Origin of the sequence: Dehalobacter sp. TeCB1, from assembly GCF_001707455.1 — a bacterium.
Taxonomy (GTDB): Bacteria; Bacillota; Desulfitobacteriia; order Desulfitobacteriales; family Syntrophobotulaceae; genus Dehalobacter; species Dehalobacter restrictus.
Genome location: NZ_MCHF01000028.1, coordinates 1 through 57,671, shown reverse-complemented (window position 1 = coordinate 57,671; position 57,671 = coordinate 1). Strand labels below are relative to the sequence as shown.

At 44.5% G+C, this 57,671-nt stretch carries 50 protein-coding genes and 1 tRNA gene (1 of these 51 running past the window's edge); 39 read left to right on the top strand and 12 right to left on the bottom strand.

What is annotated here, in order from left to right; genetic code table 11:
• Positions 1-1,291, bottom strand: the 5' portion of a protein-coding gene (spoVB, locus tag A7D23_RS08470; RefSeq protein WP_019226268.1) for a stage V sporulation protein B. It extends 263 nt beyond the left edge of the window; 1,291 of the gene's 1,554 nt are visible here — the first part of the coding sequence; its start codon is at positions 1,289-1,291; its stop codon lies off the left edge, out of view.
• Between the two features lie 242 nt (positions 1,292-1,533).
• Here spoVB and A7D23_RS08465 point away from each other — a divergent pair, with 242 nt between their 5' ends.
• From A7D23_RS08465 to A7D23_RS08430, 8 genes are all read left to right on the top strand, one after another.
• Entirely contained in the window at positions 1,534-3,513 is a 1,980-nt protein-coding gene (locus A7D23_RS08465; RefSeq protein WP_019226269.1) for an elongation factor G, read from the top strand.
• Positions 3,514-3,757: 244 nt separating this feature from the next.
• The gene (locus A7D23_RS08460) at positions 3,758-4,876 is read left to right on the top strand and encodes a helix-turn-helix transcriptional regulator (protein ID WP_019226270.1); all 1,119 of its coding nucleotides are present in this window, start codon (positions 3,758-3,760) and stop codon (positions 4,874-4,876) included.
• Entirely contained in the window at positions 4,876-5,076 is a 201-nt protein-coding gene (locus A7D23_RS08455; RefSeq protein WP_019226271.1) for a PLDc N-terminal domain-containing protein, read from the top strand. The genes A7D23_RS08460 and A7D23_RS08455 overlap by 1 nt, the downstream gene beginning before the upstream one ends.
• Positions 5,076-5,993 (top strand): ABC transporter ATP-binding protein, encoded by a 918-nt coding sequence (locus A7D23_RS08450; protein WP_019226272.1) that lies wholly within the window; start codon positions 5,076-5,078, stop codon positions 5,991-5,993. Before A7D23_RS08455 ends, A7D23_RS08450 begins: the two co-directional genes overlap by 1 nt.
• Complete coding sequence (locus A7D23_RS08445) at positions 5,990-6,754, top strand: ABC transporter permease subunit (protein ID WP_019226273.1); 765 nt, start codon at positions 5,990-5,992, stop codon at positions 6,752-6,754. Before A7D23_RS08450 ends, A7D23_RS08445 begins: the two co-directional genes overlap by 4 nt.
• A gap of 205 nt (positions 6,755-6,959) precedes the next feature.
• Positions 6,960-7,673 (top strand): SDR family NAD(P)-dependent oxidoreductase, encoded by a 714-nt coding sequence (locus A7D23_RS08440; RefSeq protein WP_019226274.1) that lies wholly within the window; start codon positions 6,960-6,962, stop codon positions 7,671-7,673.
• A 357-nt stretch (positions 7,674-8,030) separates the two neighbouring features.
• Positions 8,031-8,942 (top strand): DUF1566 domain-containing protein, encoded by a 912-nt coding sequence (locus A7D23_RS08435; protein ID WP_019226275.1) that lies wholly within the window; start codon positions 8,031-8,033, stop codon positions 8,940-8,942.
• Positions 8,943-8,947: 5 nt separating this feature from the next.
• The gene (locus A7D23_RS08430) at positions 8,948-9,208 is read left to right on the top strand and encodes a hypothetical protein (RefSeq protein ID WP_019226276.1); all 261 of its coding nucleotides are present in this window, start codon (positions 8,948-8,950) and stop codon (positions 9,206-9,208) included.
• A 170-nt stretch (positions 9,209-9,378) separates the two neighbouring features.
• Here A7D23_RS08430 and A7D23_RS08425 read toward each other — a convergent pair whose 3' ends face one another.
• Both A7D23_RS08425 and A7D23_RS08420 read right to left on the bottom strand, forming a co-directional pair.
• Complete coding sequence (locus A7D23_RS08425; protein WP_019226277.1) at positions 9,379-9,678, bottom strand: hypothetical protein; 300 nt, start codon at positions 9,676-9,678, stop codon at positions 9,379-9,381.
• A complete protein-coding gene (locus tag A7D23_RS08420) occupies positions 9,671-9,898 on the bottom strand; it encodes a helix-turn-helix transcriptional regulator (RefSeq protein WP_019226278.1) in 228 nt (75 codons plus the stop codon). The genes A7D23_RS08425 and A7D23_RS08420 overlap by 8 nt, the downstream gene beginning before the upstream one ends.
• A gap of 506 nt (positions 9,899-10,404) precedes the next feature.
• On the opposite strand from A7D23_RS08420, the gene A7D23_RS16400 reads away from it, so the two are divergent.
• The 20 genes from A7D23_RS16400 (at position 10,405) to A7D23_RS08320 (ending at position 28,928) form a co-directional block, all read left to right on the top strand.
• Positions 10,405-10,674: an alpha/beta hydrolase gene (locus tag A7D23_RS16400; protein WP_345787673.1), complete on the top strand. Its 270-nt coding sequence runs from the start codon at positions 10,405-10,407 to the stop codon at positions 10,672-10,674.
• Between the two features lie 48 nt (positions 10,675-10,722).
• Positions 10,723-11,400: a response regulator transcription factor gene (locus A7D23_RS08410; protein WP_019226280.1), complete on the top strand. Its 678-nt coding sequence runs from the start codon at positions 10,723-10,725 to the stop codon at positions 11,398-11,400.
• 1 nt (position 11,401) lies between these two features.
• Positions 11,402-12,319, top strand: coding sequence for a HAMP domain-containing sensor histidine kinase (locus A7D23_RS08405; RefSeq protein ID WP_019226281.1), 918 nt, complete (start codon positions 11,402-11,404; stop codon positions 12,317-12,319).
• A 109-nt stretch (positions 12,320-12,428) separates the two neighbouring features.
• The gene (locus A7D23_RS08400; RefSeq protein WP_015042856.1) at positions 12,429-13,106 is read left to right on the top strand and encodes an ABC transporter ATP-binding protein; all 678 of its coding nucleotides are present in this window, start codon (positions 12,429-12,431) and stop codon (positions 13,104-13,106) included.
• Positions 13,103-15,643, top strand: coding sequence for an ABC transporter permease (locus A7D23_RS08395; RefSeq protein ID WP_019226282.1), 2,541 nt, complete (start codon positions 13,103-13,105; stop codon positions 15,641-15,643). The genes A7D23_RS08400 and A7D23_RS08395 overlap by 4 nt, the downstream gene beginning before the upstream one ends.
• Positions 15,644-15,741: 98 nt before the next feature.
• Positions 15,742-16,911: a pyridoxal phosphate-dependent aminotransferase gene (locus A7D23_RS08390; RefSeq protein WP_019226283.1), complete on the top strand. Its 1,170-nt coding sequence runs from the start codon at positions 15,742-15,744 to the stop codon at positions 16,909-16,911.
• 428 nt (positions 16,912-17,339) lie between these two features.
• Positions 17,340-19,232, top strand: coding sequence for a proton-conducting transporter membrane subunit (locus tag A7D23_RS08385; RefSeq protein ID WP_019226284.1), 1,893 nt, complete (start codon positions 17,340-17,342; stop codon positions 19,230-19,232).
• Positions 19,229-20,086 (top strand): complex I subunit 1 family protein, encoded by an 858-nt coding sequence (locus tag A7D23_RS08380; protein ID WP_025205785.1) that lies wholly within the window; start codon positions 19,229-19,231, stop codon positions 20,084-20,086. The genes A7D23_RS08385 and A7D23_RS08380 overlap by 4 nt, the downstream gene beginning before the upstream one ends.
• Before the next feature lie 30 nt (positions 20,087-20,116).
• A complete protein-coding gene (locus A7D23_RS08375; RefSeq protein ID WP_019226285.1) occupies positions 20,117-20,554 on the top strand; it encodes an NADH-quinone oxidoreductase subunit B family protein in 438 nt (145 codons plus the stop codon).
• Positions 20,555-20,917: an NADH-quinone oxidoreductase subunit C gene (locus tag A7D23_RS08370; RefSeq protein ID WP_019226286.1), complete on the top strand. Its 363-nt coding sequence runs from the start codon at positions 20,555-20,557 to the stop codon at positions 20,915-20,917.
• 15 nt (positions 20,918-20,932) lie between these two features.
• Positions 20,933-22,012, top strand: a complete 1,080-nt coding sequence (locus A7D23_RS08365; RefSeq protein ID WP_019226287.1) for a nickel-dependent hydrogenase large subunit — start codon at positions 20,933-20,935, stop codon at positions 22,010-22,012.
• Positions 22,013-22,022: 10 nt separating this feature from the next.
• Entirely contained in the window at positions 22,023-22,445 is a 423-nt protein-coding gene (locus tag A7D23_RS08360; protein ID WP_019226288.1) for a 4Fe-4S binding protein, read from the top strand.
• The gene (gene hypA / locus A7D23_RS08355; protein ID WP_019226289.1) at positions 22,438-22,785 is read left to right on the top strand and encodes a hydrogenase maturation nickel metallochaperone HypA; all 348 of its coding nucleotides are present in this window, start codon (positions 22,438-22,440) and stop codon (positions 22,783-22,785) included. Before A7D23_RS08360 ends, hypA begins: the two co-directional genes overlap by 8 nt.
• 15 nt (positions 22,786-22,800) lie before the next feature.
• Complete coding sequence (gene hypB, locus A7D23_RS08350) at positions 22,801-23,451, top strand: hydrogenase nickel incorporation protein HypB (RefSeq protein ID WP_019226290.1); 651 nt, start codon at positions 22,801-22,803, stop codon at positions 23,449-23,451.
• A gap of 140 nt (positions 23,452-23,591) precedes the next feature.
• Positions 23,592-23,816 carry a HypC/HybG/HupF family hydrogenase formation chaperone gene (locus A7D23_RS08345; protein WP_015042845.1) on the top strand — a complete coding sequence of 75 codons (225 nt, stop codon included), beginning with the start codon at positions 23,592-23,594 and terminating at the stop codon, positions 23,814-23,816.
• Positions 23,806-24,852 carry a hydrogenase formation protein HypD gene (hypD, locus tag A7D23_RS08340; RefSeq protein ID WP_019226291.1) on the top strand — a complete coding sequence of 349 codons (1,047 nt, stop codon included), beginning with the start codon at positions 23,806-23,808 and terminating at the stop codon, positions 24,850-24,852. Before A7D23_RS08345 ends, hypD begins: the two co-directional genes overlap by 11 nt.
• A 168-nt stretch (positions 24,853-25,020) precedes the next feature.
• Positions 25,021-26,010 (top strand): hydrogenase expression/formation protein HypE, encoded by a 990-nt coding sequence (gene hypE, locus A7D23_RS08335; protein WP_019226292.1) that lies wholly within the window; start codon positions 25,021-25,023, stop codon positions 26,008-26,010.
• Positions 25,973-27,928, top strand: a complete 1,956-nt coding sequence (locus A7D23_RS08330; protein ID WP_019226293.1) for an LTA synthase family protein — start codon at positions 25,973-25,975, stop codon at positions 27,926-27,928. The genes hypE and A7D23_RS08330 overlap by 38 nt, the downstream gene beginning before the upstream one ends.
• 96 nt (positions 27,929-28,024) lie before the next feature.
• A complete protein-coding gene (locus A7D23_RS08325; RefSeq protein ID WP_025205783.1) occupies positions 28,025-28,567 on the top strand; it encodes a nitroreductase family protein in 543 nt (180 codons plus the stop codon).
• A gap of 46 nt (positions 28,568-28,613) precedes the next feature.
• On the top strand, positions 28,614-28,928 hold the full coding sequence (locus tag A7D23_RS08320; RefSeq protein WP_019226295.1) for a zf-TFIIB domain-containing protein: 315 nt from the start codon (positions 28,614-28,616) through the stop codon (positions 28,926-28,928).
• Between the two features lie 706 nt (positions 28,929-29,634).
• On the opposite strand, the gene A7D23_RS08315 is transcribed toward A7D23_RS08320, so the two are convergent.
• Entirely contained in the window at positions 29,635-31,008 is a 1,374-nt protein-coding gene (locus A7D23_RS08315) for a DUF6179 domain-containing protein (RefSeq protein WP_068883556.1), read from the bottom strand.
• The gene (locus tag A7D23_RS08310) at positions 31,002-31,496 is read right to left on the bottom strand and encodes a DUF6323 family protein (RefSeq protein ID WP_025205780.1); all 495 of its coding nucleotides are present in this window, start codon (positions 31,494-31,496) and stop codon (positions 31,002-31,004) included. The genes A7D23_RS08315 and A7D23_RS08310 overlap by 7 nt, the downstream gene beginning before the upstream one ends.
• A gap of 182 nt (positions 31,497-31,678) precedes the next feature.
• Between A7D23_RS08310 and A7D23_RS08305 the strand changes: the two genes are divergently transcribed.
• Complete coding sequence (locus tag A7D23_RS08305) at positions 31,679-32,152, top strand: MGMT family protein (RefSeq protein ID WP_025205779.1); 474 nt, start codon at positions 31,679-31,681, stop codon at positions 32,150-32,152.
• A gap of 99 nt (positions 32,153-32,251) precedes the next feature.
• Here A7D23_RS08305 and A7D23_RS08300 read toward each other — a convergent pair whose 3' ends face one another.
• Positions 32,252-32,764 carry a DoxX family membrane protein gene (locus A7D23_RS08300; protein ID WP_025205778.1) on the bottom strand — a complete coding sequence of 171 codons (513 nt, stop codon included), beginning with the start codon at positions 32,762-32,764 and terminating at the stop codon, positions 32,252-32,254.
• 239 nt (positions 32,765-33,003) lie between these two features.
• Between A7D23_RS08300 and A7D23_RS08295 the strand changes: the two genes are divergently transcribed.
• Positions 33,004-33,231 (top strand): hypothetical protein, encoded by a 228-nt coding sequence (locus A7D23_RS08295; protein WP_019226300.1) that lies wholly within the window; start codon positions 33,004-33,006, stop codon positions 33,229-33,231.
• Between the two features lie 166 nt (positions 33,232-33,397).
• Here the strand turns inward: A7D23_RS08295 and A7D23_RS08290 are convergent.
• Positions 33,398-33,471 (bottom strand) — tRNA-Trp (locus A7D23_RS08290).
• A 220-nt stretch (positions 33,472-33,691) separates the two neighbouring features.
• On the opposite strand from A7D23_RS08290, the gene A7D23_RS08285 reads away from it, so the two are divergent.
• The 4 genes from A7D23_RS08285 (at position 33,692) to A7D23_RS08270 (ending at position 46,813) form a co-directional block, all read left to right on the top strand.
• The gene (locus A7D23_RS08285; RefSeq protein WP_025205777.1) at positions 33,692-34,525 is read left to right on the top strand and encodes a PHP domain-containing protein; all 834 of its coding nucleotides are present in this window, start codon (positions 33,692-33,694) and stop codon (positions 34,523-34,525) included.
• Positions 34,526-34,562: 37 nt separating this feature from the next.
• Entirely contained in the window at positions 34,563-36,872 is a 2,310-nt protein-coding gene (locus A7D23_RS08280) for a DNA translocase FtsK (RefSeq protein ID WP_019226302.1), read from the top strand.
• 376 nt (positions 36,873-37,248) lie between these two features.
• The gene (locus tag A7D23_RS08275; RefSeq protein ID WP_019226303.1) at positions 37,249-45,894 is read left to right on the top strand and encodes a glucoamylase family protein; all 8,646 of its coding nucleotides are present in this window, start codon (positions 37,249-37,251) and stop codon (positions 45,892-45,894) included.
• Between the two features lie 115 nt (positions 45,895-46,009).
• Complete coding sequence (locus A7D23_RS08270; RefSeq protein WP_019226304.1) at positions 46,010-46,813, top strand: TIGR00266 family protein; 804 nt, start codon at positions 46,010-46,012, stop codon at positions 46,811-46,813.
• A gap of 148 nt (positions 46,814-46,961) precedes the next feature.
• On the opposite strand, the gene A7D23_RS08265 is transcribed toward A7D23_RS08270, so the two are convergent.
• Positions 46,962-47,804, bottom strand: a complete 843-nt coding sequence (locus A7D23_RS08265) for a prohibitin family protein (protein ID WP_019226305.1) — start codon at positions 47,802-47,804, stop codon at positions 46,962-46,964.
• 233 nt (positions 47,805-48,037) lie between these two features.
• Between A7D23_RS08265 and A7D23_RS08260 the strand changes: the two genes are divergently transcribed.
• From A7D23_RS08260 to A7D23_RS08250, 3 genes are all read left to right on the top strand, one after another.
• Entirely contained in the window at positions 48,038-49,024 is a 987-nt protein-coding gene (locus A7D23_RS08260) for a (Fe-S)-binding protein (RefSeq protein WP_019226306.1), read from the top strand.
• Positions 49,024-50,229 (top strand): lactate utilization protein B, encoded by a 1,206-nt coding sequence (locus A7D23_RS08255; protein WP_019226307.1) that lies wholly within the window; start codon positions 49,024-49,026, stop codon positions 50,227-50,229. The genes A7D23_RS08260 and A7D23_RS08255 overlap by 1 nt, the downstream gene beginning before the upstream one ends.
• Before the next feature lie 365 nt (positions 50,230-50,594).
• Complete coding sequence (locus A7D23_RS08250) at positions 50,595-51,479, top strand: ion transporter (RefSeq protein ID WP_019226308.1); 885 nt, start codon at positions 50,595-50,597, stop codon at positions 51,477-51,479.
• Positions 51,480-51,717: 238 nt separating this feature from the next.
• Here A7D23_RS08250 and A7D23_RS08245 read toward each other — a convergent pair whose 3' ends face one another.
• Positions 51,718-51,945, bottom strand: a complete 228-nt coding sequence (locus A7D23_RS08245) for a hypothetical protein (protein ID WP_019226309.1) — start codon at positions 51,943-51,945, stop codon at positions 51,718-51,720.
• 999 nt (positions 51,946-52,944) lie between these two features.
• On the opposite strand from A7D23_RS08245, the gene A7D23_RS08240 reads away from it, so the two are divergent.
• Positions 52,945-53,208, top strand: a complete 264-nt coding sequence (locus tag A7D23_RS08240) for an AbrB/MazE/SpoVT family DNA-binding domain-containing protein (RefSeq protein WP_019226310.1) — start codon at positions 52,945-52,947, stop codon at positions 53,206-53,208.
• Entirely contained in the window at positions 53,192-53,632 is a 441-nt protein-coding gene (locus A7D23_RS08235; RefSeq protein WP_019226311.1) for a putative toxin-antitoxin system toxin component, PIN family, read from the top strand. The genes A7D23_RS08240 and A7D23_RS08235 overlap by 17 nt, the downstream gene beginning before the upstream one ends.
• A gap of 286 nt (positions 53,633-53,918) precedes the next feature.
• Here A7D23_RS08235 and A7D23_RS08230 read toward each other — a convergent pair whose 3' ends face one another.
• The 3 genes from A7D23_RS08230 to A7D23_RS08220 all read right to left on the bottom strand — a co-directional run bounded on the left by A7D23_RS08230 (position 53,919) and on the right by A7D23_RS08220 (position 57,522).
• Complete coding sequence (locus A7D23_RS08230; protein ID WP_019226312.1) at positions 53,919-55,475, bottom strand: ABC-F family ATP-binding cassette domain-containing protein; 1,557 nt, start codon at positions 55,473-55,475, stop codon at positions 53,919-53,921.
• Between the two features lie 261 nt (positions 55,476-55,736).
• On the bottom strand, positions 55,737-56,516 hold the full coding sequence (locus tag A7D23_RS08225; protein ID WP_019226313.1) for an ABC transporter permease: 780 nt from the start codon (positions 56,514-56,516) through the stop codon (positions 55,737-55,739).
• Between the two features lie 19 nt (positions 56,517-56,535).
• Positions 56,536-57,522 carry an ABC transporter ATP-binding protein gene (locus A7D23_RS08220; protein WP_019226314.1) on the bottom strand — a complete coding sequence of 329 codons (987 nt, stop codon included), beginning with the start codon at positions 57,520-57,522 and terminating at the stop codon, positions 56,536-56,538.
• Between the last annotated feature and the right edge of the window lie 149 nt (positions 57,523-57,671).

The following is a 57,671-nucleotide window of genomic DNA, read 5'->3' as shown; positions in this document are numbered from 1 at the left end:
AAAGGTTTAAGAAAGCCATCATGGCAAAACCAAATACATAAGTTAAAGCGGTACCCACGAGACCAAATTTCGGAATTCCAGTCAGGTAGAAAAGAAGCGGGATCCGGAATACTGCCGTGATGACCGAATGGGCCAGCGGTAAAAAGGTTTTGCCGAGTCCTTGCAGAATTCCTGTGGTCGTCTGTTGAATATAGGCAAACAGCCCGCCCAAGGCTAAGACCTTCAACACTGCAGATACATGGTCACTTTTGAATAGGTGCGTAAGCGGTTCAGCAAAAAAATAAAGTGCAATGACACACGGCAATCCAAGCATAATGGTATAGCGGATCGCATCTATGCTTTTATTCCTGGCAGCCCGGACATCATTTCGGACCATTGCTTCGGAAATAGCCGGGACAAGCGATGTCGCCAGCGCAAATGTAAAGACACTTGGAAACGAGAGCAGCGTAAGTGCAGTCCCGCTGAACTCTCCAAAGAGAGAGGTGGCGTTCCTGGCCGAATAGCCGGCAAGCTGAAGCTGTTTGGGAATAATGACGGTATCCAAAGAAGACAGCCCTGTAGCCATCAGCCTGCTTCCGGTTACGGGCAAGGACAAACTGATCAGCTCCGGCATGACGGGTTTGGATTGCCCGCCGTTTTGATTTCCATAAGGCAGGTGCTTGCGCTGCATCAGATATTGAATCAGGATCACAAGCAAACCAACGATCTCCCCACAGAGCATTCCTGCTGCAAGACCGGCTGCTGCCCATTCAATGCCTTTCTTTAATAAATATACGGAAAGAGAAAAGCCGATCCCAATCCGGAAGATTTGTTCACAAACCTGGCTGACCGCTGAAGGGACCATATTCTGCAGTCCCTGGAAATATCCCCGGAACGCAGAAGCCACAGATACGATAAAAATCGACGGGATACAGATCTGAAAAACAATTCCAACGCGCTCATCCGCAAAGAAACTGTGAACGATCAGGGATCTGTTCAGGTACAACGTGATGGTAACCAGCAGACCGGAAATAAATAAAGTCAGGAAAGCTGTCCGGAATACTCTCCGGGCTTCAGCATAGCGGCCAATAGAGACTCTTTCGGCAACCATTTTGGAGACAGCCAGTGGTATTCCCGCTGTGGTTAAGACCAGTGCAGTCATATAGACAGGAAATACCATATAGAACAATCCGTACGCTTCACTGCCGATATAGTGCATAATCAGGTATTGGTAGACAAACCCGAGCAGACGGTTGACCAGATTCGCCCCAAAAAGAATGACTGCACCGAAAATGAGGTTATTTCTGGGCATTTCTTCCTCCCTGGCCGATACTCTGTCAGAGTACATATAGTTGATTTCTATTCAACTTATGCACCGGGAAAGAAGGTCATGCTCCAAGTTTTTTTAGGGATACAGTTTTTTTTAGAGGAATTGTGGAAACCACAGAGAATTAAAGAGAATTAAACATGTTATAATTTAATATTAGTGATGTTATTGCTATAGTCTTGTTTAAGTCAAGTTATTAAAAAGAATAGACAAAGGGGAGATTATTCTTGAAAAGCTATGACACCAAGAGTATTCGTAATATCTGTCTTGTGGGGCACGGAGGTTCAGGTAAAACATCGCTGGCTGAGACCATGCTTTTTAATGCCGGAGTAACGAACCGCATCGGGAAAGTAAACGATGGAAACACCGTATCAGATTACCTTCAAGAGGAAGTACAACGTCACATCTCAATTAGCACTTCATTAATTCCGATCGAGCATAAGGATGTTAAAGTTAATGTTCTCGATACACCTGGTTATTCCGATTTTATCGGTGAAGTCATCAGTACTTTGCGCGTCGTGGAAACAAGTGTTTTTGTGATCAGCGGGGTTGATGGTTTAGAAGTTCAGGCTGAGATCATCTGGGATCTGGTCGAAGAAAAGCAACTCCCTAAAGTTATTTTTATCAATAAACTGGACAGAGAAAATTCCAATGCAGAAAAGGTACTGGATCGGTTGAAATCAACTTACCCGAATACCCGTTTCGTTCAAATGCAGATTCCGGTTGGCAAAGAGGCAGCATTCGAAGGTGTGGTTGGTATGTTCCAACCCGACATACCTGATCAATATATAGATGATATTGCCATATTGAAAGAAGCACTTGCTGAAGCTGCGGCAGAAGCTGATGATGAACTCCTGATGAAATATCTGGATGGAGAGTCCCTAAACGATGAAGAATTAAAAACGATCACAGCCAAAGGGCTCGCTCAGAATATGATCGTTCCGGTTTTATTTGGTTCGGTAGAAAAAAATCTGGGCGTAAAGGAATTCGCACAATTCTTGGCTGACTATGTGCCTGCCCCTACACCTATCGACAAAAAGGCTGCGTTGGTCTTTAAAACGCTTGCTGATCCCTATCTCGGCAAAATGACTTTCTTCAAAGTTTATGGCGGAACGTTTACCAGTGAGACAGTTGTCTACAATGCAAACCGGGAAGTCGAGGAGAAACTGGGCCAGCTGTTCTATCTGAGAGGGAAGAACCAGGATAATACGGCCAGCGTCCAGGCCGGTGATATTGCCGTCGTTGCGAAACTGCAGGAGACAAAAACAGGAGATACTTTTACAACGAAAGAGAAAGGTATTCAACTGGACGGAATTGAATTCCCAAAACCTGCGCTGCCGCTTTCCGTCAAACCGAAGAGCAAGGGCGATGAAGATAAGCTCGGATCCGCACTGGCTAGGTTAGTCGATGAAGATCCGACCATCAGCGTCGGCAAAAATACAGAAACCAAACAAACGATCTTAAGCGGGCTCGGTGAAATGCAACTCGATATTGTCGGCGAAAAACTGGCTAGAAAATTCGGTGTTGCCGTCGAGACCGAAGTACCGAAAGTTCCTTACAGAGAAACCATCAAAAAATTGGTGCAAGTTGAAGGCAAACACAAGAAACAAAGCGGCGGCCATGGCCAATACGGACACGTCTGGATTAAGATGCAGCCAAACCCGGAAAAAGACTTTGAATTTAACGAAGAAGTTTTCGGCGGAGCGGTTCCGAGAAACTATTTCCCTGCTGTTGAAAAAGGTCTGCGTGAAGCAGTTGCTGATGGTTTTCTAGCCGGATATCCGATGACGAATGTGAAATTCACGTTGTATGACGGTTCCTATCACAGCGTAGACTCGTCAGAAATGGCATTTAAACTTGCGGCACATCTTGCTTTCAAGAAAGGTGCTGAAATGGCCAACGCGGTATTGATGGAACCAGTCGTTGAGGCCGAGGTCAAGGTTCCTGAAGCATTCATGGGTGATGTCATCGGAGATTTGAACTCCAAACGCGGCAAGGTCCTTGGCATGGAACCCAACGGCAAATGCCAGGTGATCAAAGCCCATGTGCCCCAATCCGAAATGATGCGCTATTCCATTGACCTCAAAGCTATGACCCAGGGGAGAGGCACGTTCACGACCCAGTTCATCGGGTACGAGGAAGTTCCGGCAAGATTATCCGACGCGCTGGTCGCCCAGCTCAAGAAAGAGCACCAGCATCACGAGTAACGCTGAATGCACGAATAAAGCTGAATGATTGTAGGTAAGCTAAAGCCGCTGACGAATGATTTTGTCAGCGGTTTTTTGTCGTTTGCCGCGCCAACATTCCCGCCAATGATAAGACCTGCAGAAAGTTAACTCATAGTTAACTTTTTTTACAATTGTTAACGACGATTCCGTTGAGTAAAAAAAATAAGCAGACTATAATGAACTTGAAAATCAAAACTTAAGAATTAAAAATGAGGTGGGATCTATGACCAAAATCAACATTGGAAAAATAATTGCAGCCCGGAGAAAAGAAAGAAGGCTCACCCAGGAAGAACTGGCCGAATATCTTGGGGTATCCAAACCGGCGGTTTCCAAGTGGGAGTCAGGACAAAGCTATCCGGATATTATGCTGTTGCCTGTATTGGCAGCCTTCTTCAACGTAAGCGTTGATGAGCTTCTGGGGTATGAAGCTCAAATGACAAAGGAGGATATAAGAAAACTGTACCGCAGATTGGCAAATGCTTTTGCTGCTGAGTCCTTTGACCAAACCTATGCCGAGTGCCTGGCGATTATCAAGAAGTATCATTCGTGCTGGAATCTGGTATATTCCATCGCGCAGCTGCTGGTTAACCACGCACCGCTTGCTGGCGGACCAGACCGGATGAACGAGGTTCTGCGGGAAGCCTCGGGATATTTTGAGTGTGTGGAAAAGAACAGCGGTGACGCGGCACTGGCCAGAGAGGCACTTTCCTTGCGAGCCTACTGTTGCCTGGCCCTGCAGGAGCCTGCCCAAGCTATCGACCTGCTCGAAGGGACCGAGGAAGGACCGGTATCAACGGGAATACTGCTGGCCAAAGCCTATGCAATAAAAGGTGACAGCGACCGCGCCAAGCGTTATCTCCAGCAATTTATTTATACGAATGTAGCCAGTCTTTTCGGGGCTTTTCCCGACCTCATGGCACTTTATGCAGATGCTCCGGAAAAAACGGATGCCTGTCTGCAAAAAGTGCTGAGTCTTGGAGAGGTATTTCAGCTCAAAGAGATGCAGCCGTCCCATTATTTCACGGTGTATCTCACGGCAGCTGCGCTTTACTCAGCGCAGAACCGTAATGAAAAAGCGCTGGATATGTTGGAAGCATACGCGGATATCATTTTTCAAAAGAATACATTCCCGTTAAAACTAAAAGGAAATTCGTTTTTTGACATGCTGCAGCCGTATTTTGAATCTCTCAATTTGGGAGGAGATGCTCCGCGCAGCGATAAACTCATCCGTAAAGATTTAAAGAGCGTTGTTGTAGATAATCCTGCGTTTCAAAGTCTTAAATCGGAGGAGCGTTATCAGAAACTTTGGCGACGACTTGAATCGATGGAGGAGGAAGTCTGATGGAAGATCTAATGTCTTATTTACCTTTTCTAATTCCGATCATGGTGATTGAAGTTGCCCTGGCAGCAGCTGCGCTCGTTCATATTTTCCGGCACAGGACTTACCGCATCGGCAATCAGGTGCTTTGGGTAATTGTCGTCGTCCTGTTCCAGATTATCGGCCCTATCTTGTATTTTACCTTAGGCAAAGGTGACGACTAATGGAAATTCTGAAGCTGGAACATGTCAAGAAAAACTTCGGGGGTCTTCCGGTCATACAGGATTTGAGCTTCTCAGTCTCCGAAAGCTCCGTTTTTGGCTTGATAGGAAAAAACGGAGCAGGGAAGACAACCACCATGAAAATGCTTTTGGGGTTTTTAAAGTCTGACGCCGGAGAAATCAAAGTGTGCGGGGAAAAAGTCGCTTACGGAGACACAAAAACCAACAGGCATGTGGGTTATCTTCCGGATGTGCCGGAGTTTTACAGTTACATGACACCCGTCGAATATTTAAGACTGTGCGGGGAAATCTCCGGGCAGAAGCCCCGCCCAATCCGGAAAAAGACGGAAGAACTGCTGGCCCTTGTAGGGCTGGAGAACAGTAACCGAAAAATAAGCGGTTTTTCCCGAGGAATGAAACAGCGGCTGGGGATTGCGCAGGCTTTGATGAACGAGCCACGGCTCCTGATCTGCGATGAACCGACCTCGGCGCTTGACCCCGTTGGCAGAAAAGAAATATTGGACATTTTGTCCATTGCCGGGAAGCAGACCGCCATTTTAATTTCCACCCATATTTTATCCGATGTGGAACGGCTCTGTGATCATATTGGGATTCTGGACGATGGCAAGCTTGTTTTACAAGGGAAACTCTCCGATATCAAAAATAGCTATCGCCATAGTTCCCTCCGGATAGCATTGGCGGATCAAGACAGCGCTGCTGTTCTTGCCGGGAAGCTTGCAAATCTCCCCTTCGTATCTGCAGTGGAGGCTAAAGAAAATTCCCTGACCGTCCGCCTTGAGGACATGGCTACGGAAGGGCTAAAAATTCTGGAACTGCTGCTCAGGGAACAAGTTTTCGTTCTGAAATATGAAGTGCTTGAACCTTCGCTGGAAGATGTATTTTTGGAGGTTATTCAATGAACGGTTTAATCGCTTTTACTAAAAAAGAATTTCTGGAGCAAATCCGCAGCTATAAAGCCGTTATCATGGTTTCGGTACTGTTCTTATTCGGCATGATGAGCCCCTTACTGGCCAAGATGATGCCCGATATTTTTGCCCAGCTGACCGTTCAGGGAATATCCATCAGCATGCCGGAGCCGACAGTCCTGGATGCCTATGGCCAATTCTTCAAGAACATGAGCCAAATGGGTTTGATCATCCTGCTGCTTGTCTTCAACGTTATACTCTCCCAGGAAGTGACACGCGGTACGCTGGTCATCCTTCTTGCCAAGGGGTTGTCCCGATCTGCGGTCATCATGTCAAAATATTTGGCGGCTTTGATTTTGTGGACGGTGAGCTATGTCCTTGCCGCGATCACCGATTACGGATACACTGTTTATCTGTTCGGGAGCTTCTCCTTGCCTCATCTGTTTTTCTCGTTGTTTTGCCTATGGCTGTTCGGTGCTTTTCTCCTGGCAGTCCTTCTGCTGGCCAGCACACTTGCATCGGGGAATTACGGAGGACTTCTTCTGACAGCCGCAATCATGATGCTCCTGCTGATTGCCAATGTGTTTCCGGTGTTTCAAAAATGGAATCCCGTCGCGCTTGCCTCGGATAACATCACGCTACTTACAAATGCGGAAACAATTGGCGACATGTCCGTAACAGCTTGGACGGCGCTGCTGCTGATTGTGTTATGCTTGATTCTCTCACTCCTGGTGTTCAAGAAAAAGAAACTGTAAGACAAAGCACGATGATGCATTATTCCATGGACCGCTGACAAATTATTTTGGCAGCAGTTTTCAATTTCCCATAAGGATGTTATGGAAAAACAAGGAATATATTTAATTATGTTGAATTATATAAAGTTGTTTCGGGGTTTTCTTTTTTGTGTTTTTAGGTGCGGTTATTTATTAGTTTTAATAAATTAAGGAATGGTGCCTGGCTATGAAGAAAGCTATTGTAATTGGAGCTACATCTGGGATAGGAAGAGAATTGGCAAAGATATTAGCTGAAAATAATTATATAGTCGGGCTTACTGGTAGAAGAATGGAGCTTCTACATGAGCTCCAGAAAGAAATTATTACTGAGTCATATATTAAAAACTTTGATGTTTCTTCTACAGAAGCCATGAAATTATTAGAAGACTTAATTCAGGAAATGAACGAAGTAGAAATAATTATCATCAGCGCAGGCTGTGGATTTATAAATCCTGATCTTGATTTTGATAAAGAGAAAAAAACAATTGATGTCAATGTGTCCGGTTTCGTAGCGATGGTTAATGTGGCTTTTAAATACTTTGTTAAGCGAGGCGTAGGTCATATTGTAGGTATATCATCAATTGCTTCTCTTAGAGGTAATGGAAGTGCCCCAGCATATAATGCTTCAAAATCTTTTGTATCCAACTATCTAGAAGGGTTACGTCAAAAGGCATATAAATTAGGAATACCTATAATTATTACAGACATACAACCTGGTTTTGTTGATACGGCTATGGCTCAGGGTGAGGGTCTCTTTTGGGTAGCCTCACCAGCGAAGGCTGCATTGCAAATATATAAGAAGATTGTGGTGAAGAAAAAGCATGCTTATATCAGTAAGCGTTGGCGGAGTATAGCGTGGTTGTTAAAAATCATGCCAAATTGGCTTTATAACAAACTCTAAGTCTGATATTAGACGTTAAAAACCAAGCGATTTATTTGATGGGCTTGATGAGAGAAGCCCCAACGGCTAACATTAAGGTCTTTGTTTGTATTTGAATATTGCATATGTTTTCGGCTACAGCCTACACAGGAAACTCATCTGCCGGACGTGTAGGACCGGAAAACAGATGCAAACCTCACTGAAGGGAAAAGCTAAGACAGGTATCTGTCAATTACGAAAGCGAATACTCATGAGGAGCCCGGTGCGGTAGTTCCGTACACCGGCATCTCTACCGTGACTCTGAAAGAAATAACATTGAAACATTTTGTTTGAGTATCCACATAGATTATAGCGGTGATTTAATTGAGGAGATTGAGGATGGAAAAAAACAAGAAGGTAATTATCGGATGGATAGGTGTGTCCATAACTGTTATATTGTCAAGTGTATGGGCTTATTGGGGAGCTTTTGAAAATTTCCATGAAGGCTGGTACGCTACTTCCATCGGAGACAACCTCTGTATGTTTTTACTCCAATATATGGTATTTGCTATCATTTTTGTATTATTAGCATTAGTTATATTAAGATGGAAAAGGATGGGTTTTCTACTACATCTAATTTTTGGTGGCTTTTGTATTTATTTTTTTTCCGGTGCCAGTTTTAATGTGCTAGGATTATTGATTATTATACCTTTTGCTGTTCTTGGGCTACTTTATTATTTTGGGGAGCCTGAGCCTAAGAAATGGGCATATAGGTTAATCATAATTGTTCCTTTAGTTATTACTTTAGCTATTTCAATTCCTCAAGGTATTAAAGTTTCCCAAAGAATTAATGATAATGATTTTGGTATGAGAATAGTAGAAGGGAATGGTGTAACTCTGGCTTGGGCACCAAGAGGGCCTGGCTGGCCGGACAAAGGGACCTCCTGGAAAGAGGCACAAGATATATGCAAGTATTTATCAGAGGATGGTACAACCACTATGAAGGAAGAGCAAAATATTTGGCGCTTGCCAACAGTGGATGAAGCAGTTCGTTCTATGATGCTCCACGACGAAAATGCAGGTGGAGTCTGGTATCCGGAAGAAGAGAAGGACGTCTATGATAGAACACCAGATAAAGAAACACCTTTATGGGATGTACATTCCAAGGTAATCTATTACTGGACTTCAGATACATCAGTAAAGGATGAACAACAGGCATATATCATTGTCTATCATGGAGGTATATTTGATAAAAGGAAGATCGATCGACAAGATTATATGAGTTTTAGAGCTGTCAAAGAGATCAATTAGCTTATGTGGTTTTAAATGATGGAAAACATGAGATAACGGAGGCTGTTGAAACCCTCCCTCTGCAGCCTGTACAAAATTTAACGGATTTCTACGCGGTTGAGGAACTGTTTGAGAAATTAGTGCACACCTGGAATGCCAAGCTGCCTGGATATGAGTTTATTTCCAAAACGCTGCTTCAAGAATTATTGATTGCCATTATGCAAAATATAAAAAGGCAAAACCCTAATTATGCTGCATCCTTAAGGGTAGAAAAGGGGATCCAATAAAGATAGGAAGTAATTTAAGGGGCCGTCATTCATGGCGCGGACGGAGATTTTTATTGGTATGCTTTCGTCCGCCACTTAGAAAATATGGATGCGGTTGAGACGCGGTGGGAACCTACGAGACGTTATGCGAGACCGTACGTATCGGCCGCGCCTCCATACGCCGGAAAAGTTTAGAATAATTTTCTAACGAATACCATTATAATTGCAATAATAAAGGCAATGATAAATGTAAAAATAAATGTTCTTAGCCAAGTGTTTCCTAAAATTCTTTGTTTGTATTGATATATTGACATAACAACACCACTTATAATAATAATTGCAAGTAGATCCCATGGTGCTTCATTGGAATATAACGATCTATATGCAGTATCAAGAAGTAATGCAAAAGTAATGAAGACATATCCAAATTTATAACTAATATTTTCGATAAATGTCGTTCTTTCATCTCTCTCGACCATTTTACTAATCATTATCTATAGCCTCCTCAAAATAGAATAAATCCTCAAACTGTTTATTTAGAACCTTTGATAAAATTAATGCTAATTTTGCTGTTGGACAATATTGACCTGTTTCAATAGAACTAATTGTTTGTCTGGTTACGCCTGCAAGAATTGCAAGCTGTTCCTGTGAAAGATTTTTTTCCGCTCTGGCAACTTTTAATCGGTTTTTTAGCTGAATATTCTCATTCAAACTATCACCTCCACGAATACATAGTAACATATTCAAACGGTGATGTAAAGTATACTTGTCAAAATAATAAGTATACTTGTCTGTTGAGCTATCGTAATATGTGTCTAAAGTAGTTAAAGTTAAAGTTTGCCTTAAAGTATGCCTGTAATCCCATTTGTAAGAACCAATCTAAGATAGGTTCAGTAATATACTGAAAGAAAAATAATTTTTTGATCTGCTGAAGCATTTGGAGGCGATCATCGTATGTTTGCCGAATAAATTTAATCACATCTCCTTTGGTAAACCATGTGGAAAATCAGGACGTTTGGTAAGACTGGGAGCAGCAGCCCAAAAAAGGGCAAAAGTTTGGATACGCCATACCGTTATATCGGGACATATACCGAATGAAAGTAGCGCCTTGATTCGCTACATAAAGAAGTGTAACCATATTAAGAGATACCTACAAGCAAAAAAAATCTCGCCATTTTTGACTATGATCCAATTTCTATTACTATTACACCAAACAAATACGATTACACCAAACAAAGCCAAAATTAGAGAAAATAAATTGTCCTATCCTAATCATTCAAGCTGAAGATGATGACACCGTAAGAAAAAAGAGCGTGGATTATATCAATAAACACGTGTCTTCGGATAAGAAAACGATTAAATATTTTCATGAAGGTGGTCATTTGATCCTTCTGAGTCCGATGGCGGAACAGGTACTACGATGCGTTGCAGATTTCATGCAAGACCAATCAATTAATTTTAGACCGAAAGTATTGATCAAAAGGTAGAACCCATTAACCCTTCGAAGATGCAAGTCGACAGACAGGAGGTGCATGATGAATCACATTTTAATTGTCGAGGATGATACGGCCCTGAGCAATGGTATTGTTCTGGCCCTTAAAGAAGATCATTGCACCTTTGTGCAGGCGTATGACATTGCCGCGGCCAAGAAACAGCTAAAAACCAACTTCTTTCATTTGGTGATACTCGATGTCAATTTACCGGATGGAAACGGTCTTGACCTTCTAGCTGAGATCCGTAAGAAATTGGCTTTGCCTGTAATTGTCCTGACTGCCAATGATTTGGAAACTGATATTGTAACCGGGTTTGAGCTTGGGGCGGATGACTATATCACAAAACCTTTCAGTCTGATGGTACTGCGGGCCAGAGTGGGCGTCCAACTGCGGAAGGGCAGGTATCAGGTTCGCGATACCGTAAAGATTGATGGGTTTTCCTTTTCCTTTGCAAGGATGGAGTTCAAGAGAGACGGCAAACCCATTGAACTCAGCAAAACCGAGCAGAAACTGCTTCGGGTCTTAATAGAAAACAAGGGAAAAACCATTTCTCGTACAGATTTGGTGGACAGGATTTGGACAGATGGAGCCGAGTATGTTGACGAGAATGCCTTGTCGGTTACGATAAAAAGACTGCGTGATAAATTGGAAGAACTTCCGTCTGCACCGCAATATATCAAAACGGTCTATGGGATTGGCTACACCTGGGCGGTGCAGTGAGATGAATACACTTGATTACACCTGTATCGGGATTGCCATTGCTGCGGTATGCGCGGCCGTGATGGTGATTGTCGTTAACCGTCAAAGAACAAAGAAAACGTTTGAAAAAATTGAAGATATGTTGGACACAGCCATAAACGGTAGCTTTGCCCAAGATGTTTTTGATGAATCTGCTTTATCCGCGGTGGAAGCTAAGCTTGCACGGTATCTTTCCAAATGTGCGGTATCCTCCAAGAATTTGCTTGCGGAAAAGGATAAAATAAAAGAGCTGATTTCTGATATTTCCCATCAGACCAAAACACCCGTTGCCAATATCCTGCTTTATTCACAGCTGCTCAGTGAACACGAATTGCCGGAAGACTGTAAAGTTTGTGTGCAAGCCTTGTCTGCACAGGCGGAAAAGCTGAATTTCCTCATCAATGCTTTGGTGAAAATATCACGGCTGGAAACGGGTATTATTACTGTTTCACCGAAACAGGAAGCCCTCCAAAGGTTGCTGGATGAAGTTCGGATACAGATCAGGCCAAAGGCGGAGGCCAAGGGCATTTCTGTTGCCATGGAAGATACGGAGAGTTGTGCCCATTTTGATCTGAAATGGACGACAGAAGCCGTATATAATATCATGGATAACGCCGTAAAATATACCACAAGCGGCGGGTGTATTACCATAAAAGCCATACCCTATGAGTTGTTCTGCCGTATTGATATAACCGATAATGGGATGGGTATTTCCGAGGATGAGCAAAGCAAAATATTCACCCGGTTCTACCGCTCGGGAACCGCTGGTAATCAAGAAGGTGTTGGTCTTGGGCTGTTTTTGACCAGAGAGATCATCTCAGCCGAGGGAGGTTATATCAAGGTGTCATCACAGCCGGACAGTGGTTCTACCTTTTCAGTATTTTTGCCAATAGAAAAGTAAATCTTTCAAGACTGTTAGATTCTAGAAAGATTGTGGAAAGATTGTTGTGATATAGTCAATATTGCAGGCAACTGCGATACTGACTATTTTCTTTGGGGAGGAAAACAAAATGACGATACTTGAAACAACAAAATTAAAAAAATATTACGGCAGCGAAGATACAACGGTTAAAGCGTTAGACGGCATCGACCTCACCGTGGAGAGTGGGGAGTTTGTAGCCATCGTAGGCACATCCGGCAGCGGCAAGTCTACGCTTCTACATATGCTGGGCGGGCTTGACCGCCCCACAAGTGGCACGGTCACTGTCGATGGAAAGGAGATCTTTGCACTGAAAGACGAAGAACTGACGATTTTCCGCCGAAGAAAAATAGGCTTTGTCTTTCAAAATTATAATCTTGTTCCTGTATTGAATGTGTACGAGAATACTGTCCTGCCTATTCAGCTCGACGGGAACGAGCCGGATAAACGCTATGTGGACAGAATCATCGGCACATTGGGGCTTGAAAGCAAACTGAACAATCTGCCCAACAATCTTTCCGGCGGTCAGCAGCAACGGGTGGCAATTGCCAGAGCCTTAGCTGCTAAGCCTGCTATCGTTCTCGCGGATGAGCCGACAGGAAACCTCGACAGTAAAACCAGCCAAGATGTCCTGGGACTGCTCAAGGTTACAAGCGAAAGGTTCAGTCAGACCATTGTCATGATTACCCACAACGAGGAAATTGCCCAGTTGGCAGACCGCATCATCCGAATTGAAGATGGAAAAATTGTGGGTGGTGGAAGTAAATGATCAAAGTAAAAAACAAAAAAGCGATTCGCAATCTGGCCGACAAGAGCTATCGGGCAAATAAAGTCCGCAACTTGATTGCGATCATCGCCATTGCCTTGACAGCGGTGCTTTTCACCACGCTTTTCACCATGGGGATCGGTACGGTGGAGGGTCTTCAGCAGGCCACGATGAGGCAGGCGGGCGGCGACGGCCATGCTGTGCTTAAATATATCACTGACGAGGAATTCAACAACATCAAAGATCATGTACTTATTAAAGAAATTTCCTATAACCGAATGCTATGCGACGGGGTGGAAAACAAGGAATTTCTCAAACGGCGTGCCGAGTTTTGGTATGATGATGATGGCGGGATGAAGCTCGGATTTTGCGAACCAACAAGCGGACACAAACCTGTAGCTGAAAACGAAGTCATTGCAGATACCAAGACCTTGCAGCTGATGGGCGTTCCCCTTGAGGTTGGCGCGCCGCTTACGCTCACACTTGACATCCGGGGCGAAGAAGTACAGCGGGATTTTGTCCTTGCAGGCTGGTGGGAGAGCGACCCCGTTTTTAACGTGGGCCAGATCTTGGCCTCCCGTGCCTATGTAGATGCTCATCCGGCCGAACTGCAAAACAGCTATAAGGTGGACAATTCTCTCACCGGGGTTATCAACGCGTCTATTATGTTCAAAAACAGCATCGATTTGGAGGGGAAGCTGGCAAAGGTCATTACCGACAGTGGCTATTCTCTGGATGAAAAAGCGCCGAATTACTTGGAGCATAATGTGAGTTGGGCATATCTCTCCACGAATTTTGGTATGGACGCAGGTACGCTGATTGCACTGCTTTCGGGCTTGCTATTGATCGTATTCACCGGCTATCTTATTATCTACAACATTTTTCAGATTTCCGTCATTCGGGATATTCGTTTTTATGGACTCTTGAAAACCATTGGAACAACAGGGAGACAGATACGCCGGATTATCCGCAGACAGGCACTGATCCTTTCCACCATAGGAATTCCAATCGGATTGATTTTAGGTTTCTCTATTGGTAAATCCCTTGTTCCTCTCCTCATAAACAATTCCACCTATGCCGGAAGTGCGGTGTCTGTATCGCCAAGCCCATGGATTTTTATTGGTTCGGCGCTGTTTGCTTTGGTCACCGTGCTCATCAGTACCTTCAAACCGGGTAGGATAGCCGCCTCTGTTTCACCGGTGGAGGCAGTGCGGTATACGGATGGAAATACAAAGCAGAACTGCAAACCGAAAAAATCCACTGATGGCGGAAAAATGCCCCGTATGGCCCTGGCTAATTTAGGGCGGAACAAAAGACGTACCGTTTTAGTAGTCATTAGCTTGTCCCTGAGCCTTGTTTTGCTGAACACGGTGTTTACGCTATCTCAGAGCATTGATATGAATAAGTTCCTTTCTAAATTCGTGGATACCGATTTTCTGATTGCCCATGCCGATTACTTTCAAAATGACTACTCCGGTCCCGAAAACCAGACCAGCGAGAGCTTTATTCAGGCGGTGGAAACACAGCCCGGCTTTGAGGCGGGTGGGCGACTGTATGGCGGCAGAGCGGAAGGATTTGCGGCAGAGGACGAAAAGAACACCACCCAGGAATATAACAGGAATCCCTACGGCGATTTGATGGCTGCGGTCTATGGTCTTGAGGGTATGCCTCTTCAGCGACTGGAGCTTATCGACGGTGAGCTTGATGATGCAAAGCTGGCTACTGGTAAGTACATTCTGGAGGGAGTCCCGCTGGACGATAACAGTATACCGGAAATGGAGAACAAGCATTATGAGATTGGTGACGCGGTAATACTTCACAACTATAAAGGAACGTCGGAAACATTTGCTGGCAGGGAGTACACGACGCAGGAGTTTATCATGCTGGGTCATGTGGCCATCAAACATTATTCCAATTCCGACCGTACCGGATGGGACTATAACTTCTATCTCCCCGCGGATGTCTATAAAACAATGGTAGTACAGCCCGCCGTAATGAGCTATGCCTTCAATGTCTCCGAAGATCAAGAGGCGGCAATGGAGCGTTTTTTGCAAAGCTACACGGATTCAGTGGAACCAGTCATGAATTACGTCTCGAAGTTCACCTCTCTCAAGGAGTTTTCCGGTATGCAGAGCACCGTTGTGATGATTGGCGGCGCACTCAGCTTTATCATCGGGTTGATTGGCATTCTCAATTTTGTCAATGCCATTCTCACCAGCATTTTGACCCGACGCAAAGAATTTGCCATGCTGCAAAGCATAGGCATGACACGAAGGCAGCTGCGCCGTATATTAATGTTTGAAGGATTTTATTATACGCTTGGCACTTGCGCACTGTCGCTCGTATTTAGCACGTTATTTTCACTTTTAATTGTCAAATCTTTTTGTGGTCTGCTGTGGTTCTTTAGTTATCATTTTATCTTGTGGCCGCTTTTGATCGTACTTCCTTTCCTGTTTATGCTTGGTATGATGATTCCTTTGGTATCGTATGCCATGACGGACAAGCAAAGTATCGTGGAGCGGCTGAGGGAAGCGGAATAGTATTTGTATGATGAGCATACTTTTTTAGGTTGATTTCATCCCGCTTTTTCAGGTAAAATATAATGAAATGATCAACTTGAGGATGGAGATATAGTATTATGCGTATGATATTTGCAGACCGGATGAATAGACTGGGCAGTGAGACGGCTTTTGAAATGCTGGCTAAGGCCAATGTTTTGGAAGCGCAGGGAAGGGAAATTATTCACCTTGAGATTGGTGAACCGGATTTTCCGACGTTGCCCAATATCATAGAAAAAGGAATGGAATGCCTGCGGGCCGGCATGACAAAATACACACCTTCTTCAGGCCTGCTGGAGGCAAGACAGGCCGTTGCGGATTATGCGGGCAAAAAAAGAGGCTATGAAATCGACCCTCAGGAAGTGGTCATGACGGCGGGTGGAAAGCCGATCATGTTTTACGCCATTTTGGCTACGGTTAACCCCGGAGATGAGGTCATTTATCCGAATCCGGGTTTCCCGATTTATGAATCCGTCATTAAGTTCGTTGGCGGGGTACCGGTACCGATCCCGCTGCGTGAAGAGAATGAGTTCAGAATGGATATCCAGGAATTCAAATCCCTCGTGACAGACAAAACCAAAATGGTGATTATCAACTCGCCGCAAAACCCAACCGGCGGGATGCTGACGAAAGAAGACTATCAGGAAATCGCTGATTTTCTGGCCGACCGTAATATTGTGATTCTCTCGGATGAGATTTATGAAAATGTCGTCTATGAAGAGCCGTCATTTTCGATCTCTTCGCTGCCGCATATGAGAGAAAAGACAATCATACTGAACGGATTCTCGAAGACCTATGCGATGACCGGCTGGCGCGCCGGGTATGGCATTATGCCGAAGGAAGCCGCCCAGCAAATTGGCAAGCTCGTTGTGAACAGTACTTCCTGTCTGGCAGGTTTTACACAGATGGCTTGTATTGAGGCTCTGACAGGACCGCAGGATGAAGTTTTGAGAAGAGCAGAGCAGTTCAGAATCAGAAGGGATCGGATCGTTGACGGACTGAATGCCATCAGTGGGGTTACCTGTCTGAAACCACGCGGTGCCTTTTACGTGTTTCCGAATATCAAAGCTTTTGGAAAAACTAGCAAGGAGATGGCCGAGTACCTGTTAAACGAAGCAGGTGTTGCGACCCTCTGGGGCAGTTCGTTCGGGGAATACGGCGAAGGATATCTGAGGATTTCCTATGCGAATTCCTTGGAAAATCTTGAAAAAGCCGTAAGCCAAATTGATATTGCTCTGAAAAAGTTATAATAGATATTTAAAAACAATCAACGGTGCAGTATGAGGCTGCACCGTTAGTTTGGTTCACCCTGTATTTCGGGTAACTGAAGAGAAGAGCATGAAATAGCATAGTAAAGCATACGGAAGGATCCAGAAGATAGCAGCGAGATTCCAAGGGATATATCGGAACGTGAAAAGGCGGAAAATTCTGAATAATTTAATATATTCTCAAAAAAGTTTAGAAAATTGTTGCAATATTGTTGAAATTATCGAAGCAAGTCCTTATACTAAATACTAAACTTGGTTTGAAATGAGTATGAAACCATATTTTATATTATTTGGAAAGGGGGACATAATAATTCTCAGAAAGCAGAATAAGAACTGGGCACCTTATTTTGCTATCAAGTTCATGATTGAGGTTAATAAACGATTTAATAATTGAGGGGAAAGAGGACACTATGAACACAGTGCTATTTCTTATTTTGTTTCCAATTGTTGTTGCACTGCTTTTGCTTATCTTGCCGCAGCCGGCTGTCCGGAAAGGCATTGTGGTGCTGTCAACAATCATTCTGACTGTAGCATCAGTCAATCTGGCTGTTCAGTATTTTAACACAGGGGCAGTATTCTTTAATCTGGATAATCAATATATTGATCTTGGAATATTTGCAATTGAGGTCATTCTAGCAGTCATTGTCATTGGGATTTCGCTGAAATACAAACAGTATCTGGCCGGGCTTTTGATGCTAACCAGTGCTGCAATTATGATATGGTTTGAAGGTTCTTATGGGGAAGAGATCCAGACATCGTATAATTTATTTGTTGATAATCTCTCTCTGATCATGACACTGATCATTGGTATCATCAGTAGTTTGATAGCGATATTTGCTGTTGGCTATATGAAGGATTATCATCATCATCACAAGGAAGTTAAAGACAGGACCCCGTTTTTCTTTTTTGTTATCTTCGTCTTTTTAGGAGCGATGTATGGGGTTGTTTTTGCCAACAATCTGATGTGGCTTTATTTCTTTTGGGAAATCACCACATTCAGTTCATTCTTCCTGATCGGCTACAGCCGCGAAGAAATTGCGATTAAGAATGCGTTCAGGGCTTTAAACATGAACCTGCTTGGTGGACTTGGTTTTTCCATCGCCATTGTCTACCTATTTATCAATGCGCATACGATTGAGCTGAACATGCTGCCGGAGCTTGCGTCTACCGTAGTGCTTCTGCCGACAGCGTTACTTGCGTTTGCCGGGTTAACAAAAGCTGCCCAGATGCCGTTTTCTTCCTGGCTGCTTGGAGCGATGGTTGCGCCGACCCCTGTTTCCGCACTGCTCCATTCCAGTACCATGATTAAAGCTGGTGTGTACTTAATCATCAGACTTTCACCGGTTTTTGCTTTTGTTGACGGCGGTTCAATGGTCGGACTGTTTGTCGCGATGGTTGGGGCGGTGACATTTGTCCTGACAGCCTTTATGGCCATCTCCCAGTCGGATGCCAAACGTGTACTCGCATATTCAACGATTTCCAATCTTGGCCTGATTATTGTTTGCGCCGGCATTGGAACCTATCAATTGATGTGGGCTGCGATCATGCTTATGATCTTCCATGCGATTGCCAAGTCTTTGCTCTTCCTGTCTGTTGGTACAGTCGAGCATAACATCGGTGACCGTATCATCGAGTCCATGGACGGACTGATTACCAAAATGCCGAAGATTGCAATTGGTATGGTCATCGGGATTGCGGGAATGTTTCTTGCTCCATTCGGTATGCTGATCAGTAAGTGGGCAGCGCTCGAAGGGCTGGTTACAGCAAATCCGGTACTCACGGTATTTGTGGCCTTTGGAAGTGCCGCAACTTTATTCTTCTGGACAAAGTGGCTCGGTAAGCTTTTGATGGTGAAAGAAAGACCGCTGGAATTCCAGTCAAAGGTCCCAGGGACAGAACGCTTTACGCTGACTACGCTTGCTGTTTTGACAGTTGGGATTTGTCTGCTGTTCCCGCTCATCTCGAAATATTCTCTGGAGCCGTTTATTGCGTCCATCTATAATCAGACATACCTACTGGATCAGGGAAATGTCATTATTCTGCTGATTATGGTCGGTCTGATGGTCGTTCTGCCTGTGGGTCTGTCGTTCACGCACAAGAATTATCAGTATAAACCGCAGTACCTGGCGGGACTCAATACTCCCGAAAAAGAGAAGTTTTATGGTTCTCTGGGTCTTACAAGAGAAATAACGATGAGGAGTTTCTATCTGGAAAATATTTTCGGTGAGAGCAAACTGTTTAAACTTGGTGTTGTGATCAGTATTGTTCTAATCATCATAATGTTTGGGGTGGGGATCATATGAGTGGAAATTATGCATGGTTAATGGTCATTCTCTATATCATTCTGGCCCCGTTCATCGGTGGTTTGATTGCCGGGGTGGACCGCAGAATATCTGCCAGGATGCAGAGCAGATACGGTCCGCCGATTCTGCAGCCTTTCTATGATATTTTTAAATTGATGAACAAAAGCAGTATTGCGGTAAATCCGCAGCAGAGGCTGTACATCATCTGTTTTATCGTTTTTGTAATTATCTCGGGAGCGATATTCTTTGGCGGCGGAGACTTGCTGCTGGCGATTTTCGCTTTGACGCTGGCCAGTATCTTCCTGATCATTGCGGCCTACTCTACTTTTTCGCCGTACGCCTATATCGGTGCAGAGAGAGAAATGCTGCAGATCATGGCCTATGAGCCGATGGTCATTTTAACGACTGTAGGAATGTACATGGTGACGAAAAGTTTTAATGTTTGGGACATCGCAATGTATGACCAACCGCTGCTTTACAGTCTGCCAGGTATTTTTCTTGGATTCCTGTTTATCCTAACCATTAAATTCCGTAAATCACCTTTTGATATATCGATGTCTCATCATGCGCATCAGGAGATTGTCCGTGGGATTATCACGGAATTTTCCGGGACGGATCTGGCGCTGATTGAGATTGCCCACTGGTATGAAAATGTCTTCCTGCTGGGTATTGTCTGTCTGTTCTTCGCGTCGAGCCCGATCATTGCCTTAATCCTGGCGATCGTCGTCTATTTCCTGGAGATCTGGATCGATAACAACTATTCCCGTCTTAAATGGCAGTCCGTACTCGGAAGCGCCTGGATCGTTGCACTTGTGCTCGGCGTAGGCAACATCGCCTATCTGGCACTCAGATGAAAAACCTTATACTGATTGGAGTGAAATGATTTGTCATACTTGCCGAAGTCTCCTTGGTTGGTCCATTACGACGCCTCCAGCTGCAATGGCTGTGACATCGAAGTACTGGCTTGTCTGACGCCTTTATATGATGTCGAGCGTTTTGGCGTTCTCAATATTGGCAATCCAAAGCATGCCGATATTTTCGTCGTGACAGGATCTGTCAATGAACAAAATAAAGAGGTCATTAAAAATATTTATAACCAGATGGCGGATCCGAAAGTTGTTGTGGCGATCGGAGCCTGTGCCACTTCCGGAGGAATCTTCCGTGAATGCTACAATGTCCAGGGCGGAATCGATAACGTCATTCCGGTAGACGTGTATGTCCCTGGGTGTGCTGCCAGACCTGAAGCAATCATTGACGGTGTTGTTCAGGCTTTGGGAGTTCTTGAGGAAAAATATCAGAACTTGAGGAAGGTGGCGAAATAGATGACGGAACGTATCATTAATCCGGTTACAGCTGAAGAGCTTGTTGATCGTGCGAAGCAGTATCTGCAGAATGGGTATCGCCTGATCCAAATCTGCTGTACAAAAACGCCATCGGAAATGTATTTGCTTTATTCGTTTGAAAAGCTGGACTTGACTTTGGAAAATCTGAGATTGGATGTCCAGTCTGGCGATACTATTCCGAGTATCAGTGATGTGTATTTTGCCGCGTTTCTTTATGAAAACGAGATTCATGATCTCTATGGTATTAATGTCAGTGGAATGGCGGTTGATTTTCAGGGGACATTTTACGAGACGGCAGTTAAACAGCCTTTCAATATAGCTGCCGCAGATATAAAAGAATAGGAGAGGGATGGTAATATGGGTGAGCGAACAATAATTCCATTTGGCCCTCAGCATCCGGTACTGCCTGAACCGCTCCATCTCGATCTTATTATGGAAGATGAGAAAGTAGTTGGCGCAGTTCCTTCGATCGGGTTTGTGCACAGGGGCTTGGAAAAGCTGGTTGAAAAAAGAGATTTTAATGAAATGATTTATGTCATTGAACGTATTTGCGGGATCTGCAGTTTTATTCACGGACAGTCCTATGCCCAGACGCTGGAAGGCATGATGGGCGTGGACATTCCGCCCCGTGCCAAATATCTGCGTACCATCTGGGCGGAACTTTCCAGGGTACACAGCCACTTGCTCTGGCTCGGTCTCATGGCCGATGCTTATGGCTTTGAAAGCCTGTTTATGCATTGCTGGCGGATCCGGGAGAAAGTACTCGATATTTTTGAAGAGACCACCGGTGGCAGGGTTATATTTAGTGTATGTAAAATTGGCGGGGTCTGGAAGGATATTGACAACGACACATTGAATAGAATAAAGGTTATTGTCAAAGACATCGCGGAGGAAGCCAAAACGGTGACGGATGTATTTGTACGGGACTATTCCGTTCAGAAGAGAACCAGAGGCATAGGCGTCGTGACTTATCAGGAAGCGATCGATCTGGGTGCCGCTGGTCCAACCCTGAGAGGCAGTGGTGTTGTTCAGGATATGCGTACCTTAGGCTATGCCGCTTACGGTGATCTGAATTTTGAGCCAATCGTCGAAAAAGACGGCGACTGCTACGCCCGCACCGTGGTTCGGGTGCGTGAAGTATACCAGTCTCTGGATCTCATTCGCCAGTGTATTGAGAAAATACCTGACGGCGAGGTGGATATGAAGATAAAAGGCAATCCGAGCGGAGAATATATTTCACGTATGGAGCAGCCCCGCGGTCAGACTTTCTACTACGCTAAAGGCAACGGTACAAAATACTTGGAGAGGTTCAGAGTCAGAACACCAACGTTTGCGAATATCCCGACGCTGTTGAAAATACTGCCAGGCGCAGACCTTGCAGATGTTCCGGTGCTGGCATTGACCATCGATCCTTGTATCAGCTGTACGGAAAGGTAGGGAGAGACGCATGGCTTTTAATGTAATTAACAAAACGATTATGAAAAGTTTATTCAGCAAACCTGCTACAGCGATGTATCCGGTCATCAAAAATGAGTTTTATCCCAATACGCGCGGCAGCATTGAGATGGCTAAGATAGAAAATTGCTCGTTCTGCGGCATTTGTTCTAAAAGATGTCCGGCCACAGCTATTGCGGTCGGTAAATCCGATAAAAAGTGGGAAATCGATCGTACCCGCTGTATTGTTTGCAATTTCTGTGTTCAGGTATGCCCGAAAAACTGCCTGAATACCCAAAGAAGTTATACTGCACCAATGAGAGATAAATCGAGTAAGTTGTTTACTGCATATGGGCCTGTCGTCCAGGAAGTTGCTTCCGGGACAGCAGCTCAGGATAATCCTACACAGGTGGAAACAGTAGAAGAAGATGCATGAATTTCCGATTACTGAACAAATCATAAAAATTGCTTCTGAAAAAGCCAAAGAGAATAATGCGCGTAGTATTACGCGCATTACCTTGGTTGTCGGAGAACAGTCCGGCTTTATTGGCGAATCCATTCAGATGTATTTTGACATTATTTCGAAAGACACGCTCTGCGAGGGGGCTGTTCTCGAAATGGAGAATATTAAAGCCAAGTGGTACTGCCCGGACTGCAATATTCATTATGCGCGTCAGCCGTTTTCTTTTGCCTGCCCTGACTGCGGCAATGATGGCATGCCAACAAACATTGGAAAAGAATTCTATGTTAAAGATATAGAAATAGAAACAGAATAAAAAGGGGGGCCTTAAGTGGCTGAAAAAGAAATTCAGGTTGTCCAGAACATTTTTGATGAAAATGACAGGATAGCCTTTGCGACGCAGGAAAAACTGGGCAAAATGGGAGTCTTTGTTGTTAATATCATGGGGGCGCCCGGAGCGGGAAAGACATCGAGCATTATTAATCTAATTCAGCAGCTTTCTGAAAATAAAGTATATGTGATCGAAGGAGATATCGAATCGGATATTGACACGGTCAAGCTCAAAGAGTTAGGTATTGAAGCGATCCAGATCAACACGAATGGAGCATGTCATCTGGATGCGCCTACGATCCAGAGTTCCTTGGACGGATTGTCTTTCGACAAGCCCGGCCTGTTGTTCATTGAAAATATTGGTAATTTAGTCTGCCCGGCAGAATTCCAAATTGGTGAGCATATCAAAATGCTGATTTGTTCAGCAGCCGAGGGCAGCGATAAGCCGTACAAATATCCTCTGGCTTTTGAAAAAGCTGATGTGATTCTGCTTACGAAATGTGATTTAAAAACGTATGTTGATTTTAACGATGAATTTTTCCTTAAAGGTGTTAGAGCACTGAATAAAACTGCACCGGTGTTCGAAGTCAACGCCAAAACCGGACAAGGTTTTGAAGATGTTGCGGGATGGCTGCTGCAAAGAAAAAGCTAAAAGGTCATTCTTTGCTTTTTTAGGTCAACCGTAATAAAATAATTTTAGTATGATGTCAACCCTAAATCCTGTATATCACAATTTTGAGCTGACAAGGTACTAATAGATACTAGCGGCATTTGAACAGGGTGGTGAACGAAATGTGTGTGGCTGTTCCCGGGAAAGTAGTGGAAGTAAATGATTTTACCGGTAAGGTTGATTTCCAGGGGAATATTATTGATGTTAATATGGCCCTGGTGGATGCCCAAGCAGGTGATTACGTACTGGTTCATGCAGGATGCGCCATTGAAGTTATTCAGAAGGACACTGCCGATGAAATTTTGGAGCTATTTGCAGAATTGGAGTCACTGAAATATGAATCTTGATCATATACTGAAAGAGCTTGCGGGAGATCATCAAGAGCTTAAAATCATGGAAGTATGCGGAACTCATACTTCCTCAATCTTTAAGAACGGTATACGCAGTCTGCTTTCGCCAAAGATCAGGCTTATATCCGGCCCGGGCTGTCCGGTGTGCGTAACTCCGGCTTCCTATATTGATAAAGCCATTGAATGGGCCATGACCCCGAACTACGTGCTGCTTACCTTTGGCGATATGATGAAAGTGCCGGGCTCGGAGAAATCTTTAAGTGAGGCCAAGGCGGACGGGGCAAGGGTCGAGATCATGTACTCACCGCAGGAAGCGCTTAAAAAGGCCGCAGCTAACCCGGAACTTACGTATGTGATTGCCTGCGTCGGCTTTGAAACCACGATTCCGTCTTATGCACTGGTTATTGAGCAAACGGAGCGTTCCGGTCTGACGAATATTAAGTTTTTGACTGCACTGCGCAGGGTTATGCCGGCTCTTGATTTTATCTGCGCCACGGATAATGAAATATCAGCGTTTATTGCGCCGGGGCATGTCAGCACGATTCTTGGTTCGCAGGCCTATGCAGGTTTGACGGAGCAGTATATGAAGCCTTTTGCCGTAGCCGGCTTTGAAGGGGAACATATCCTGATCGCCATTTACGATTTGGTTAAACAAGTCGAAAATCATAAACACGAAGTGCATAATCTTTATCCTTCCGTGGTTAAGCCCGAGGGGAACGCGGTTGCTTTAGCCTATATCAACAATTATTTTGAGTCTGGACAGGCTTTTTGGCGTGGGATCGGCGTTATTGAGGATTCCGGTTTATATCTGAATCAAAAATACCGGAAATACGATGCCGGTTCGGCCGACCTTGCCGGTGATACTGCTCAAAAAACGACGAACTGCCGCTGCGGCGAGGTTATCCTTGGTAAGATCAACCCTGATGAGTGTCCGATGTTTGGGAAGGTCTGTACACCGGCTAAAGCGCAGGGACCCTGTATGGTATCGTCTGAGGGCACCTGCGGCATTTGGTTTCGGTTTACCAGAAAGTAATCCATTCATAAATTTGTAATCAACGTTTAAATGTTGCCTATGAGAAAATAAGTCGGGAAAATATACTAAGAAGATAGATAAGATAGATAAGATAGATACAGTAAGATAGTTTACAGATGGACTCAGGCAGGCTAAGCAGCCTGTAATGAAAAATGAGTAGGTGAGTAAATGAAGATTGTAATGGCGCATGGGAGCGGCGGCAATGCTACCAGGGAGCTTATCAAAGATCTTTTTCATAAATATTTAGCCAACGATTACCTTGATAAAATGGAAGATTCGGCAATCCTGCCTGTTTCCGAATACCCTCTGGCGATGACCACCGATTCTTTTGTGGTCACGCCTCTGGAATTCCCGGGCGGGGATATCGGCAAGCTTGCTGTCTGTGGAACGGTAAACGATCTCTGGATGGCAGGAGCCGAGCCTCAGTATCTGACAGCGGGATTTATTCTCGAAGAAGGCCTCGATCTGGATTTGCTTGACCGCGTCGTCGCTTCACTGAGCAGAACGGCTAAGGAAGCAGGCATCAAAATTGTTGCCGGAGATACCAAAGTCGTTCAGGGAAATGGCGGTTTGTATATCAACACAGCCGGTCTTGGTTTCAGAAAAAGCGGCAGGCACATTGGCACAGATGTGATCCGTGAGGGAGATGCGCTCATCGTTAGCGGTGATTTGGGCAACCATCACGCCTGCATCATGTCTCAGCGCATGGAGATTGTCAATTCAATCCAAAGTGACTGTGCAAATCTTGGACCAATGGTTGAAGATTTGCTTCAGGCAGGCATTGAGGTCCGCGCGATGAGGGATATTACCCGGGGGGGCTTAGGCACGGTTCTGAATGAGATTGCCGAAGCTTCAAACCATGCCGTAGAAATCGAGGAGAAAAGCATTCCTGTGGATCCGGAAGTCAAATCCTTCTGTGATATCTTAGGCCTGGATCCGCTCTATATGGCCAATGAAGGAAAGTTTCTCTGTATCACTGCTCAGGAACATGCGGAACGGGCTCTGAATATTCTAAAGCAAAATCCTCTTGGCACCAAGGCGAGGCTGATTGGCAGCGTCACAGAGACCGGAAAACCTCTCGTAACAGTGAAAACAAGACTCGGAGGGAAAAGGGTTATCGATGTCTTATATGGTGAAGGCCTTCCAAGGATTTGTTAGAAGCCCTTTAAGAACCAGGAAGCTGTCAGCTAAGGGCTTCCTGATCTGGATTGCAGCTACAGCATTCGTCCAGGTCATTATTGCTGAAATGATCCAACGGGGAGATTTTAAATCAGCTCTTGTATGGATCTATTCCAATCTCCTGGTATTTTTAATGAACGATTTTTTGGCAATTGTACTTCTGTGTTTTTTTCTTTTTCTTACAGGGAATCTGCGGCTTACGGTCATTTCTTCATCCGTCCTGCTGATTTTACTTTCGTTAACAAATATGGTAAAGAAACAGTTTTTAGGGGATCCTTTATTTCCCTGGGATTTTGGGAGATTCGATCAGGTTTATAATCTGTTGCCTAAGATTTCTGGAGAAGTGCTGCCGGTCCTTTTTTTTCTTGGCGTGATGATTATCGTCCTTATTCTGGCCGGGGTATTCTTTGTTCCGAAATATCGCCTACGCTTAAGGACCAGGATGGGTGTTCTTGCGGGCGTCGCTATTCTGATACCATTGCTGGTTTTTTACCGGCATACGCCGCTACAGACGTTGTTTAAAATGGCAGAAATCGAACATATCTACTGGGTCCAAACCCAAAACAGCTTACAGAACGGTTTTCTTCTGGGTTTCATGATGAACACGGAATATATCATGGTTTTGAAGCCAGCTGGCTATAGTGAAGAAACCATCAGCAAGATCACAGCCGAGGACAAAGCCGGTTCGTCAGCGGCGGCTGCTGGTGTTCAGGACAGCGGAATGAAGCCGGATATTGTTGTCATTCTGGATGAATCTTTCTGGGATCCTACCAGGCTTCCGAAGGTTGCTTTTTCTGAAGATCCGCTGCCGAATTTTCGAGAATTAAGCAACGAGGGCACTTCTGGCGAGATATTATCCCCGGTGTTTGGAGGAAGTACGGCTAATGTGGAATTTGAGTTTTTGACAGGATTATCGACCAATTTCCTGCCACAGGGAGCGATTGCTTACCAGCAGTATGTCACAAAATCCCTGCCTGCTTTGCCGAACTTGCTTCAGCGTTACGGCTACGAGACGACGGCCATTCATCCCTACCACGGCTGGTTCTATGACAGGGACAAGATTTACCCGCTGCTGGGTTTTCAGCACTTTTATAGTCTGGAAGATTTCAACGGGGCCAAAATTGACGGTGAATATATTGCAGATATCGAAGTCAGTAAAAGAATTATTCAAGAGCTTCAAACAGCCGATCAGCCGGAATTCATTTTTGCTGTAACGATGCAAAATCACGGTCCTTATCCGGCGGACCGTTACAGTGATCATACGGTCAGTACATCCGGCAGTCTTACATCCGAAGGAAAAGGGATTTTAGACACCTATGCGGAAGGCGTACGGGATGCAGATGCGTCGCTGGCTTATCTGACTGACTATTTGCGGAAATCGGACAGGCCAACAATCGTCGTTTATTTTGGGGACCACCTGCCTTTTTTGGGCAAGGATTATCAGGTCTATAAAGAAACCGGCTATATTACCGGGAATGAAAACGAATGGTCAACGGGGGACACCTTAAAAATGAAATCGGTCCCGCTGATCATCTGGTCAAACGATCAGCAGGACACTGTTGAAACAAATGCAAATGCAGATACAGATACAGATACAGATACAGATACAAGTTCTGCGGACGCAGCCAAAACGATACGAAGTGCCACAGATTTGGGACTTATCAGTCCGTCGTTTCTAGGGGCCTATTTGTTGAAACAGCTGAATTATCCAGGGAATACTATTTTTGAGTATACCGGTCGGATGGCAGATGTACTGCCCGTTTATGGCAAATCGGTCTTCGTTGACCAATATGGGCAGACGTACGACGAGCTTCCTTCATCATTTCAGGAAGCAGAAAAAGATTACTGGCTGCTGGAATATGACTTGTTATTTGGAAAGCAATATTCAAAAAAATAAGGTGAGCGTTTGAGACGGGTAAAGTTTTTAGCTAGAGTTGATAGATCGTAGTTTGTGTATTAGAAGCCAATGAATATACAGGAAAGAGGGATAAAAATGCTTGATTTGTTATATGATAGAAGAAGTATCCGTAAATATAGTCCGGCCGCAATAGAAAAAGATAAAATCCAAAATCTGGTCAAGGCTGCTTTGTTGGCCCCTTCTGGTAGAGGGATTCAGCCGCAGCGTTTCATCATTGTGGAAGATCATGACCTGCTTCAGAAACTTTCCTTGGCCAGAGAGCACGGCTCAGCTTTCTTAAGCGGAGCCCCTTTGTGCATTGTGGTTCTGGCGGACAGCAGTCTAACCGATGTCTGGACCGAAGATGCATCCATAGCTGCGATCATTATTCAATTGGCCGCAAAATCGATGGGACTAGGCTCCTGCTGGGTTCAGGTCAGAAACAGAAATCAGTCCGAGGGAAAGACCACGGAAGAATATATCCAGGAAGTGCTGAATATACCTCAAGGCTTAAAAGTGGAATGTATGATTGGGCTTGGATATCCTGCTGAACAAAAATTACGCAGGACGGAGCAAGATTTGCAGTATCAAAATATATTTGTCAATCAATACGGAACAGAATTTCTAAACAAATATTAAGCATATAAGCTTATCCTATAAATAAATTCTTGTGGAGGTGTTGTTCATGGATTGTCCGGTGTGTCATGTGAAATTGCAGATGACGGAACGCAAAGGAGTAGAAATTGATTACTGCCCACAGTGCCGCGGGATCTGGCTCGATCGCGGCGAATTGGACAAAATTATCGAAAAATCTCAATCCGAGAGCAGTACTCAGGAACGCAGACCTGGATATGTGAATGAATACGGAAATTATGAGCATGAAAACAAACATCATGATCGTGAACATGAGCATGCGTATGATCGGGACCATTACGGCAAAAATTCGAAGCAACGCAGGGGATCTTTTTTAAGTGATCTATTCGATTTTGGCGGTGACTGATCCATGCCTCAACGAAAAAGTGAGGAATTTATTGCCTGGGATAAAAAACAGCAAAAATGCAAATTCTAAGATTGTAAAAGGGTACGTAATGGTTGAGCCAAGACTCTGTTATGCTCTTTCGGGGGTGTAACCGGGTCGGCCAAAGATTATCTGAAGGTCAAAGGCTTTCAAATAGTCGGAGGGAAGATTTTTAACGGTTGGGAAAAGCTTTGAGGCAGTCGATTAATTTTTATTGTTTTAGGGTTCCAACCTATCGTTAAGGGTCGAGCTAAGATTATGCCGGGTGTCGTATATTCTATGAGTTTGTAAGTTCGTTACAAAGTTATAGAATTAATGGTTGGCTGCAGCCGTGAGGTTGCTGTCAGCTGTTAAGATATCTTGCATGGTCGAACAAACCATGATCATAGGTGGCGACCTGCTTGGTTATGGTCGAAAGATCATGGCTAGGTAATCAACCATCTATGGTGGTGCAAGGTAGATCATTGCGTGCTCTTTTCAGACTAAAATACATAGCAGAAAAAGAATGATGAAGAATAAAACGAAAAAGCAGAGCAACGACTCTGTTTTTTTGCTGAGTCATTCTATATATTTTTTTTTGCTATTTTCTATAAAGGTTCCTTTCCATAGATAAGTATGGGCCTAGTTTTATGAATAAAAGGCTTAAAATATTTTTTAGGAAGTGGACGGTATCTCAGAGGTACATTTTTTATATAATCGTCAGACCTTTGACAAGATGAAGCAGGTTAGCTCGTTCAGACGGCACAAGCTGGTCAACAAAGGAAATCAGCCGGATTTGCCACTCTTTCATTTCTTCAGAGGCCGCGTACCCGGAATGGATAAAAAATGATGGATCGGGCGCCGGGAGTGATTTGATCAGCAGCGCAAGTTCCAGCGTGGTTAAGGAATGATAAATACTGTCATATTCATCTTCCAAAAGGCAGGATGCTTCGAGAATATCTGCCAGGTCGGCAGCGCTGTGAATTTCCCTCCGGATGATTGCAAGCTTATCTTCAATATAGCGGCATTGTCGGATTTCTTCGGCAATGTCTCGGAATATGTCATCTGCTAAGCCCGGTCCGTCTTCAAAAATGATCGCAGGGCGCTCCGGTTGCGCTTTTAAAGTAATAAAGACTGCTTCCAACCGCCCATTATGCAAAGCATTTTTGAGCCTGACAGCAAAAGAAGCCATACTTTCTTGAAGCAGCTGAACCTGACTCCTGTCATTAAACGCGAGCTCATCGCTGACTTGGGTCAAAGCATTCTGCAGCATAACATCAAATTCCTGGTCGGGGAGCTTTGATAATTTCTGCTGAAGGTATTCCCGATCCTGTTGACTGATATTCAATTGACGCGCAGACTTGCCGGCCAGTACTGAGCCAAGTGATTGGGCTAATACCAGCTCAAAAATATTCAGCAGCAAGTCCTCGGAATGATCGTGATACCCACGCAGCAAACATTGGATGTCTTCATCGGGGAAATTCAGGCAGAACGTATCCTCATGGTATAATTGCTGCAAGTAATGATGAATATAGACAATCCCTGTTAAATCCATCTGATCATTGCTAAGCGGGTAATCGATTGAACCGGGTGTTTCGTGCGCGGCGAATTCCGGATCATAAGCTGTAAAAAATGCCGGAATGCCATTTTCGAGCGTATCGCTATAGGCCTGGTTAGCAAAGGTCAAACCGTCATGATTAATTACAGACAGAAGTGTTTTGGCTTCACTGATGCGAAGATTAATAATGTTTCTGCCTTCCTGAAACAGATCATTGATTTGGTCTTGTTTGAGACAATCCAGACAGAGACTGGGATTAGAAAGGCTCTTCAGATAGATACCGATCGTATACAGGATGGACAGCATGATACTTTGCGCTGTTTCCGACTTTACGGAGCAGCTGTCGCCATGTGTAAACCGTTTCAGTTGTTTTGTCAGGAGTTTAACGATTTGTGTTTGCATATGCTGAAGTTCAACGTCAGTCAGCAGTCCATGCTGAAAAGCCTGTTCCAAAAGTGACTGAAGAACAGCGCTTTCAGGAAGAGACATATTCAATACCGCGTGTTTTCTGAGTAAATTCACCATACGTCCACCTCCTCATTGTCCGGATCATCTTCGTTGGGGTGTACATTCCAATAATCCGTCAGGCCATAGCGGATATTACGGGCAAGCGTTTCCAGTTCGCGGTTTTGCAGCAACTCAAGCGAGCCCTGACAGTTCCCGTCAAAATAAACCTTCATCAGTCCGATCAACTCGTCGTCGCTTATTTCATCAAGCGTCTCATTCTTAAAATAATAAAATGCCTCGATCAGGTCATTTAGGGCAGCGGCATAATTATGACAGGAGAGAAAAGGGGAATCACAAAAGCGGAGAATGAGCTTATTAATCATGCCGCCTGCAAATTCAACCCGTCCGAAGCTGCGAAGAGAATGAGCGCGTGTTTCTACAAGCTCTAAGGCTTCTGATGCTGAAAGCTGTAAACCAAAGCGGGCCGTCTGGTCGTTGCATTCCAGGATCTCATGCACGGACATCTTGTTGATCATGGCAGGAGGGAGCAGCATAAATGGTTCCATTTCCGACATCCTTTCACTGTTGCATTGATTTGATTAGAGGATGATGCAAGAGGATATTGACAATCAGAAAGATGTGTGATATAGTAATGTAGAGAAGTTATATTAAAATATAAATAAAATCTAATTAAACTTAAATATACCATTGATCTCTTGAGGAGTCAATGGTTTTTATGAGGAAAAAAATGGCTAGAAAAACGTTTGATGAAAAGCTGCATCAGGCAAAAGATATGCCCAGAATAGAATTTATTGGCTATGACGAGAAGATGGCCAAGCGGTTTGGTGCTGGAAATATGTTGATTGCCGCTCCGCTGGAGTATGATGAAGTCATGAAAAGGATACCTCCGGGCAAACTGATTACTTCCGATGAGATCAGAGCTTATCTGGCCAAAAAACATCAAGCCGATTTCACCTGTCAGCTGACGGCAGGGATTTTTATTAATACCGCCGCCAATGCTTCGCAAGAAAGAGAGGATGCCGGTAATCCGGATATTACCCCGTACTGGCGGACGCTTAAGAAAGGCGGAGAATTGAATGATAAGTTTCCCGGTGGTCTGGATCATCAGAAGTTTTTGCTGGAGTCTGAGGGACATACAGTGATCCCCAAAGGGAAGAAGTATTTTGTTAAAGAATTTGAAAAATCTTTGTTTTTGTTATAGAGGGAAACATATTACGAAAAAATATAACGAAAAAAATGTTAAAGACATGGGCTTTCCCCGTGTCTTTAACATTATGAAGCAGCATGATATTAAACTTTGTTACGCAATACCCTGCTTGAGTCGTCGTTTTTTCCACTGGGGTATAAGTATCCTGTCCACTCCCCAGTAGTAGGCAGCTGCCCCGGCCCAAAGCAGTAAAGCTTCCCAGAATAATAACATTGGATTGGTGCTGACAGCACCAGCCAGTAGATAACTCATGTTCAGAAAGACTGCCGCAAGTAAAGCGATGGTCGTGAAGCAACCGAGGATCAATCCCAAGCCAACCAGAAGTTCTCCCCAGGCAATCACATAACCAAACACTTTGGCATTCGGAAGAGCAATATTTTGAATAAATGATGCATACCACCAGGATACATCAGGATGTTGGCCACCGGTTTTGGTCAGAGCTCCTTGTAAAAAACCTGTAACGGCCGCTCCCGCGTTCGGGCCTACCCAGGCTGCAGCACTTGCTCCAAAAGTTTTGCTGATACCGGCACTCAGCCACTCCCAGCCAATATATACGCGAATGACGGTCCACACAACTTGCATAAATCGCGATTCTCTCCAGCTCATATTAACCCTCCTTTAATTTTAGTATGGGATTACAAAATCTTTTTATACCGTTTCAATCTTGTAGATGTTCCCAAGTAATCAAAAACACAGAAAAATTGCAAATTAAAAGAAACAGGACGATATAAAATTTGAATGTACTTTGTCCATTCAAATTTCACATAACTGTCACCATTATTTCACATAAATGACATAATCAATTGTTAACATATTACCTACATTTAATGAAAGGAGTGATAGAATTGGATACGGATAAAGGAAATAAAATTGTTAATGTATTGCTTTGTATTGATCTTCTGATCTTGGTGATTACTGCGTTAACAAATGAAATGATTCCCAAGGAAATCTTTGAAAGCGTCCATGTTATTCCAGGTTTCTTATTAGTTGTTTTAGTGCTATTTCATCTTAGACTTAATAGTAAAGGCTTAAAGAAAAACAATAAATCAAGTGATACATATCTTTCAAAATGATCTGAAATCAAAAAGATCATAACCTAAAAAAACAGAAATAAAAATAAGGGAGTCGGATAATTCCGATTCCCTTATTTTTTTCTTCGGTTAAAAAAATCTATCCAAAAGTCTGCCCCAAAGCATAAATACAAAAAATAAAAAAAGGCCTCTGAGCCTCAAATTTACTTGGCAGGGGATGAAGGAGTTGAACCCTCACTGACGGTTTTGGAGACCGCTGTTCTACCATTAAACTAATCCCCTAGGTGTTTCCTACAGTTGACGACGAAAGCTATTATATCGGAATTACTTGATTGTGTCAACGATAACATTTCAGTTAACATTTCAGTCTGCATTTAAATTGATGGCAGATCATACATATAACAATCATTCAAATTATTTTGAAGGATTTTTGCCGTAAAAAACGAATAAAATAGTATAAAAGAAAACATTATAGCAAATCTTGGCGAGAGGATCGTTACGATTGAAAACTGACCTTCATATTCACACCAATCAGTCTGACGGAAGTCTCAAGGTTGAAGAGATTTTGCAAATTTCTTCTTTAAAAGGGATGGATATTGTCGCCATTACCGATCATGAGACAACATCCGGTGTCACCAAGGCGCAAAACATTGCGCCGGATTACGGAATTCGGATTATACCCGGACTTGAGTTGAATACCTATTACAAGAACCAGGAGATTCACCTGCTGGGCTATTACCGAGACATTAATAATGACTATCTTCAGGAAAAGCTTCAGCAAATCCGTAAAGAGAGAACTGCTGTTACAAAATTAATGCTCGGAAAGTTAAAAGATTTGGGACTGGTGCTCGAATGGCAGGAGATTGAAAATACAGCAAGTTTCGAAGGCGTCGTCAGCAAGTCTCATATTATTTACGCGATCTGGAATAAAACTGAACGTGATCAAAATCTCACTATTAATTGGGATAATCTTGCGTCCTGTCTCAGACCCGGCGGAACGGCCTATATACCCTATGAAGGCAACCCCTTTCCTGATGCGGTTGATCTGATTCTCGAAACAGGCGGGCTTCCTGTCCTGGCTCATCCGGGACTAATCGACCAGTCCCTGACTGAGGATCTTTTGAGTTACAAGCCGATTGGAATTGAAGTCTATTACGGTTACTGGGCTCAACGCGAAGAGAAGATTACCTATTTTGAAGAACTGTCACGAAAATACAGGACTCTCGCAACAGGTGGCAGCGACTATCATGGCTTTTTCAGTCAGGTCGAAATTGGAGAGGTCTCGGTTCCGGAAAAATGCGTGCTTAATCTTATGGAATATCTGCAGATCGACTGAGATCAATGATATCGATAAATGTTAGGAGTGGTAAACCTTGAGGCTGGTTGGAAGAATACTTATAAAAGCACTTTCGCTGCTGTATTTTTTTATGTTTCTGATTGGGATCCTGGGATATTTCGAGATCCAGGAGTTTTCGACCAACGTTTTTAGTTTCTTTAAAGAACTTCTCGGAAATTACGCGCTTGGTCTGCCGGTAATTTGTTTGATTTTTGCGGTTGTTTGTTGGCTTATGTCCGGAACAAAGCGTGAACAGGAATTTGACGATGATGACGACGATGATGAAGATGAAGATGATGAATATGATAACAGATATGATGAATATAAGCGGAAAAAGAATATAATGAAGGACCGGCCAGTTGACAAGGCCAGATCAACTGAACAAGCTAGATCAGATGAACTGTCGAAAAGGATCAGTACCGCCAGGTCCAGAGAAGTTCAGGCCAATCGGTTGGGGAATAAGGCAGCTTCTGAACCTGAGACAGGCATACCGGTGAGCTTGGCGCGCGAAAATGGCTTTTCATCCTATTTTGCCGAGCGATTGTTTGTGAATGACGAACCGGTCGCAACTAAGGATCACCTGGGACATTTGGGAGCAAATTTCTCTTCGTATTTTGGCGAAGGAAATAAAAGTTTCTATATTTCAGAAAATACGGTCAGTATGAATGGATTTAAAGACTATTTCAAAGAGAGTAAGAAAGATGTCAGGAAAAACAATACATTTCCGTTGGAAAGCGCAGATAAAGAGAAAAAACAGGATACTCTGTTTCAGAGAAACAACTATTTTCAGGAAAGGCAGCAAGTAGCTCCCGTAACGCAAGTGACGGCAGCGGCTCCTGTGACTGAAGAAAAAATTTACGGAAATTTTTATAAGGCGTATGAATCAAAACCATCAGTAAATGTATCTGCAGATATCCCTGCGGAATACGACTACGACGACATCAAAACGAAAGCCTGGATACTGCCGAGGATCGAATTATTGCGGCGCAGGGAAAACAGTACCGCGGCGGCAGAACGCACAAACCCGGAGCTTCTGGAGGATGTCTTAAGCACATTCGGAGTGACCGCAAAAGTTACCAATATTACCGTCGGCCCGGTTATCACACGTTATGAGCTCTCACCTGCTCCGGGAACGAAAATCAGTAAAATTGTCAATCTGGCAGATGATATTGCTTTGGCCATGGCTTCGAGAGATATCCGAATTGAAGCACCGATCCCGGGCAAAGCGGCTGTAGGGATTGAAGTGCCGCGTCAAAAGTCCAGGACCGTCTACTTTAGAGAAGTGATTGGATCTGAATCATTTATGGGTTCTGGCGGTAAGCTGAAAATAGCGCTTGGCAAAGATATTGCGGACCAGCCTGTTATTGGTGAGCTCGCAAAAATGCCGCATTTGCTTGTTGCCGGCGCTACCGGCTCCGGGAAAAGTATTTTTATCAATTGTCTTTTGAATTCGCTGCTGTTTTCCTATACACCGGATCAGGTCAAACTGCTTTTGATCGACCCCAAAATGGTTGAACTTAACCAGTATAACGGCATCCCCCATCTGCTTTCACCGGTCGTTACCGATCCGAAGAAAGCATCCAAATACCTTAAATTCATTGTCAGGGAAATGGAAGACCGCTATGAACTGTTTGCCTCCAGTGGCGTTCGTGACATTGATCACTTCAATAGGAATATGGATAAACCGTTACCTTACATTGTCGTCGTGATTGACGAGCTGGCCGATCTTATGATGGTAGCTGCCAATGAAATCGAAGAGGCTATTTGCCGACTTGCTCAAATGGCGAGAGCGGCAGGGATTCATCTGGTCATCGCCACGCAGCGTCCGTCGGTGAATGTTATTACAGGACTTATTAAAGCGAATATCCCAAGCCGGATTTCTTTTGCCGTTTCCTCGCAAATTGATTCCAGAACGATCCTTGATGGGGGCGGTGCCGAGAAATTATTGGGCAAAGGGGACATGCTGTATTCCCCGATTGGCCTAAATAAACCCCAAAGAGTTCACGGCTGCTTTATCGACGAGCAAGAAACAAAAAATGTCATTGAACATTGGAAAAAACAGGGCAGATCGGCTTATGAGCTCGATGAAAATCTGCTTGAAGAAACCACAACCTCTGAAAAGCCAGATGAAGATCTTGACGAGCGTTTTGCTGAAGCCGGCGAGCTGGTGATTACATCCGGGATTGCTTCGGTATCTTATCTGCAAAGGCGGCTGAGAGTTGGGTATTCCCGGGCAGCCCGCCTTATGGATATGCTGGAGGACGCCGGCGTCGTTGGCCGCAGTGAGGGCAATAAACCACGGGAGATACTGATGTCCCTCGAAGATTTTCAAGGTTATTTTTCTTAAGATAACTATTTTCGCCTAATACAACAAACGCTGTAAATTTAAAAAGGCCAAAGCTTAATTCAGCAAGGGGGTGTATCGAAACTTTAGTTTCGATACACCCCTGTCTCTGTTATAAGATGTAATTATTTCTACTTATTTCTCAAAATATTGCGGACTTGCACAAAATACACAAGCGAACTTTTAGTGACAGCAGCGTTCAATAAACAGAAAGCCTAAGCGTTAAGACATTCCAATGGTTGACGGCCATGGATGGCCTAATGTCGTGGTACCACGGATGGCGAAGAGCGGCGATTTGCCCCAGCAGGCTGCAAATTACGAATTATGCCCGCAGAAATGGACATAATGAGTAAAGAAAAAAATATGTTGGGGTTGAAATATGAAGATCTCGGAACTTGCTCAATTCCATAACTGGCTGGGGCTTACCCCTAAAGGTCGGAGCCTGCTGCCGGTTATTAAAAGACAAAGTGCCTATATCCGTGAAGCTTATTCTCCAATCAATGAATATTACTATGAAACGGAAGACGTCATTCCCGCAGCAGAATGGTACCTGGACAACTACTACATTATCAGCGAATTGATCACAGGACTGACCAAGGATATCTCCAAAGAATATGAAAGCAAGCTACAGTATTTAAAAGGAGGGGATAACGCCGGTTACCCCAGAATTTATCTGATTATAGCTGAATTTCTAAAACAGTGCGAACATGAATTGAATTTTGATCAGTTAAAGGCGTTTATTGCCGGGTATCAGGAAGAGGCGCCACTTTCATCTGCTGAGATATGGGCTGTTCCAATGATGCTAAAAGTACTGCTGCTGGAAAAAGTCTACTATCAGGTTGAGCGTATTCTTTATATCCAGGCCGAAAGAAGAAAAGCTGATGATTGGTTAAAGACTGTATTTGAGGGATACACGGACGCTGAAATGCCTGCGTCTGAGATGCCTCCTGCATCGGGGCAGGATCCGGAAGATGTGCTCACGGCAATTTTCATGGAAAGAATCGCCAGAAAGCTTAAGGAACATGGCCTAGAAGCTAAAATACTATACAACTGGCTTGATAATGCGGCCAGCAGACAAAATACAACGGTGGAGAAGGCCGTAAATTCAGAACATCATTTTCTGACAGCCCAGGGAGCGGCCATGGGCAAACTTGTCACGGATATCAAACAGATTAACGCTGAGAACTGGTCTGCTTTTTTCGAAAATGTCAGTCTGGTACAGCAAACCCTTCAAAAGGATCCGGCCAAAATATTTGACAAGATGGATTTTGATTCCCGGGACAAATACAGGCATGAAATAGAAGGTCTGGCAGGAAAATATAAAGTTACAGAAATTATTGTGGCCAGAACATTGGAAAAATTAGCTGCCCAGAACCAGTCTGCGCCTTTTAGCCACGTTGGTTATTACTTGTTTGGTTCCGGCAAGGTGCGCCTGGAAAAGGAGCTGGCCGACAGTTGGGGCAGGGTAAAAAAGTCCTTTCATGGCATATACTGTTATCTAAAATTAAAACCTGCCTTGTCCTACCTTGGGTTAATATTTCTGGCGACAGTGATACCTTTTCTTATTTTTCTCGATCTGACAAAAAACAATTCTGGCAATGTATTATCAGGCAGTATGCTTCTGGGCCTGATTGGAGCGCTGATCCTGATCAATGGCATGGCTGTCTGTCTCATTAATCGTCTGTTCTGCAGGATGCTGTCTCCGAACTTTCTGCCGAAATTGTACCTGGATAACGGGATACCGGAACAATACAAAACAATTGTTGTGATCCCGGCAATTTTCAATCATCCGTCCAAAGTCCGGCAGCAAATGAAACAACTGGAGACACACTATTTAAGCAACCGGGATCAGAACCTGTGTTTTGCCGTTCTCGGTGATTTTGCAGATGCCCCTGCGGCCAAACAGACCGGGGATGATGAAATCATTCAGGCGGGTGTCAAAGCGGCGGCAAGACTGAATGACAAATATGGGGAGGAGCGTTTTTTCTATTTTCACAGAGAAAGAAAATGGAACGAAAAAGATAAGGTCTGGATGGGATGGGAAAGAAAAAGGGGAAAGCTGATTGAATTCAACCGGCTGCTTCTGAACGAAGGAGAGACGAGTTACTTTATCCGGACAGGAAAGCCGGAAGCCATGCAAGGAATCCGCTATGTTATCACACTGGATGCCGATACAATATTGCCCAGAGATTCTGCACGCAAGCTGATTGGTACAATTGCGCATCCGATGAATGAAGCAAGACTGGCTGACAACGGCAAAAGTATCGCCTATGGCTATGGTATTATTCAGCCACGGATCGGTCTCACGGCGGCAAGCGCGTTTGCTTCGCCTTTTGCCAGGGTGTTCACCGGAACAGCAGGCATTGATCCTTATACCTGCGCGATTTCAGATATCTATCAGGATCTCTTTGGCGAAGGAATATTCACAGGCAAAGGCATTTATGATCTGAAAGTATTTCACGCCGTAACCCAAAATGCCTTTCCGGATAATAGGATCCTGAGTCACGACTTAATTGAAGGTCTCTATGCGCGTACAGCCTTAGCGACGGATATTGAGTTTTTTGACGGATATCCGACCAAATTTCTGTCGCATACCAAAAGGGCGCATCGTTGGATAAGGGGAGACTGGCAAATTGCGCGTTATATGTTTCAGCAGGACTTTTCCGCTGTATCCCGCTGGAAGATTTTTGACAATCTCAGACGGAGCCTGGAAACGCCTTTTCAGATAATTATTCTTTTTTTAGCCGTTACCGTGTTGCATCAGTTCTTCAGCCAGCTGGCGATTTTAGTCCTGCTGAGTTTGAGTTTACCGCTGCTTCTGAACATTGGCGGACGCCTCATCGACCGCAGTATAACCTTCAGGATCTTTAAGTTTGAGCTAAAACTAGGAATCAGCCAGATCCTGTTCAGCATCGCGGTGCTGCCGTATCAAGCGTATAATCAACTGGATGCCGTATTTAGGAGTCTTGGGAGACAAATCATCACCAAACGCAATTTACTCGAATGGGAGACGGCTGCAGATTCTGAAACGTATCTTCAGTTAGACCCCTGGAATTTTTATCATAGAATGGTGCGCGGCATCGTGATGAGCCTTTTCTTTCTATTCGGTTATTTTTATGTGAGCTTGCTTACCGGGATAATCCTAACAATCTTGTTGATCAGCTGGCTGGCGTCGCCATGGCTTGCCTACCGAATGAGTCTGCCCTATACCGATTCTATCACAGGGATTTCTTCCGAAGACCGCCGGGTGCTTCGTATGTTCTCTCGGCAGGTCTGGGCTTATTTTGATCTTTTTGTCAATGCGGAAAACAATTATCTGCCTCCGGATAATATCCAGATGGAACCGCATAAAGGAGAGGCCTGCAGGACATCACCTACCAACATCGGGCTGGCGCTGCTGGCTAACCTTACAGCCGGAGATCTCGGCTATGTAAGCACGGAAAGAATGCTGAGCCGGGTCAGGAATACGCTCCGGACGATCCAAGGAATGCCAAAATGGAATGGGCATATCTATAACTGGTACGATACGCAGACGCTGGAACCGCTTCACCCGATCTATATTTCAACGGTTGACAGCGGCAACATGGCAGGCTATATGATCGCGCTAAAAAACGGCCTGGCCGAAATTTCAGGGAAACCACTGATCGGGCAAAACATGCTGCAGGGGTTCATGGATACTTATCTGCTGAGTCAGGAGAATGCCGGCACGGTTGATCCTGACGTCAGGGAATCTTTTGGCACAGAATTGAAAGCTATCATGGCAAGCGAGCGAGCTGAAAAAGTCGGAGCTTGCGCAGGAATAACAGACCTTCAAACTTGTTATGCATTCGTAGACAAATGGGCAAAACTGACGCGCAATCGTTTCAGGAATTCCGCAGATCAAAACGGAAATACGGCTGAGAAACCCGAAACAGACCTCAGGCTGATCACAAAAGATTTTTGGCCGGAGGCTCTGGCTCGGATGCTTCAAGACCAAAAAAATGCGCTGGAATATTTTTTCCCGTTCCTGACCCTGCCTAACCTGCCTGATTCTTTGCGAAAGCTCGGACAGTACCCGGTCAAATCTCTTATTCGGGAATATCTGGGCTTGCTGAACAATCCAGAAACCACCGGTAAGGAATTACAGCCTTATCTCTATCGCGGACTTAAACGAGCTGTTTTGACTTTGCTCCGTGCTGGGAAGCTACAGAAAGATCTTCATCATTTAGTGTACAGAATGAACTTCAAGCCCTTGTTTGACGACCAGATCAAGCTGTTTACGATCGGCTACAATTTAACAGAGCGAAAACGGGATAAATCTTATTATGACTTGCTGGCCTCGGAAGCCCGGCAGACCAGTCTGTTGGCGATCGCCAAAGGGGATGTGCCTCAAAGCCACTGGTTTAAGATGGCCCGGCCGCTGACCAGAATAAACGGCAGGCGCTGTCTGGTATCCTGGAGTGGAACCATGTTTGAGTTTTTAATGCCTTCTATTCTGTTTAAGAACTATCGTGGAACGCTCCTTGATGAATCCTATCGCTCTGTGGTAAAGATTCAACAGGCGCATGCGGAAAAGGCCAAAATGCCATGGGGGATATCCGAATCGGGATTTTTCTGTTTTGATATCCAGAATAATTACCAATATAAAGCTTTTGGCGTTCCGGGCTTAGGCCTGAAAAGAGGATTGTCCAAGGATATGGTCATATCCCCGTATTCGACTTTTATGGCGCTGCCGATTGATTTTAAAGCAAGTATGGAAAACCTCCATTTGATGAAAAATAAAGGTTATAACGGTGTATTCGGACTGTTTGAAGCGATTGACTATACCAAAAGCAGAGTTCCGTATAATGAGGAATCCAGCATCGTCAAGAGCTATATGTCTCACCATCAGGGGATGAGCCTGATCGCCTTAGGGAATGTCCTTGAAGCAAACAGGATGCAGGAGCGCTTCCACCGGGAACCGGTCATTAAATCGATTGAAATGCTGCTGCAGGAGCAGGTTCCGTTGAAAGAATATACGTTTAATCCGATCATCGAAGAAACCGGGGAAAAGGAAGTCCGCGCTATTTCCTGCAAACTCGGAGAGAAACCTGTGGTCTACCTGAGTCCGAATACCCGGGTTCCGCGCTGCAGTTTCATTTCGAACCGGGAATATGCCGTCATGCTTACGCTTTCCGGTACAGGCTACAGTCAGTATAATCATCTTTTTCTGACCCGCTGGCGCAAAGATCCCGCCATGGACAGGTACGGAACATTTTTCTATGTCCAAAATCTTAATTCGGGAAATCTTTGGTCGGCTACAGCCAAACCGGTACAGACGCAGCCTGAGGAATACAAGGTAACCTGTTTCCCGAATACGGTCAAGTATATCCGCAAAGACGGAAATATCATCACGCAGACAGATGTATTCGTCGCCCCTGAGGATACTGTAGAGATCAGGAAAATCACGCTGACCAATCAAAGCAGTTATTCCAGGGATCTCCAGCTGACAAGTTATGTGGAAGTTGCTTTGGATGAAATCTCGGCGGATATGGCTCATCCCGCCTTCAGCAAGCTGTTCATCCAGACAAAGTATGAAAATAATACCCTTGTCGCTTTTCGGCGGCCGCGGCATTTGCACAACGCTGAACATTATATGATGCATACCTTGTTCAGTGAAGGAAATATGTTTGGGGAAACCGAGTATGAGACAGACAGAGTCAAATTTATTGGACGCGGACGAACGTTGGCCGATCCTAGGGTCATGGATATTAACCAGCCTTTGTCCAATTCGGTAGGAGCGGTTCTTGATCCAATCTTAAGTCTGCGGGCCAGGGTGAGAATTGATCCGGGAAGAACGGTATCTGTCTATTTCCTGACCGGATACGGCAATAAGCTGGAATCTGTCCTTCAGCTTGCCCAGAAATACCGCAGTGGCTATGTGATCACGCAAGCCAAGGAATTGGCATGGTCGCAAAATCTGATGGAATTAACGAACCTTCAACTGTCTTTTGGAGAAGCCAATATGATTTCCAGTCTGGCCGGGCAGGTCATCTATGGCTGCCCAATCCAGAAAAGCCCCGCAGCATCTAATCAGCTTGGACAAACCTCTCTCTGGTCTCATGGCATATCAGGAGACCTGCCGGTTGTCATGCTGAAGATTCAGGACAGCAGCCAGCTCAAGCTGGTGGATCAAATCCTGACCATTCATGAATATTGGAAAATCAAAGGCCTCTACATCGACTTGGTTATTTTCAATGAGGACGAAACGGGATACTTCCAGGCGATCCAGGAAGTTATTATGGAAAAAATCAGCATCAGCCATGTTCGGAAACTTGTCAATAAACCCGGAGGCGTATTTCTTCTGAAAAAAGATCAGCTTTCCGCGGAGGATGACGTTTTGCTTCATACCGTCGCCAGCGTCATATTTTCCGGCGAAAACGGATCTTTAAACCACCAGATCATGAAGTGTCTGCGAGCTGGTGAAAAGATCATAGACGAGCCGGCTGCCGGTGAACAAACTTCTGGCGAAAGAATCACAATAGAACAAATCGCAGGCAACCGTATTACCAACGGGCGGTTAGAAAAAGACAGCCTGCCTGTACAGAATGTAAGTAAAACGCACCGCACTGTCTTGGAGAGTAAAAAGACAGAAGGCCTTAAGTTCTTTAACGGCTATGGCGGATTTACGGACAACGGAAAAGAATATGTAATCATCAATGAGGAAAATCAGCCAACCCCGTTGCCCTGGGTCAATGTTATCGCGAATGAAAAATTTGGGACAATCATTTCTGAAGCAGGGGCGAGCTATACCTGGTCCCAAAACAGCAGGGAGTATAAACTATCCCCGTGGTCAAACGATCCGCTGCTCGATGTCAGCGGGGAGGCTGTCTTTATCAAGGATGAAGATTCCCAAGACTACTGGTCACCTCTGCCGCAGCCAGTCAGGGACAGTCAGCCTTATCTTATCAGGCATGGTCAGGGGTACACGGTCTTTGAACATTCCAGCTTCAGAATTAACCAGGAGACGAGGGTCTTTATCCCGCTAGGACAGAATCTGAAAATTACAGCGTTGAGGCTGACCAATAAAAATACGCTGCCGAAACGTCTCTCACTCTATTATTATTTGGAATGGGTGCTGGGGGTAAACAGGGAACAAAACATGCCTTATTTGCTCACCGAGCTGCACGATAAAACCATCTTCTGCCAGAATGTCTACCAGGAAGAGTTTGCCGGAAGAGCAGCCTTTATTACCGGTTTCGGTGCGGATTATCTATCGTCAACATCAGACCGTATTGAATTTCTTGGTGTAGGCGGCAGCCTGACAAAACCGAAAGGGATATTGTCTTGTCTTTCAGGCAAGATGGGTACGAATATTGATCCTTGTGCAGTCCTGCAGCTTCAAGTAACCTTGGATCCCGGAGAAGAAAAAACGGTCTATTTTCTGCTTGGGGATGAACAAAATAGAGAAAAGGCACTTTCCTTGGTTCAAGCTTTTCGCAGTCCGGACAGAATCGAAGAGGCATTTCAGGATGTGAGCCACTATTGGGATGATGTTTTGTCACGTATTCAGATCTCAACTCCGGAGCCGTCCTTTGATCTACTGGTAAACCGTTGGCTGCTCTATCAGACCATTGTCTGCAGGATTTGGGCCAGATCAGGATTCTATCAAACAGGGGGGGCTTACGGCTATAGGGATCAGCTTCAGGATGTCATGCCCCTGGCCGTCATCAAACCGGAAATAACACGCAAGCAGATTATCCTGCACAGCTCCAGACAGTTTCCGGAGGGAGATGTACAGCACTGGTGGCATTCGGAGACCGGCAAAGGAATCAGGACAAAATTCTCAGATGACCTATTGTGGCTGCCTTACGTAACAGCAGACTATCTGGAACATACCGAAGATTTCAGTATTTTAGAAGAGAAAACAAGCTTTCTAAAACTTGAAGCACTTGGGGAAAACGAAGACGAACGTTATGCCGTTCCAGAGACCTCAGAGCAGAGTGGTTCAGTATATGAACACTGTGTACGGGCGATAGACCGCAGCCTGCGATTTGGCGGGCACGGTTTGCCTCTGATTGGGACCGGGGACTGGAATGACGGATTTAGCGCGATTGGCAGGGAAGGAAATGGAGAAAGTGTCTGGCTTGGCTGGTTTATCCTGGCAGTTCTTAAAAGGTTCATCCCGATTTGTGCCAGAAAGGATGATAACGAAAGAGTTGAAAAATATACCGGAATCCTCGATGAGCTGCAGGTTAATATGGAGAAACATGGCTGGGACGGCTCCTGGTACAGGCGCGCTTATTATGATGACGGGTCTCCGGTAGGTTCAATCACAAACTCCGAGTGTCAAATTGATGCGATTGCCCAGTCCTGGTCTATACTGTCCGGCAGTGCCTTAAAGAGCAGAGCAGCAGATGCCATGCTGGCGGTAGAAAGATATCTGTGGGATAAGGAGGCAGCCTTGTTAAAACTGTTGACACCGCCGTTTGATAAAACAGATAAAAACCCCGGGTATATTAAAGCCTATATTCCCGGAGTCAGAGAGAATGGCGGACAATATACACATGCGGCTGCCTGGGCAATTTTGGCGTTCAGTAAACTTGGTAGCAGGGATAAGGCGATGGAGCTGTTTCAAATGCTGAATCCGGTCAACCATGCCCGTACCGGTATTGAAGTCAGTCAATATAAGGCAGAGCCCTATGTAATTGCTGCCGATGTCTATGCGGTTCAGCCGAATGTCGGAAGAGGCGGATGGACTTGGTACACCGGCGCTGCCGGATGGATGTATCAGGCGGCACTGGAGGGTATTCTCGGGTTGCAGATTGCAGGGGATAAACTGTCGTTAACCCCGTGTGTCCCGTCTAACTGGGAGTCATACTCCCTGACCTACCGGCATAAAAATTCAACGTATCAAATTACGGTAACCTGCCGGCAGCCGGCAGGTGCCGAAACTGGTGAAAGTATGACGTTTACCAAAATTAAAGTCGATGATAAAGTCCAGGATCATTTTCCAATTGCGTTAAGCAACGACGGGAAAAACCATGTCATTGAAATTTCCCTGTAAATCGTCAAGATTTTCTGTTAAAAGAAAAAGTAAGCAGGATTTTAGCAATTTATATGGAAAATAATTTATATGGAAAACAATTGGTAATAGATAAGCAGGGAAGAGAGGAGATAACATGGGAAAAGCTCACGAAATCGAATATAAGATCTACGGGGATGACATGCAGTTTGTTGAGATTGAATTGGACCCGGCTGAAAGTGTGATTGCGGAAGCAGGAGCCTTAATGTTTATGGAACCGGGCATTCAGATGGAAACCATCTTTGGGGACGGATCCGGACAGGGAGAAAATAGGGGACTTACCGGGAAGCTATTTGGAGCAGGGAAAAGGCTGCTAACAGGAGAAAGCCTTTTTATGACCCTATTTACCAACAGTGGGGCAGGCAAAGCGCATGCTTCTTTTGCGGCCCCTTATCCCGGGAAAATCATCCCGGTTGATCTAACTGCGTATAACGGTAAAGTAATCTGTCAAAAGGATGCCTTTTTATGTGCCGCAAAAGGGGTAGCGATCGGCATCGAATTCAACAAAAGACTCGGAACCGGATTCTTTGGCGGTGAAGGATTTATCATGCAGAAACTCGAGGGAGATGGCCTGGCTTTCCTGCATGCCGGCGGAACAATTGTCGAGAAGGAACTTCGGCCGGGAGAAACCCTCAGGGTCGATACCGGCTGTCTCGTCGGAATGACCGGCAGCGTTTGCTATGATATTCAATTTGTCGGAGGCATCAAAACTGCTTTCTTTGGCGGGGAAGGACTATTCTTTGCAACTGTTTCCGGTCCCGGCAAAGTTTGGCTGCAGTCTCTGCCGTTCAGCCGTCTCGCGGACAGAATCATTGCTTCTGCGCCGAGGCTTGGTGGGGCCCAGAAAGGCGAGGGGAGTATCCTTGGAGGACTTGGGAACCTTCTGGATGGAGACAGATAAAAGAAAAATTATTTTATGGAATCAAACGGATTTTCAATAGAAAAACAGCTCGTATTCCTTTGAAAGAATGCGGGCTGTTTCATCCTTACACAATGACATTAAGATCCCTAAATATCTAAAATATACAGAGTTAAATATTCGATCACAATTATTTGTTCAGATTGCTGATATCGATAAACGGAACAGCGCCGCTGCCTGTCACGGTCGGAAGTTTGCCGTCCCATTTCTTGATCGCTTCAAGCTGAGCTTCAATTTTACGCAGTTCTACCAGTTCAGGGGTAATGACATCCTTCTGCAGCTTCAGGGCTTCTGCTTCAGCCTTAGCCTGTTCAATCTGCTGTTGGGCTTCGACTTGGATTCTCTGAAGATCAAGATTTGCTTTTAAGGCTTGCTGTTCAGCAATCTGCTTTTCCTCAATAGCCTGATTGAATTGGTCGCTGAAGTCAAATTCGGTGATATTGATGTCATCCAGTTCCATATAATAGACTGCAAGCTTCTTACCAAGCGTCTCTTTGACTTTGGCGCTGACTTCCGAACGTTTAGAGATCAGTTCTTCAGCGGTATACTGAGCGGTTACAGCCTTGAGCGATTCACTAACGGCCGGGTCGATAACTTTTTCTTTGTATTCCAGGCCGACATCCTGGAAGAGCTTGTTGACATTTCCCGGATTAAGCCGGTAATTTACAGCGATCGTTGTATTTACGACCTGAAGGTCCTTGGAAGAGGTAGTTTGGTCAGATTGGTCTTTCTGAAGCCGGACTTCAACTGGAATAACATCTTGGATAAATGGTACAATGATGTGGAACCCTTCGTCTAAAACGTACGGCATAACTTTACCAAGCTGGACGATAACGCCCCGGTGGCCAGGTTCAACGATTATGTAGCCTTTGAAGCCGATCATGGCAGCAATGAGCGCAATAATTATTACAATCGGAATAATTTTTATCCAGAATCCTCTTCTGGGTTTGGCCGGAGTGATGTTTTCTTCCATAGAATTCTCCTCTTTCTGGTTTTGCCTGGAAATTAATTTTATCTTATCATATCATAAGAAGGGAGTGAAGGCCAGAATATGCAGGGTATTATTTCTTCACATGTTTTAAAGTTAGAGATCATTGTATTACCCGAATTATGAATACATAATACATTTTTACTGGGCATTTACTATTATCTTTTTTTTGTATTAAATAATTGATGTACCCATTTCATTAGAAGGGCTGTGAGATTTTGCCTAAGAAGAAAAAACTGCCGCCTGTTTTGGCGTTAATCAGAGATAATATTGTTGAATATCAGAACCCGCTGGCTCTGAAGCCAAAGGAGATAGCTTCCTGGGTAAAAGATTTAAAGCTGCCCCAAAAAGGTGAGATCCTGTTTTACACAGGCAGTGAATATCAGCTTTTGCCGTATATTGATTCACTTGTCAAGACACTGATCTATGTCGATTCGTCCAGCAACCTCTTCTCCTGGCTGATGGGAGCAAGAAAGATTGTGAATAAGACCGGTATTAATGCGGAGAAGATCTATGCTTCTGTCTTGGCCAAAGACAAAGAAAGATTTTATTCTGTAAATTATAAAGCTGCAATCATTTTGCAAAAGCTTGGTTATGATCTTTGTTATGACCCTCGGGCAGATATGTATACCGGTGCCTTGCTGGATGAACTTGGTTTTTGGCAAGAATTAAAGTCCTATGCTGCGATCTTGTCTGAACGAATTAGAGAGACCGAAGCAAAAGTCGTCGTCTGTACTTCGCCGCATGCAGCGGAAATGTTCAAGCTTATTTATCCCAAACTGGTTGACTTTCCGGATATTCAGGTGAAGACTTTTATCGAATTGGTCTGGGAAAAAAGGCATTTGCTTCCTGCTGTTGATGAAAAGGATCCGGTGGTTATCCATGATTCCTGCCGGATGGCCAGGGAACTTGGCATATCCCAGGAGATCAGAGATGTTCTGGATGCAGTCGGTGTAAAATATATTGAGCCGCTGCGCTGCAGAGAGTGGACAACCTGCTGCGGAGGTCCGAGTAAAATGCTGTTTCCCGAGATATCCAAAACAATTTCTAAACGCAGAGTCGTTGAATTGGCGGATACTGGAGCAAAGCGGGCTTTGATATCCTGCCCGTACTGCTTATCTTCACTGGAAAGCGGTGTCGATAAGAATCATCCGATGATCATGGATGATATGGTTGAATTCTTATTTAGGGGGTTTAAGGATTAATGACTGACTTGAATAAAGAAATTGGCGCCTACACCAAGAATTTGAATAAAGCAAGTAAAGATCCTAATATTAACCGGGCGATAACCAGAGCTGTAAAATCCTACAGGGAGACGGTATCTTCAACCATGGATCGCTATCCGCATACGGAAAAGCTTGCCGAGGAAGTCCGGGAAATTAAAGCATATTCGATGCAGCATAACAGAGAGCTCAGGGAGCAAGCCATGGAAGCAATTGAAAGAAATCATGGCAAGGCTTTCTTTGCCAAAGACAAGGACGAAGTTTTCCGTATTCTCGATGAGATTGTCGGTACAGGCAAGGTGATCGTGAAAGGCAAGAGTATGCTGGGCGAAGAGCTTAAACTCAGACACGGGCTGGAGAAAGCCGGGAACGAGGTTTGGGAAACCGATCTTGGGGAATTCATTCTTCAGCTGAAGGATGACCGCCCGATGCACATTCTGTCTCCGGCAATCCACGTACCCAGAGAACAGGTTGCCGAGATCTTTTCCGATTTCTTCAAAAAAGAAGTGCCTCCCGATATTGCTCAGGAAGTTGGGGTCGTACGGGAATTTTTAAGAGAGAAATATTTCACTGCTGATATTGGAATCAGCGGCGCCAATGTGGTTGCTGCCGATACCGGTCAGGTTGTCATTATTGAAAATGAAGGAAATGTCCGGCTTTGTACGGGTGCGCCGCCGGTACATATTGTCATTGTGGGCATCGAAAAACTTGTACCGTCTTTCCTCGAGGCTATGATGACAGCTGAGGTAACGTGGAGATACGCCCAGTACGGAGCACCGAGCTATGTCAATATTATCAGCGGCCCGAGCAAGACCGGGGATATCGAGAAGGTTACGACTTACGGCGCTCATGGACCGAAAGAATTTTATGTTATTTTTGTTAATAACGGCCGAAGCAAAATGATGGCGGAGGAACATTTCAGCCAAGCTTCGCACTGCCTGCGCTGCGGTGGCTGCATGTATGAGTGCCCGGTATTCCAGGTCACAGCAGGGCATTATGGCAAGACATACTTAAGCGGCATAGGATCCGTCTGGACGGCCTTCGTTGAAGGCGGAGCCGATGATGCTGCTCCGATGCTGTACACCTGTTTGCGCTGCGGACGTTGTGTGGAGCGTTGCCCGATGCAGATCGACGTACCGAGCATGGTCGGGGAACTGCGAAGCAGGGTTGTATCATCGGAAGAATAATGGACAGATTGTTTTAAAAAGTAAATCCGATTACGAGAGTATTGTAAAAATTAGAATATGGAATAGTTTAAGAGTAAGGCTTAGATAAACCTTACTCTTTTATAGTGGGGATTTATCGCACAATCCAGCAAAATCGGAACTTTGGTAAGCAGTAAAAATTTCCTTGAGTTATATAAAGTAGCTTGCTTATTCGGATAGCGCAGGATTGGCAGAAGTAAACCAAATTCTTTCCTCGATTAATTTTGGACAATAGAGAGATTCATACAGAGCTACGGAAGACGTATTTTGGAAAATAATATGCTATAATACAAAAAAATTATTCTTTTAAATTATAGGTTAAATTTATCATAACTGGAGAATAAAAAATGGTAAAAGAATCGCATAGAGACAAGACAGAAAAAGTGAAGACTGGGGAAAATAATAAAAATCTTTCGCTCAAAGACAGATTATTTACGATCGTATTCGAGAACGATACCCATGCGGGGAGGTCTTTTGATATTGCGCTGCTCTGGCTGATCCTGCTGAGTATTCTCGTTGTCTGTTTGGAGTCGCTGCCCAATTTGAATCAGGATTACCGCACAATTCTCTCTGGTGCGGAATGGGTGATCACGCTTCTCTTTACAATTGAATATATCATCAGAATCTGGGTCGTAAGAAATAAACTAAGATATCTGAAAAGTTTCTTTGGCGTAACCGATTTACTGGCAATCTTGCCAACGTATCTGAGTATCTTTATCGCCGGTAGTCAGTTTGCTTTGATTTTTAGGGTCTTTCGTCTACTGAGGATCTTTCGGATCTTAAAGCTCGGCCGGTACGTCGGTGAATCATATTCGCTGATCAATGCGCTGAAGGCCAGCCGCTATAAAATTATTGTCTTTCTGCAGGCGGTCCTCGTTGTGGTTGTAATCGTTGGGACAATGATGTATTTAATCGAAGGGGAAACCAGCGGATTTGACAGTATTCCGGCCTCAATCTACTGGGCGATTGTGACCCTTACGACCGTCGGATTTGGCGACATTACACCGGTCACACCTTTGGGAAGGATTGTTGCCTCCATGCTGATGCTTCTTGGTTATGGCATAATTGCCGTACCTACTGGCATTGTCTCAGCAGAGCTAGCAAAAAACAGAAACATAAAAGCATCTACACGAACTTGTCCGAACTGCCGCCTAGTTATTCAGGACGAAGGGGACAACTACTGCAAAAATTGCGGCCTTCAACTAGAAAAAAAAGAAAACAATAAAGTATAAATGTATAGGATACTTTATTGTTCAAGTTTTTAAACAATCTACCCTTAAAAATAGAGCAAATGAAGCAAAATCTGTCAAAGTTCACGGCCTTAGACGACTTTGGTCGTCCAGTTCTCACAGTAGAAGAATGATAGACATGCCAAACTCTATGAAGGCATTAACCCTATAAAAGCTAGAAGGCGATCTCAAAACAATCACAAAATATGGTTATGACAATAACGGCAATAATACCAGCAAACTAACAGAACAGATAAGAAAAATCGACCCGGTTAACCCGCCAACGCCGCATTTCGGGATGTTCATACCCGGACAAGAGATAGACGGCGCAACGCAATATGCCGAAGATCTCGTCAGCTTTGCCCAGTACTTTGATGTTTTCAACCAAATGATCAAGAGCAACACCGGCAATGCCATGGTTGAGTACACGTACTATGGCGATGGTCTGCGTGCCACCAACGACTTCCAATTCTCATCCTCCGGTTCATCTATGAGGGTGATAAGGTTGTCCTTGAACTGGACGGCAAAGGAAACCAATTCGCCAGAAACGTTTATGGAACGAACCTGTTAGCCCGGACAGTCGGCGGACAGACACTGAACTATATGTATAACGGTCACGGTGATGTGACATCCCTTCTTGACAATACAGGGACAATTCAGGCAACATATTAGTATGATGCATTTGGCAATATTACTTCGCAGACAGGGACAGTCGATAACCCGTTTACCTATGCCGGCTACTATTATGATAAAGAATCCGGCCTGTACTACCTGAATGCCAGAATGTATGACCCTTCAATAGCAAGGTTAGAGTATTGGCTTACCGCCATGGCCAATGATTTGAAAAAGGTTTGAATTATTAGCAATAATTTTTTCAAATCATCCATGCTGGGCGGTTAGCCAAAAAGCCTAAGGATTTTTCTGATGTAAACTTTCGTAGTTAACCCCTAAGAGCTTGTCTTTACTGTCTGTCCCGGCGATTTGAAAAGCTGTAGTAGTTGGCCTTCCTTATTTTCAAATCGCCCAACATTCAGACAGTAAAGACAAGCACATTTGAAGCTGGATTTTTAAGCAAACATTTTAAATATTTAAGACAGCAAGATAAAAAAATACCTCAGAGTTATTGGCTTACCGCCATAGCCATGATTTGAAAAGGCTTGAATTACAGGCAATTATCTTTTTCAAATCACCCCATGCCGAGCGGTAAGCCAATAGGCCCAAGGATTTTTCCTAATGTAAGGCTCTCTCACTAAACTTGTAAGCGATTGTCGTTACCGTCTGGGCCCGATGATTTGAAAATAGGTAGTTTATTTGCTGCTTTATTTTCAAATCATCAATATCAGACGGTAACGACAAAAATTTTAAGAGAATGAGGAGAAATTTGTAAATTGCACATGTTCCTATTACAGTAGTATAATATAAGTAAAGAAAGTAAAGATGTAAAGAAAAATAGAAAGGCGGTTCTGTTATGGAAATATCAAGAATTAGCTCAAAAGGACAAGTCACGATTCCGAAGCCTATTCGGGACCTATTAAAATTAAACGAAGGTGATAGAATCGCTTTCCTGGAAGACAACGGTAAAGTTGTAATTACCAAGGCCAGTCTAATTGCCTTACGTGAATTACAAGATGCCCTTAGTACAGAAGCACAAGAGAAAGGCATTACCGAACAAGACCTTCTTAATGAACTGGAAGTAGTCCGGGAGGAAATGTGGAATGAGCGGAAAAAATAATGCCTTACGCGTATTTGTTGATTCAAATATCCTGATATCTGCTGTCTTATCAGAATCATCAATTGCCAGTAAACTTTTAACTCTACTTATTGAACAACACCACTTGATTATTTGTAGTTACTCGATTACGGAAATTTCAGAAGTCATTGAACGCAAATTCCCAAAGATAATCCGTAAATGGGATAAATTTCTTACAACACTTGAATTCGAGATAGCTTATACTCCCTCAGATCTTTCCACGGTAACAGTTCCATATATACGAGATCCAAAAGATTTACCTATTTTAGTTTCTGCTATAGTAGCCCAGCCGGATATCGTAGTTACCGGTGATTTGGATTTCCACACGCCAGAAATTCAGGAGCTTTTTACCATAATGATGCCAATTGATTTCTTGAGGGCTTTCTCTGGTGAATTTAATCATTAATCACATCAACTTAAAACATAGTATATAAGATGCAAGGCTGGCTTTCTATATTAAGAAATATCAGCCTTTTGCTTTTTAACATTATTAGAATACTGGTTTTACATCTAGCCCAGTAATCCGAATAGTTATATTTGGTTAAGATTAAGCTTTTTAGTTATCCTCTAAATAGATTGTCCCAAACTCGCCATCGGTGGCGAATTTGAACAAGCTGCCGATTTCTTTACCATCTTACCTGATGATATGAAAAATCTTTAATAATCTGCTTTTTTTCTTAATTCGCCAATATTTAGACGACCTTGGTCGTCCAATTCTCACAATTCCAAACTTCCGTAACGACATCCTGGTAAAAATCAGGCTCATGGCAAATGAGAAGCAGGCTGCCTTTATAGGTCTGAAGCGCCCGTTTCAGCTCCTGCTTGGCTTCGACATCGAGATGGTTGGTCGGCTCGTCGAGCAGCAGAAAATTCGTTTCTTTATTAATCAGCTTGCAGAGCCGTACTTTGGCCTGCTCACCGCCACTCAAGACCAGGACTTTGCTTTCGATATGTTTCGTCGTTAAACCGCATTTGGCCAGCGCTGCCCGCACTTCGTACTGCGTATAGCCGGGGAAGTCCGACCAGAATTCTTCGATACAGGTCTTATAATTTGCATCCTTGATTTCTTGTTCAAAGTAGCCGGGGAAGAGATAGTCTCCAAGTTCAGCCTGGCCTGAAAGGGAAGGAATTTCACCGATAATGCTCTTTAAGAGTGTGGTTTTGCCGATTCCGTTGGCGCCGGTCAAAGCAACCTTCTGGCCGCGTTCCAGGGAAATATTGATCGGACGGGAGAGCGGTTCGTTATAGCCGATCACCAGATCAGAGGTTTGAAACACGAGCTTGCCGGAAGTCCTGGCTTCTTTAAAGTTGAATACCGGTTTGGGTTTGTCCTTGGCCAGTTCGATCCGGTCCATTTTATCGAGCTTTTTCTGGCGGGACATCGCCATATTCCGGGTAGAGACTCTGGCCTTGTTGCGCGCGACAAAATCCTCCAGGTCGGAGATTTCCTGCTGCTGTTTTTTATAGGCCGCTTCGAGCTGTAATCTTTTCGTTTCGTAGGAATTCTGGAAATTCTGATAGTCTCCGACATAACGGTTCAGTTGCAGGTTGTCCATATGATAAATCAGATTGATGACGCTGTTTAAGAATTCCATGTCGTGTGAGATCAGGATAAAGGCATTTTCATAGGCCAGCAGGTAGCGTTTCAGCCATTCAATGTGCTGTTCGTCGAGATAGTTTGTCGGCTCATCCAAAAGCAGAATATCCGGCTTCTCCAGCAGAAGTTTAGCCAAAAGCACTTTGGTCCTCTGACCGCCGCTTAAGTCATCTACGTCCTTATCGAGACCGATATCCTGCAGGCCCAAGCCGCGGGCGGTCTCCTCGACCTTGGCATCGACAATATAAAAATCATTGTTGTTCAAGGTTTCCTGAATCAAGCCCATATCTTCGAGCAGAACTTCCAGCTCCTCGGATGAAGCGTCGCCCATTTTATCACAAATCGCCAGCATCTCAGCTTCCAGTGCAAAAAGATACTGAAAAGCATCCTTAAGAACATCGCGGATTGTTGCTCCTTTGGCCAGAACCGTATGCTGGTCAAGATAACCGACTCTGACTCGTTTAGACCATTCAATCTGGCCTTCATCAGGCTCGAGTTGGCGCGTAATGATGTTCATAAATGTAGATTTCCCCTCGCCATTCGCCCCGATCAAGCCGATATGCTCGCCCTTCAGCAGGCGGAAAGATACATTTTGAAAAATGGCTCGGTCGCCAAAGCCGTGGCTCAAGTTTTTAACAGTCAGAATACTCATGTTTTCTTATCTTCCTTTTTACATAAATTAGTAAATAAATACGATTAGTCAATCGCAAAACCGCCAGTATTGCTCATTTCTTCACCTTGGCATACAAAGATTTTCCTCAGCGGTTACCATGCATTTTAGAGGTGACAAGGTGATAGCGGTCAATATCTTTATTAGATTATCAAATCTGCCTAAGGAGAGCAAGTCAGAAATATGCCTGTATTTATGGAAAGTTGCAGCCGTCTAGATCCCCAAAATCCAAAAAGAGTTCGTTTATTGAATAAGCTTCTTTTTAACCATGACCAGCGGGAAAGGCAGCGTCAGCAGCGTAACGGCTAAGAGCCAGATGATATGGCCGGTGATTGCCGGAGTAACCTGTCCCAGGACCAGTGGACGCACCGTTTCAACGGCATGGTACAGCGGCGTCAGCCACGGAAGAAAACGAATGGCGGCGGGCAGACTTTCAATCGGGAAAAAGATCCCGGCAAACAGGAACATTGGAGAAATCAGCAGCGTGAAGAAATAGCCGAAAGAGTCATAATTGGGAGCGAGACTCGTCCAAATTAAAGAGAGATTGGAGAAAATGACGGACATGAGGATCAGTGGGACAAAGATGAGCAGGGCATACAGGGAGTGGACAATGCCGAACAAAGCGACGACAATAAAGAAAACCGCACCGTAAAGAACGCCTTTGAATGTGCCATACAGGATTTCGCCGAGGACGATGTCGTCCATGCTTACCGGCGTAACAACCATGCTGTGAAATATTTTCTCCTGGGACATCCGGGTATAGCTGTTGTAGGTCATTTCATAAGTCACAGCAAACATCGCTGAAGATGCGATCAGCCCCGGAGCCAGAAAATCAAGGTAGGAAAGCCCGTTGATCTGCGTAATATAAACGCCCAGACCAAAGCCCATGGCCCAGAGATAAAGCAGCGGCTCCAGAAAATTAAACATCAAATTGGCTTTCCAGGTTTTGCCGAAAACTTTCAGATTCCGCAGAAATACCTTGAAAGTCAGTATTGGATTAAGATCAGGTTTAACTATTTTCATCCTCTTATCCTCCATATCATCAGCGCTCTTCATATGATTTCTCAAACCCGCCACGGACACCATGAAGCGTTTCGCCGGTCAGTTTCAGAAAAACATCTTCAAGATTCGTCGGTCTCAGGCGCTGATAGCTGACAGGAAGGTGTTCACCGGCAATTCTTTGATTCAGGTCGTCAGCCATGGCTGGTCCGTTATCAGAATAGAGGACCAGATCATCACCAATTTGTTGAAAAGATTTCAGCCACTCAGAGCTCCAGTGCAGGAGCTTATTTTGCATATCCGGACTTACCCCGAGTTCCAGCGCATATTGCCCGACATGCTTATCAATAAGATCTTCCGGTACACCTTGCTCGAGGATTTTGCCCTGATTGATGATGATCAGTCGGTCGCAGAGATGACTGGCTTCTTCAAGATAGTGCGTTGTCAGCAGCACGGTCGTACCGCTTTCTTTTAACTGCCGCAGACGCTGCCAGACCATATGGCGGGCGTACGGATCAAGCCCGGTGGTTGGCTCATCGAGAATCAATAGCTCCGGACGGTTGATCAGCGCTCGTCCAATTGTCAGACGTCGTTTCATGCCGCCGGACAGCTCGTCGACGACCGCATTGGCTTTACTTCGAAGATCCATAAAGTCCAGGATTTCAAAAGCCCGTTCCCTGGCTATACTACGCGGCAGACGGTAATAGGAGGCGTAGACCAGCAGGTTTTCCAGAACCGTCAGTTCCGGGTCAAGGTTGTCTTCCTGGGCAACAACACCGAGACGTGCTTTAATTTCCCGGGAATGATCCGAAATATCCTGATTAAAAACAGTCAGGCGGCCCTCAGTTCTGGGTGACAAGCCAAAGACCATTCTGGCCAGGGACGTTTTGCCGGCGCCGTTTGGACCAAGAAGTCCAAAACACTCTCCCTGCCGGACAGTAAAAGAGATTGCATTAACGGCAGTGAAATCTCCGAATCGTTTGGTCAGGTTTTCGGCTGAAATGATATCGGCTGGAAGAGAATGAGACATGAGAGGGCACCTCCGTGGATTGCTGTTCTTTTTTCCTAGCGTATCAAAAGGAGAGCGGAAGAGCAAGGCCGCATCTGTGAAAATATCATGTAGGGAGAAGGCGGTGAGCGGTCAAAGTAAATGCAACCTTTGACAGAGTAAATATAGTG

What these genes read in the sequence shown, in the direction of transcription:
- A7D23_RS08435 (WP_019226275.1), top strand. Translation starts at nt 8,031, where the DNA reads ATGGAAAAAAACAAGAAGGTAATTATCGGATGGATAGGTGTGTCCATA.
- A7D23_RS08235 (WP_019226311.1), top strand. Translation starts at nt 53,192, where the DNA reads ATGAGCGGAAAAAATAATGCCTTACGCGTATTTGTTGATTCAAATATC.
- A7D23_RS08225 (WP_019226313.1), bottom strand. Translation starts at nt 56,516, where the DNA reads ATGAAAATAGTTAAACCTGATCTTAATCCAATACTGACTTTCAAGGTA.
- A7D23_RS08240 (WP_019226310.1), top strand. Translation starts at nt 52,945, where the DNA reads ATGGAAATATCAAGAATTAGCTCAAAAGGACAAGTCACGATTCCGAAG.
- A7D23_RS08315 (WP_068883556.1), bottom strand. Translation starts at nt 31,008, where the DNA reads ATGGTGAATTTACTCAGAAAACACGCGGTATTGAATATGTCTCTTCCT.
- A7D23_RS08440 (WP_019226274.1), top strand. Translation starts at nt 6,960, where the DNA reads ATGAAGAAAGCTATTGTAATTGGAGCTACATCTGGGATAGGAAGAGAA.
- A7D23_RS08275 (WP_019226303.1), top strand. Translation starts at nt 37,249, where the DNA reads ATGAAGATCTCGGAACTTGCTCAATTCCATAACTGGCTGGGGCTTACC.
- A7D23_RS08410 (WP_019226280.1), top strand. Translation starts at nt 10,723, where the DNA reads ATGAATCACATTTTAATTGTCGAGGATGATACGGCCCTGAGCAATGGT.
- A7D23_RS08380 (WP_025205785.1), top strand. Translation starts at nt 19,229, where the DNA reads ATGAGTGGAAATTATGCATGGTTAATGGTCATTCTCTATATCATTCTG.
- A7D23_RS08230 (WP_019226312.1), bottom strand. Translation starts at nt 55,475, where the DNA reads ATGAGTATTCTGACTGTTAAAAACTTGAGCCACGGCTTTGGCGACCGA.
- hypE (WP_019226292.1), top strand. Translation starts at nt 25,021, where the DNA reads ATGAAGATTGTAATGGCGCATGGGAGCGGCGGCAATGCTACCAGGGAG.
- hypD (WP_019226291.1), top strand. Translation starts at nt 23,806, where the DNA reads ATGAATCTTGATCATATACTGAAAGAGCTTGCGGGAGATCATCAAGAG.
- A7D23_RS08300 (WP_025205778.1), bottom strand. Translation starts at nt 32,764, where the DNA reads ATGAGCTGGAGAGAATCGCGATTTATGCAAGTTGTGTGGACCGTCATT.
- A7D23_RS08330 (WP_019226293.1), top strand. Translation starts at nt 25,973, where the DNA reads ATGTCTTATATGGTGAAGGCCTTCCAAGGATTTGTTAGAAGCCCTTTA.
- A7D23_RS08255 (WP_019226307.1), top strand. Translation starts at nt 49,024, where the DNA reads ATGACTGACTTGAATAAAGAAATTGGCGCCTACACCAAGAATTTGAAT.
- A7D23_RS08395 (WP_019226282.1), top strand. Translation starts at nt 13,103, where the DNA reads ATGATCAAAGTAAAAAACAAAAAAGCGATTCGCAATCTGGCCGACAAG.
- A7D23_RS08385 (WP_019226284.1), top strand. Translation starts at nt 17,340, where the DNA reads ATGAACACAGTGCTATTTCTTATTTTGTTTCCAATTGTTGTTGCACTG.
- hypA (WP_019226289.1), top strand. Translation starts at nt 22,438, where the DNA reads ATGCATGAATTTCCGATTACTGAACAAATCATAAAAATTGCTTCTGAA.
- A7D23_RS08455 (WP_019226271.1), top strand. Translation starts at nt 4,876, where the DNA reads ATGGAAGATCTAATGTCTTATTTACCTTTTCTAATTCCGATCATGGTG.
- A7D23_RS08250 (WP_019226308.1), top strand. Translation starts at nt 50,595, where the DNA reads ATGGTAAAAGAATCGCATAGAGACAAGACAGAAAAAGTGAAGACTGGG.
- A7D23_RS08265 (WP_019226305.1), bottom strand. Translation starts at nt 47,804, where the DNA reads ATGGAAGAAAACATCACTCCGGCCAAACCCAGAAGAGGATTCTGGATA.
- A7D23_RS08325 (WP_025205783.1), top strand. Translation starts at nt 28,025, where the DNA reads ATGCTTGATTTGTTATATGATAGAAGAAGTATCCGTAAATATAGTCCG.
- A7D23_RS08310 (WP_025205780.1), bottom strand. Translation starts at nt 31,496, where the DNA reads ATGGAACCATTTATGCTGCTCCCTCCTGCCATGATCAACAAGATGTCC.
- A7D23_RS08360 (WP_019226288.1), top strand. Translation starts at nt 22,023, where the DNA reads ATGGCTTTTAATGTAATTAACAAAACGATTATGAAAAGTTTATTCAGC.
- A7D23_RS08365 (WP_019226287.1), top strand. Translation starts at nt 20,933, where the DNA reads ATGGGTGAGCGAACAATAATTCCATTTGGCCCTCAGCATCCGGTACTG.
- A7D23_RS08445 (WP_019226273.1), top strand. Translation starts at nt 5,990, where the DNA reads ATGAACGGTTTAATCGCTTTTACTAAAAAAGAATTTCTGGAGCAAATC.
- A7D23_RS08405 (WP_019226281.1), top strand. Translation starts at nt 11,402, where the DNA reads ATGAATACACTTGATTACACCTGTATCGGGATTGCCATTGCTGCGGTA.
- A7D23_RS08460 (WP_019226270.1), top strand. Translation starts at nt 3,758, where the DNA reads ATGACCAAAATCAACATTGGAAAAATAATTGCAGCCCGGAGAAAAGAA.
- A7D23_RS08425 (WP_019226277.1), bottom strand. Translation starts at nt 9,678, where the DNA reads ATGATTAGTAAAATGGTCGAGAGAGATGAAAGAACGACATTTATCGAA.
- A7D23_RS08270 (WP_019226304.1), top strand. Translation starts at nt 46,010, where the DNA reads ATGGGAAAAGCTCACGAAATCGAATATAAGATCTACGGGGATGACATG.
- A7D23_RS08450 (WP_019226272.1), top strand. Translation starts at nt 5,076, where the DNA reads ATGGAAATTCTGAAGCTGGAACATGTCAAGAAAAACTTCGGGGGTCTT.
- A7D23_RS08390 (WP_019226283.1), top strand. Translation starts at nt 15,742, where the DNA reads ATGCGTATGATATTTGCAGACCGGATGAATAGACTGGGCAGTGAGACG.
- A7D23_RS08305 (WP_025205779.1), top strand. Translation starts at nt 31,679, where the DNA reads ATGGCTAGAAAAACGTTTGATGAAAAGCTGCATCAGGCAAAAGATATG.
- A7D23_RS08370 (WP_019226286.1), top strand. Translation starts at nt 20,555, where the DNA reads ATGACGGAACGTATCATTAATCCGGTTACAGCTGAAGAGCTTGTTGAT.
- A7D23_RS08345 (WP_015042845.1), top strand. Translation starts at nt 23,592, where the DNA reads ATGTGTGTGGCTGTTCCCGGGAAAGTAGTGGAAGTAAATGATTTTACC.
- A7D23_RS08220 (WP_019226314.1), bottom strand. Translation starts at nt 57,522, where the DNA reads ATGTCTCATTCTCTTCCAGCCGATATCATTTCAGCCGAAAACCTGACC.
- A7D23_RS08320 (WP_019226295.1), top strand. Translation starts at nt 28,614, where the DNA reads ATGGATTGTCCGGTGTGTCATGTGAAATTGCAGATGACGGAACGCAAA.
- A7D23_RS08400 (WP_015042856.1), top strand. Translation starts at nt 12,429, where the DNA reads ATGACGATACTTGAAACAACAAAATTAAAAAAATATTACGGCAGCGAA.